We start from the raw sequence: 55,674 nt of genomic DNA, 5'->3' as shown, positions 1-55,674 counted from the left end.
GCGACTTCGAAGAAGGCGACTACGTCGACGACGCCCTGAGCGCCGATGAAGCTGCCGACGGCTACATCCTCGCCTGCCAGACCAAGCCGCTGACCGACATGGTCGTCCACATCGCCTCAACCTCCGAGATGGCCAAGACCGGCACGCAGACCTTCGAAGGCGAGATCGTGGATCTCACCCGCCTGGGCAGCTCCATCTACCGCCTCGGCGTGAAGGTGGACAATAACGAGGCGCTTAACTTCCTGGCCGGCCAGTACGTCAACATCACCGTCCCGGGCAGCGAGGACCACCGCTCCTATTCCTTCTCCTCGGATGTCTCCGACGACGTGGCGACGTTTTTGATCAAGCACACCCCGAGCGGGCTCATGTCCACCTACCTGGATGAACGCGCAAAGGTGGGCGATCGCCTCAAGCTGGAAGGGCCGGTCGGTTCCTTCTTCCTGCGCGAGCCGCTCGACCCGATCCTGCTGCTCGCGGGTGGTACCGGACTTGCCCCCATCATGGCAATCCTGGAGAAGCTCTCCCGCGACGAGAAGCTCGACGTGCCGGTGCGTCTGATCTACGGTGCAACCTTTGCCGACGAGCTGGTGGAGCTGGAGCGCCTCGACGGGTTCAAGGAAACACTCCCGGACTTCGACTACACCACCGTGCTGGCCGACCCGGAGGCGGAGCACGAGCGCAAGGGCTACGTCACTGACCACTTGGATGCTTCCGAGCACCTGCACGATGGCGAGGCCGACGTCTACCTGTGCGGCCCGCCGCCGATGGTGGAAGCCGTGCGCACCTACCTGGAAGCACAAGCCACGCCGCCGCGCAACTTCTACTTCGAGAAGTTCAACCCGACCGTGCCATCCGCGCCCAAAGAGTCGCAGGAGGTGTAAGCACAAGTGGCTGGACACCACGAGACGCAAAGTGAAGTGGGCGCAGTTCCCGCCGCCGATGTGGACGACCAGGCCACCGGCCTGTTCACCCCAAGTCGCTTCCGCCACCAGAGCGTACTGATTACCGGTGCCGCCCAGGGCATCGGCCGCGCGGTGGCAGAGCGAATCGCGCGCGAAAACGGCTCAGTGTTCCTAGTGGACCGCTCCGAGATCGTACATGAGGTCGCCGAGTCGCTCTGCGAGCTCACCTGTGGCGCGGTTGGCTCGGCCACAGCGGATCTGGAGACCTTCGCCGGAGCGCAGGACGCGGTGGCGCAGGCACGGGAGGCCGTCGGCTCTCTCGACGTGTGCATCAACAACGTGGGCGGCACGATCTGGGCCAAGCCCTTCGAGCACTACTCGGAAGAGGAGATCACCAAGGAGATCAACCGCTCGCTGTTTACCACCCTGTGGTCAGTGCGCGCGGAGCTACCGGAGCTGATTGCCAACGGCGGCGGCACGATCGTCAATGTCTCCTCCGTGGCCACGCGCGGGGTCAATCGCGTGCCGTACGCAGCCTCCAAGGGCGGGGTGAACGCGCTGACCTCAGCGCTTGCGCTGGAGGCGGCAGAGAAAAACGTCCGCGTCGTGGCCACCGCCCCGGGCGGCACGCTCGCCCCGGAGCGCCGCGTGCCGCGTGGCCCGGGCCCGGAAGGCGAGCAGGAAAAGCAGTGGTACCAGCAGATCGTGGATCAGACTATCGATTCCACTGTGATGGGCCGCTACGGCACGCTCGACGAGCAGGTCGCGCCGATCGTGTTCCTCGCCTCCAAGGAGGCCAGCTACATCACTGGTTCCGTCCTCCCCGTTGCGGGCGGCGACCAAGGTTAGCGTAAGTTACACAACATGCAGGATGGGATGTTAACTGAGTCATACCTCGAGCGGGAGATCCAGCATGCACTGCTCTCCCTACCTGAGGGCGTCGGCTACGCCGCCCTAGTCTCTGGCCCAGCAGGGGCGGGCAAGTCCGACATGGTGGCACGGCTGACTACCCCGTTGACCGACTGGAAGAGAGTCCAGGTTGGCGCACTCGAGTGGGAGCAGGACAACGAGGGCTACATCCAACGCATCGTGGAAGGCCGACTCGGCCACCCACTTGTCCCCGCCCCGGATGAGGGATACGACCCGGCGCCGCTGATTTGCGTGGATCACGCGCAGTGGGCTGACCGGGCGTCGATACGTGCCCTGCTCAGCGCGGTCCGCTCGGTGTCTGCGGGTAACGCTGCGCTACTGCTTACCGTCGATTCCGACGCGGACCCGCTCGAGCTGCGCAGCGCAGTCGACGCGGTCTTTGAGATCCCGCCAATGGACACCGGCGAGGTGCAGCGCTTCATATCTCAAGCGGTCGGCGCAAGTATCACGGCGCAAACTGCCACGCAGATGCGCGTGATCACCGGCGGCAATCCCGCCTATGTTCGCCAGCTGCTGGGGCAATATCCGGCGGACCACTGGAGCACCGAGGCCCCACTTTTGCGCGTTCCCGACGACTGGCACGCCGCACTTTTGCGCCGCTGCCCAGAGGCGGAGCAGCGGAAAATGCGGGAGCTTCTTCTCGCCACTGCGCTGGTCAGCTACGACGATGGCCCCCAGCCGCTTACCCTTTTAGAGTCCATCCTGCCCGGGATGGAGGAGACGTTTTCCGCCGCACTCAACGCCGGAGTACTGGGTATCCACCTGTTGGGTGGACAGCGCTTCGTCTACTTCCGCCACACCACCGATCGCGCCGCCGTGCGCGCCGGCGCCGACATCCCGTTTATGCGGGCGCTCCACGCAAAAGCCGCCACGTTCTATACCAACCGCGGTAACCTGAACGCGTCTACCTTCCACTGGGCGCAGAGCCAGCCCGCGCGCGATCCGAACGTCACCCGCGCGCTGCTAGAGCGCGCCGCCGCACTCGGCAGGGCCGGGCAGTGGTTAGACGCCGCCCGTTTCCAGCTGCTCGCAGCTACCATTGCCCAGAACGTGAACTTGGAGGAACGCCACACGCTCTCGGCCGTCGAGTCCCTCATTTCTGGCTCCGATATCCGGCAGGCCAAACTGCACGCGTCCACATTGCCGGCCACGGATGTCGACCCGCACGTCGATTCGGTCCGAGGCTTCTTGGCCATCCATGAGGGCCAGCGCAACGCCGCCGACACGCTGCTGGAACGCGCCTGGAACGAGGCAGGCAAGGCAGAGGAGACAGCCCCGCTGCGGGCGTCGATAGCCGCGCGCCGCACGCTGTTCCACCTGCACGAGTGGGAGCCGGAAGAGATCATCCGGTGGGCGAATATCACCCGCCGCGAAGCCGGCGAAGACTTTCTGACCATCGCCGACACCCGCTACCTTTCCACGATGGCCGAAGGCGTGCTGCGCGGCACGATCCCTACTTACGAAGAGGAGCCGCGTGAGACTCCGGTGCTCGCGTTTCGACGCGAGATGACCCTGGGCTGGTTCAACACAGTCCACGACAATCTCGCCGAGGCACGGCAGCGCCTCCAGGTCACCACCCGGCAGGAGGGCGCGCACCGCATCGTGGTGTGGATGGATGCGTGGCTCGCCCGCACCCTTTACTTGCTGGGCGAACCGGGCAACGCGCTGCAGGTCGTCGAGCGGGGACTCTCCCGCGCGGAGCAGCACGGACTTGAGTTCCTCTCCCCGCTGCTGCTGTGGACGGGCACCGCCTGCGCCCAGCTACGCGGTGAGCACTCGCTGGCTGCCTCGTATACCAACCGTCTCACGCTCAACGAGGACGCGTTCGTCATTCAGCGGGTTCCCGCGCTGCTCACCCAGCTGCGCAGCGCGCTTGCGAAGAGCGATTACCGCACGGCGGTACGCTTCGGCCGTGAGCTCGCCGTCATTCAGGAGCGCACGGACATCTCCCAGCCCGGCTTCTGGCCCTGGGAGGACCTCTACGCCCGGGCACTTTTGGCCACCGGGGAGCACGAGAAGGCAGAGGCCGTGCTCGAGGAGGCCGAGGCGCGCGCTGCGACAAGCCACATCGACTCCGTCCACGCGCGCCTGGCCGTGCCGCGCGCCAATCTCTTGATCCAGCGGGGCGACACCGCAGCTGGGCTGCGCACCTTCCAGGACGCGGTCGAGCGCCTGCAGTTCCGGCAGCTGCCCGCGGCCGAGTCGACCTTGTTATTTGCCTATGGGCGCGCTTTACGACGCCTCGGGCGACGCAAGCAGGCCGACGACGCACTCGCCCAGGCCTCTTCTCTCTTTCAAGCGATGGGCGCGCACGAACTCGTCGCCCTGGCGGACCGAGAGCGGCGCGCAGGCGGGCTCGGCGAGCGGGTCAATGGCTTTGCCGGGCTGACCCCGCAGGAGGAAGAGATCGCCCGGGCGGTGGCGACCGGCGCTTCAAATAAGGAGGTGGCAAACGAGTTCTACCTTTCCACCAAGACTGTGGAATACCATTTGACCAGGGTGTACCGGAAGCTTGGGATCCGTTCCCGCAACGAGCTTGCGAGCGCACTCGAACGTAAATAAGACATATCGAAAGGACACACACATGCTGTTTCTCGCACGAATGGACGTCACCTTCCCCGAGTCCCTGACCCCTGAGCAGGTGGCCGACTTCCAGGCACAAGAAAAGGAGTACTCGGGCAACCTCCAGCGCCAGGGCACCATGAAAGGTATCTGGCGGGTAGTTGGCGAGTACTCCAATTATTCGATTTACGACGTTCGTGACAACGATGAGTTGCACGCCGTGCTCTCCGGGTTCCCCATGTACCCCTACATGAAGATTAAGGTCACCCCCTTGGCCGACCACCCGAACGTGACGGACGCCGTGGCGTACTAGCTGGCGCTAGTGGGCGCTACGGCTGGCCGCTGCGATCGCACGGAGAACAGTGTTGGTCTCGTGGGTCAGGAAGATCTTCCAGAACTTCATTGCACTTCTCCTTTCAATTCGCCTGTTGTTAACTTTGTGTTAACCATAGGGAATTAGTTGGTGGATGTCAAGCATTGTGCCACGCCTACTATCGGAGAAAACAATAAAACACCCCGCCGACCACGGAAAACGTGGTTGACGGGGCGTCGATAATTGCGGGCCCTACCTCGCAGCTACACGGCAACCTCGAAAGGAGCCTCGGTTGCCTCGCGGACGGACTCGACGGTCTCGCCCGGCGCGACCTCGAGCAGGGTGAGCCCCTTCATCGGATCCACCTTGAAGACCGCAAGGTTGGTAATGATCAGGTCGACACACTTCGCGCCGGTCAGCGGCAGGCGGCACTCCTCGAGCACCTTGGATGCGCCCTTTTTGGTGGTGTGCTCCATGAGCAGGATGATTTCCTTGGCGCCGTGGACCAGGTCCATCGCACCGCCCATGCCCTTGACCATCTTGCCCGGGATCATCCAGTTGGCCAGGTCGCCATACTGGGAGACCTCCATCGCGCCGAGGACGGCGACGTCGATCGCGCGGGAGCGAATCATGCCGAAAGAATCGGAGGATGAGAAGAAGGAGCCGCCGTTGGCCACCGTGATGGTTTCCTTGCCGGCGTTAATCAGCTCCGGATCCACCTCGTCCTCGTGCGGGTAGGCACCGACGCCGAGGATGCCGTTCTCGGAGTGCAGCACCACCTCGATCCCCTCGGGCAGAAAGCCCGGGATCAGCGTGGGCATACCGATGCCCAGGTTGACGTACTGGCCGTCGCGCAGCTCCTTCGCTGCGCGTGCCGCCATTTCTTCGCGGTTCCAGCTCATTTACTTGCTCACCGTCCTAAACTCGATGCCTGTTTCTTGCGGGCCAACCTCAACAACGCGGTCAACGTAGATACCGGGCAGGTCCACCTCTGCCGGGTCGATGGTGTCCACGACTTCCTCCGCCTGGACGATGGTGGTCTTGCCGCAAGTGGCAACGTCGGGGTTGAAGTTGCGGGCCGTCTTATTAAAGACGAGGTTGCCGTAGCGGTCCGCCTTCTTTGCGTGCACAAACGAGAAGTCCGGGGTCAGCGCCTCTTCCAGCACGTACTGCTCACCGTTGAACTCGCGGATCTCCTTCGGCTTGGAGTACTCGGCGATCGAGCCGTCCGGGTTGTAACGCACCGGGATCTCGCCGCTAGCCAGCGGGGTGCCCACGCCCGCCTTGGTGTAGAAGGCGGGCACGCCGGCGCCGCCTGCACGCATCCGCTCGGCAAGCGTGCCCTGCGGGGTGAACTCCACGGTGAGCTCACCCTCGAGGTACTGGCGCGCGTACTCCTTGTTAGTCCCCAGATAGGAGCCGATGGAGCGGGCGATCTTGCCGTCCTTCAGCAGCAGGCCAAGGCCAAAGCCGTCGGTTCCCAGGTTATTGGAGATGATGGTCAACTCACCGGCGCCCTGCTTACGCAGCGCGTCGATGAGACGGGCAGGGATGCCGACGAGACCGAAGCCGCCGACGGCGATCGAGGCGCCGTCGCCGATATCAGCCACCGCCTCGTCGATTGATGTCACAACTTTGTTCAGCATGACTCCACCCTAGCGCCCGTTCGAAGACTGCACAAGGGTTCTCAACGCGAACATTTTTGGAGTACAGTGGGATGCAGCGCACATTCCAGTGCGCAATGTGCCCCGTGACATGGCGCGCAAAAACGCCCCTGAGCTGCAAAAAGGAGACCCGATGCAAGTACAAACCGTGCAGTCGCTGGTCCGTGGTCTTGCGGTCATCCGCGCTTTCGACGCCGAGCACCCCCGTCGCACCCTCGCACAGGTTGCCGACGCGACCGGGCTCGCCCGCGCGACCACGCGCCGCTTTCTGCACACGCTCATCGCCGAGGGCTACGCCGCCACCGACGGTGCAGAGTTCTGGCTCACCCCGAAAATGCTGGAACTGGGCTACGCCTACCTCTCCAGCCTCGGGCTGCCAACTATCGCGCAGCCGCATCTGGAGGCGCTCTCGCGCACGCTCAACGAGTCCTGCTCGCTGTCCGTGCTCGACGGATCTGACGTGGTTTACGTCGCGCGCTCCGCGGCCAGCCGCATCATGAGCGTGAACATCACCATCGGCACCCGCTTCCCAGCGCACGCGACCTCCATGGGGCGCGTCCTCCTGGCGGGGCTCGACGATGCGCAAATTGACGAGTACCTCGCCGACCCCCTCGAACCGATCACCCCGTCGACCATCACGGACCCGGACACCCTGCGCAGCGCGCTGCGCAACATCCGGGATGCCGGCTGGTGCGTGGTGGATCAGGAGCTCGAGGCGGGACTGCGCTCGATCGCCGCCCCCGTACGCGACTCCACGGGCAGGACGGTCGCCGCGGTCAACGTCTCCACCCACGTGGCGGCGCACCCCTACGAACAGCTTGTGGACAACCTCTTGCCGCAGCTGCTCAACACCGCCGAGGCCATCACCCGTGACCTCATGGCCACGCACAACAACGTCTAATCCCTGAAAGGACTACTCATGAACCAGCCAGAGATCGTCATTTGCAACCCGAAGCGCACCGCAGTCGGCCGCTACGGCGGCGCGTTTGTCGGCGTGCCTGTCCAAGAGCTCGCCGCGACCGTCGTCACCGAGGTCATCAAGGAGGCGGGCATCGAAGGCTCGCTTATCGACGACATCATCCTCGGCCAGGCCTCCCCCAACGGTGCCGCGCCTGCCCTGGGCCGCGTGGTCGCCCTCGACGCAGAACTGGGCGTAGACGTCCCCGGCATGCAGCTGGACCGCCGTTGCGGCTCCGGCCTGCAGGCAGTGGCCACTGCCGCAGCCCACATCGCCTCCGGCGCGGCCGACCTGATCATCGCCGGCGGTGCCGAGTCCATGTCGAACACCGAGTACACGGTGGACGGCAAGATCCGCTGGGGTGCCAAGGGCGGCAACCTCGAGTTCAAGGACCGCCTGCAGGAGGGCCGCGAGCAGGCCGGCGGCAAGCACCACCCGATCCCGGGCGGCATGATCGAGACCGCCGAGAACCTGCGCGATGAATACTCCATTGCCCGCGACCGCCAGGACACACTCGCCGTGAACTCCCACAAGCTCGCCGCCGCAGCCCAGGAGGCGGGCAAGTTCGACGAGGAAATCGTCCCCGTCTCTGTCCCGCAGCGCAAGGGCGACCCGATCGTGGTGGACAAAGACGAGCACATCCGCCCGAACACCTCCACCGAGTCCTTGGCCAAGCTGCGCCCGGTCATGGGTAAGAAGCTGGACGGTGCCACCGTGACCGCCGGCAACGCCTCCGGCCAGAACGACGGTGCCGCCGCCATGATCGTGACCACGCGCGAGAAGGCCGAAGAGCTGGGCCTTAACCCGGCTGCCGTCCTGCGCGGCTGGGCCGTCGCCGGCGTGGCCCCGGAGACCATGGGCATCGGTCCGGTCGCCGCGACCGAGAAGCTCTTTGACCGCCTCGGTATCTCCTTCGACGACATCGATCTCATCGAGCTCAACGAGGCCTTCGCCGCCCAGGCCCTGGCGGTGCTGGACGCCTGGGGCATCTCCGAGGACGACCCGCGCGTCAACCCGGTCGGCTCCGGCATCTCGCTCGGCCACCCCGTGGGTGCCACCGGCGCCCGCATGCTGGTCACCGCCTCCCACGAGATGCAGCGCACCGACGCCAAGCGCGCCCTGGTGACCATGTGCATCGGCGGTGGCCAGGGCTTGGCCGCGGTGATTGAGAAGGCGTAAACCGACGAGCAAGGGACGGTGTAACCCTATGACAGCGCCCCATCTCACAGCGCTCGGAGCCATTGAGCGCCCGACGCGCCAGCGCCCAAGCCTTAGAGACATACGGCGCGACCTCGGCCCGCTTGAAATAGGCAACGGGCTGGTCGCGCTCATCTTCTCCGCCTCGGGTCCGATCGCCGTCATTCTCGCGGCAGCGACGGCTGGCAACCTCTCACCAGACGAGACCTCATCCTGGATTCTCGGAGCCTTCCTGGGCAACGGCCTGCTGACGCTGTTTCTCACCTGGCTCTATCGGACGCCGTACGCGTTCTTCTGGACGATCCCCGGCACAGTACTTGTCGGAGACGCGCTCACGCACCTCGCGTTCGCGGAAGTCATTGGCGCGTACGTCGCCACCGCGGTGCTCGTCTTCCTCCTCGGCTGGACTGGCCTCATCGGAAGATTCATGGCGGTGCTGCCGCCCACCATCGTGCAGGCGATGGTGGCGGGTATCTTCCTCCACTTCGGACTCGGGCTGATCGAAGTGGCTATCGACGACCCACCGATCGTCCTGCCGATGATCCTGGTGTTTGTCCTGCTCTCCATCAATCATCCGGCGGTGCAGGGCATCGCGCGCTTCGCCCCGGCCGTTGCCGTGGCCGCCATCGTCGGCACCGCGCTCGCGTTTATGCTCGGCCGGGTCTCGGAGGGCATCCTCGACAACGGGATCTTCGCCCAGTCGGAGCTGATCATGCCGCAGTTCAGCTGGGCAGCCATGGTCGAGCTGGTGTTGCCGCTGGCCATCACAGTCGTGGTGGTGCAAAACGGCCAGGGTGTCGCCGTGCTCACCGCGGCCGGGCACAGGCCGGGCGTGAACTTGGCCTCGGCAGCCGCCGGACTGGTATCACTCCCGATGGCTTTCATCGGCAACGTAACGACCTGCCTGGCCGGCCCCACTAACGCCTTGATTGTCTCTGGCCCCAATCGCTCGCGGCACTACGCCGCAGCGATGGTCACGGCCATCGGCGCGATCGCCGTCGGGTTGGCGTCGCCAGCGTTCGTCGGCTTCATGCTGGCCATGCCGGCGTCCTTCATCGCAGCACTCGCGGGCATTGCGATGCTGAATTCGCTGAAGAATGCCTTCCTCGCAGGCTTTTCGGGCCAGTACCCCTTCGGCGCGCTGGTGTGCTTTTTGATCACGGTCTCCGAGTTCAAATTCCTCAGCATCACCTCTCCCTTTTGGGGCCTGATCATCGGGTGCGCGATCGCGTTTCTCATGGATGATCGCGCGTCGAAGTAGATTGCGGCTGCCTTGCCGGATGGGCAATCCACCGGGATACTCGGTGCCATGAACAATTCCAAGATGGATCTTCTGCTTGGCATCCTGGCGATTGTCGTCGCCGGGCTTGCCGTCGTGTTCCTCTCCGGCTCGATCGGCGTGTTCACGGCGATCGGTGCCGCGCTCGTCGGGGTGGTGCTGCTGATTCGCGCGGCTCAATCGGAAGGCGACGAAGCGCCTGCCGATCCCCTGCACCTGGAAAACAGCGAAGAGGCGGGCTTCGACTGGGACGCGCACTACCAGCGCGAATTCGGCAACCCCGACGACAACCCGTACAGCCAGCGCTAATAGTCATATCGCTGCCAGTGCGCAGCACGAGGGTCTTCTCAAGCCGCCGCCTGATCTAGAAAACGAGACACGTTGTACGGCTTTCCCTGTGGACGGCCGCTTTCACGACGCTGTACGCGCTGCCCGCGCACAGCGACTCGATGTGTGTTGCCCCCGTTCCAAGCGCGTAGACAGACATTGCCCATGAGGCAAGGCATGCCTTAGAATACTTTCGTTAGGTTAGCTATGCCTAACTCGATATTCTTTAACCATCTACGGAAGGTGCAACCTTGGCACTCTTTACCTCTCGTCCCTTCAAGGCAATCGCAGCCACTGTCACCGCGGCATTCATGCTTGCCAGCTGTTCGAGCGAAGCAAGCGGCCCAACAGCCGCTCCCGAAGCTTCCGATGCCAACGGGTCAGACGAGCGCATCGTGGCACTGGGTCTTGGCGACGTCGATACGCTCCTTGCCCTGGGCGAGCAACCGGTCGGTTACGCCACCTGGGAGCAAGAGGGCTCGGGCGATCCCTCCGGACTTGGACCGTGGGCCAAGGACAAGCTCACGGTCAACCCGAACCCAATCCGTGATACCACCACCGAATTCAGCACCGACACTGCGGAAAAGGTGGCCTCGCTCAACCCGACACAAATCATTGCAGTAAACAGCGGTCTCGAGGACGACAAGAAGGCACTGCTCGAGCAGATCGCGCCAACCACCTTCCACTCGGATGAGTACCAGGATTGGCAGGTCCCTTGGGATGCACAGGTCAAAGAGATCTCCAAGGCCGTAGACAAGGAAGACGAAGGTCAAAAGCTTATCGACGACGCCGAGCAGGCATTCGAAGACTTCCGCGAAGCACACCCAGAGCTGCAGGGGAAAACAGCGGTCATCGGCATGCCTTACGACGGGAAGTTCGGTGTGTACACCGCTGGCGACGGCCGCGGCTCCTTCATCGAAAAACTGGGCTTCAAGATTCCGGAGAAGTTCAACGGTGATGGCTCCAGCTTCTTCCTCGACTGGTCGCCCGAGAACTACGCAGATTTCAACGACGTGGACTACCTCTTCGTGTTGGACTACTACGGCGCGATCGATGCGCTGAAGAATGACGAGAACTTCATGGACCTTGACGTCAACAAGCGTGGCGGGCTCTATTGGCTCGACACCGACACGGCCAACGCAATGAGCATGCCCAACCCCCTCACTATCCCGTACGCAATCGAGCAATTCGAGCAACAGCTCTAGGCATTTCAGGGGAGGGTGCCTACCGAGGGACGACCAGTGGGCCACCGCTCACTGGGTCTGACGCCACAACCGCAGGCAGATCGAAAACGCGGCTCAGCAAAGACTCCGTGACTACCTCGGTAGGCGCACCGACCGCACGAACCTCGCCACGACGCATCACGATGAGCTGATCCGAGTAGCGTGCGGCGAGGTTCAAATCATGCAACACCATGAGCACAGTTCGCCCCTCCTGATCAGCGAGGCGACGTACAAGCGACAAGACCTCGACGGAGTGAGACAAATCGAGGTACGTCGTCGGCTCGTCCAAAAATACAAGCGGAGTGTCCTGCGCTAAGACCATCGCGATCCAGGCGCGCTGGCGCTGTCCGCCAGAAAGCCGCTCGAGCGGACGGTCTGCAAACTCTGCAATATTGGTCAGCTCCATCACTGCATCGACCGCACGCGCATCCTCAGCAGAGGCCTGCCGTAGCCAGGACTGATGCGGGTGGCGTCCACGGCTGACTAAGTCACGGACCGTGAGTCCCTCGGGGGCGACAGGCGTCTGTGGCAGTACTGCAAGCTGGCGCGCAATCTCGCGGCGCTTCAGTTTCGCCGTGTCCACGCCGTTCAGCGTGACCGTGCCACCCTCGCATGCAATAAGCCCTGCTGTAGCTCGCAACAGCGTTGACTTGCCGCAACCATTCGGACCGATGATTGTGGTGACCCCACCTTGAGGCACGTCGAGGTCAATGCCGTCAACAATGACGGAAGCGCCATAACTCACCTTGAGATTTCGAACTTGAAGCATCATACGGACACCTTTCGTGTTGCACGTAGCAGCGTGTAGAGCAGCGCTGTGCCACCAATCGCAGTTGTAGCTATACCTACCGGCAGGTTCCCGGGCACCAGGGTGCGCACCGCTAAGTCAGCGCCGGTCACGATCGCCGCGCCGGCGAGCATCGCTGTTCCTAAAGGCGGCGTCGCTGTTTGCGTGATCTTGCGTCCGATCTGTGGCGCGACAAACGCCACGAAGGCTATCGGCCCGGACGCCGCGACGGCCGTCGATGCCAGCACTACAGCCATGAGCATGAGGATGAGTTGCATATGCCGGGGCTCCACCCCGAGGCCAGCAGCCGTATCCTCGCCTAACGAGAGCGCCTGAAGATTGAAGGCTGCCCACCGCAAGAACGGAACGACGACTGCCAGCGCAATAAGTACGGCGAGTGCATCGCGCCAGTTCGAAGACCCCACCGAACCGGTGATCCACGCCTGCGCTTTGCCGACATCGCGATAGTCGGCGCGAACGAGCAGGAACGAGTTGTAGGCCATCGCTAACGCGTTGATGATGATCCCGGCGAAGACAAGTTGGAAAGACCCGAGACCCGCGCCACGGCTCAGCCACCAGATTGCCGCAGACGCTGCCAATCCACCGAGGAACGCACTGAGCGGGACCCCCAGAAGGTGCAGCAGCATTCCGGAGCTTCCACCAGCAAGTAACGCAGTCAATGCGAAAGCAGAGGCGCCCGAAGTGACGCCCAGAATGTCTGGGCTCGCCAATGGATTCCTCGTGATGGTCTGGAAGATCGCCCCCGCAAACCCCAGCGCAGCTCCTACTCCCAAAGCTGTCACTACCCGCGGCAGACGCCACTCAATAATCACCGTACGAGCCAATTCCGTGGTTTGGCCCATGAGCGCAGAAACAATATCCCGGACCGTAAGCTCGAAGTCTCCGACCATGACACCCCCAAGGGCCGCGGCGAGAGCCAACACCGCAAGGACACCATTCGTCACGAAAACCCGCATCACAGTTTCGCCCCTTTACGCAAAAGGTACAGGGCGAACGGGGCGCCAACAAAGGCGAGCGTGATACCCACCTGCAATTCGCCGGGCCTGGCGATGATGCGTCCGATAACGTCGGCAAGCAACAGCAGCGATGCCCCCGCCAGCGCGGAACACGGCAGCACCCAGCGGTAATCTGGCCCCGTAAAGGCGCGCACTAGGTGCGGAACGACCAGGCCGACGAACCCGATCGGGCCCGCCCCAGCCACCGCGGCACCAGTGAGCAATGCAACGACGATGATGCCCACGGCCCGCGCGATGTTCACTCTCACGCCAAGTGCACTGGCCACGTCGTCTCCCAAGTTCAGGAGGTTCACCTGATGTGCCGTGCCAAAGGCGAGCACAAGCCCTAGGAGCATCACCGGGGCAAGCACCGCGACTACCTGCATGTCGCGCCCAGCGATAGCGCCCGCTGTCCAAAACCGCATCTCATTGAGGCTTTGCGTATTCGTCAGCACGATACCACTGGTAAGCGCACTACAGACCGCGCCCAGCGCAGACCCTCCGAGCACGACCATGATCGGGGACGATCCCAGGCTCCTCATGCTAAGCGCGAACACGAGCGCCACCGCGAGTATTGCGCCGAGGAAGCCCACTCCAACAGTGCCCAACACCGTCATGGAGCCGTGAAAGGAAATAGCTGCCGCCACTGCGAGCGCCGCACCGGGCCCTACGCCCAGCAGGTTTGTGTCTGCGAGCGGGTTTCGGGTGTGGCCCTGCAGCAGCGCCCCCGCTGTACCTAGCGCTGCCCCTACCAACAGGCCGAGCAGGGTGCGCGGAACTCGAAGTTGTGCGATGATCTTCGCCTCGTCGCTGGCCGCCTCGAGTTGTTCGGCGCCTCCCGAGAACGCCAGCGTGATTCCGTCGCGAACCGCGCTCACCGTTGCCCCGAACCCCATTTCGCGCGCCCCGAACAGAAGCGACACTAATGCTGCGCACACGGTGAAAGCCGCAAGGAAAGCGACAAGCCCTACACGTTTATCCACGTTGTAACCCCGTTATCGCCAGTACCCCATAAACGACACGTGGTGGCGAGGCACACCCGCTTCTTTCACCAGGAGCCGCCGCATCGCCGTCACAGCCGTGCTCTTCCCTGCGATCCAGTAGTAGGTATGCCCTGCAGTACCCGAAGCGGGGGCGATAGATTCACCGCCGCTGGAGTACGTGGGTGTCTCCCAGACCATGTCGAGAAGGGCCTCATCAACTGGCTCTAGTCTTCCAGCTCCCGAAGATACTGAGACACAGCGAGATGCGACATCGTCTTGCAGTTGTGCACGAAGTAAATCCCCGTGGTCGACGTCGCGGTGTTCGCGGAAGTGCCAGCGGACGTCGACCTGCGCAGGGGCGTCGATGGGCACATGGTTGCCGGCCGGTACCTCAATGTCAGCAGACCCGGCGAGGCCTCCGGGCCAATCCTCCAAGATGCGGGCTATTGCTGGAAGCGCGGTTTCGTCACCATAGAGGCATGCCATTGCTGCAGACCCCGGATTGAATTCGATGCCAACACCGGAATCATCGTCGCGGGTCGGCCCAATTATCAGGAGCTGCTGGCCAGGTTGCGCGTCCTCCGCCCATGCCGAGGCGGGGCCGGGGTTGTCACTGTGCAGAACAAAATCCACATCCAGCTCATCCGGTTCACCGGCGCATCGCCGGAATTCTCGAATCGAGTAGGTACGGAGGTGCCCGCGCGTGTGCTCCGGCATACCGCGCCACGCGTCCCACCACCCTTCCTCCGGAAGGCTGAGCACTCCACTGGCGGGCGGGATCAGCAGCTTGATGCGCAAATCCCTGATAGGTACGGCAGGCCCCATTGCATCGACCCCGGTGAACGTCACTCGTTGGAAATTCGGCGCGACGCGTTCACTACGGGCGACGGTTGCAAGGAAAGGTCTAAAACTCACCCTGCAGATTATATAGGATTGCCTTACCTAAAGGAAGAAGGGCGGGCGACCGGACCCTTTAATACCCATGCGCCTGGTTCAGTGCCTCGCCGTGCCCGAAGTGCGGGCGCAGGTGGTTATCAAACAGGGACAGGACCGCACCGATGGCCATCTGCATGTTCAAGCGCTGGCGGACGCCCCCGCCTCAGCAGGACCCAACGTTCACACAAATTGCGAACATAGCTGCAACAGTCAAGCACGAAAACCACTGCTGAGCCCAGCGCACAGGAGGCCGTCTCCCCTGCCGCGGATACGCTGGTCGCCAAGCTGATGCGGGAAGACGTCTACGCCCTGTCGCCGAACGACACGATCCGCCATGCGCTGCACATGTTCGTGGACAAGCGGATTTCTGGCGTGCCGTTGCTTAGCGACGACCGCACGCTGGCCGGTTTCGTCTCAGACGGGGACGTACTCGACGTGATCGGCGACTCCGTGCCGGCCTTCACCACGCCGTACGCGCTGCTCGCACACAACGACTCGACAGAGTTCGGTACTGACGTGGCCGCTGTTCTCGGCCGACCGGTCTCGTCGTTAGCAACGATGACTCCGTCGTTCGTCGTTGGCATCATCAATCGCTCCGACATCAACCGCTACCTCGTTTCGACGTTTGTGCCGGTCGCTGGGTAGCGCAACGCAACGGGCCGGAGCCTGAGAGTTGTTGGAGAGTTGTTTGAAACAACTCCAAACAACTCTCAAACAACTTCACCTCAAAACAATCCAGTAAATGCACTGTTTCTGCAGCTCAACATAGTTGTTTTGAGTTGTTCTGGGTTGTTTTGCTGACGGTCTGGCGTCTCTGGTTAAGTAGAAACCCATCGGACGCCTGGCCCCCGCTTAGGGCTATCGTGAGCGATCTTTGCTTTACCCAAATCTCTAAGGTGCCGGAGGAGCCGACTTACCGATTGCCTCTCAACACCTAATTCTTCAGCAACTTCACGAGCATTCAGAGCATTCCCTTCACGGAGCTGAGCGATAATCCAGTCCTCCGTCGTTACCGCACTGACTACAGAGGATGCTTCACCGTCAAAAGCGGCTCTGGCTTGCGCGGACAATATCCATTCAGGAGCATCCCTCAGCTGCTCCAGGAAGCCCTGCCTTGCATACCATCCTAAGGTTTCCTGGGCCTGCGCCTCCGAGACTTGCATAAGCCGAGCTGCAGTAGAAGTCATCAAGATCTGATTATTTGCCAAATGGCGTGTAACCAAGAGTCCATTCACACTATCGAAAATGGCATCCCCAAATGTTGAACGCAGCTGATATAGCGCCTTGATGAAATCTTGATCCACCTCACCAGAAGGCAAAGTAACCTCAACAAACGGCCCATCAGTGTTCAGACTCGGGGTTTGCCTGCCGCTTGAGAGCATAGAGACCCACATGCGGTCGAAACCGCGCGACGATTCCTCAGCGAGACTCAACTGCCTTAAAGCCCCCATGAGCACTGGGTTCCGCGGAATAGATTGGGTGGTCAAAATTCTTTCTTTACGAACACCCACTGGAAGGCTGCCAGGAGACCACACTGTCAAGCTGGTGGGAGACTGGTCTACGACTATTGCTGCGGTAGCTCCCCAATCGCGGTGAGCAAACGCATTGGAAACAACTTCGTCAACCGCCATCGTCGGGAACGCAGGAATCGGGAACTCCTGCCCATTCGGGAGCTGGACTCGAGCGATTTCCTGAGATGTATGGTCCGTGATGAGCGCGCGGAGGCGTTCGGAAGCTGTAATTAACGGTGCCGAGATCTCGGTCACCTTTGGATCACCACTGGGCACCTCCCGAAGAAGGTGACGAACTACCGACCGGTTATTTAACGGCTGCATGAAGAGTATTTCCGCTGCGAAAGTCAGTCCTCCATCAGGCTTTAGCAGGCCTAACTCACTGCATAGTTCGAGCCCCGTCCGCGGAACCGGTGAGCTGTCACCCAAGGCTTTTTTCCGATTGGCTAGGAGAACTCTCGCCCGCTCGACGGCTTGCAGATCCAATTCTTCAGGCCCTCGCCTCGACGCCATAGCACTGAAATCTGGATTGGCGCGTGCCAGATGGATACTCCGACGCTCGTCTTCCCCGAGTGGGACACAGCTTTTCCCTACACGCTTGCTCGCTTGACCTTTGGATCGTTGGTAGAGCGCCATCCCTCGCGGAACACGCAAGATTATCAAACGCGCATCGCACCACTGGATTTCAAAAGCTTCTACTTGGATATGTGGCTGGGTCTTACTGTAGATCTTCTCCACCAACCAGTCGCAAGCACGGTCAGTTCCAGTAAACGCAGATGGCCCCGACTTCTTGTCGTTAACACCAAGGACGATGTATGCGACTCCGCCATCCGCGTTGGAAAAGCAAATAACTTCGTCGACGAGAAATTCTATTAAGCCCGCATCGGGATTCTTGTTCATCGGATGCACAGCGGGGTCTTCCTTGAAGTCCAATATCTGCGATTCCCTACTGCTGGCGTTCTCACCAGCTTCAATCGCAGAAAGCGCTTCCCTTACAACCTCAAACTCCGCATCGACCATGCAATGAGCATAACAGGAGTAATACACGAGTTGTTTGAAACAACTCAAAACAACTCTGAAACAACTTCCGCTCACAACGACCCAGTAAATGCGCTGTTTCTGCAGATCGACATAGTTGTTTGGAGTTGTTCAGAGTTGTGCATTACTCACCGCATTGCCCTGACAACTCACGCCACGCGGGATTCTTTCGCCCCGCGCCACGTAATGATCGCGCCGGCCGCAGCAATCAACGCAATGCCTGCTGCCATGGAGCATGTGATCTGGTCCCCAGAGAAGGCCCAGCCCACAATCGCGCCGATAACCGGGTCCAGCGCGAAAAGCGTGCCAACAACCGCCGCCGAGACAATGCCGGCAGCGATCGTGTCCATAACAAAAGGGACCACCGCGCCGATGAAGCCCGAGAGCACAATGGTGCCCCACATCGAGCCGTGCACATGCGGTGCCGTGGAAACAGCAAAGGGCGCAAGCACGAGCGCCGCGACGACCACCGACAGCGCCAAATCCGGCATCCCGCCGCCCTCGGCATTACCCATACGGGCAGCGAAGAGGGTGTAGATACCGAAGAACGCCGCACCAACTGCGGCAAAAGCAACGCCGACGATGTCAAGGTCGTTGGAGGGTTGGGCGATCAGGGCGACGCCCACGAACGCGGCGATGGCCCACAGGCGGGAGCACCACATCTTCAGGCCAAGAAAAGAAACGACGCAGGGGCCGAGGAAGTCGATGGTCACGGCCACACCCTGCGGAAGACGGGCGATGGCCTGGTACAGCATCACGTTCATCAACCCGATGGCGACGCCGTAAACCACGATATTGATCACCCGGGCGCGCGTCATACCCGATAACCGCGGCCGGAACAGCAGCACCATAATGACGGCGGCAGCGGCCATGCGCAGGCCCGAGACGCCCGGCGCGCCCACCGTCGGCAACATGTCAGTCACGAGCACCGCCGCGGCCTGGGTGCCAATCGATCCGATGAGCACCAGAAAAATGGGGGCTGCGGGAAGCCCGAAGAAGAAGTCTACGCCCCGTCGGGAAGCGGCATGCTGTCTCTGTTTATGGGACACCCACGCAAGATTAGTGCCCGCGCGCCTGGTTCAGCGCCTCGCCGTCTTCGAAGTGTGGGCGCAGGTGGTTATCAAACAAGGAGAGCGCCGCGCCGATGGCCATGTGCATGTCCAGGTACTGGTAGGTGCCCAGGCGACCACCGAAGAGCACCTTGTTCTCGCGGGATTCTTGTGCGGCGAGCTCGCGGTACTTCTTCAGCTTCTCGCGGTCCTCGGGCGTGTTGATCGGGTAGTAGACCTCGTCGCCGTCCTCGGCGAAGCGGGAGAATTCCTTCACAATCACCGTTTTGTCGGCAGGATAGCTATCCTGCCGCTCCGGGTGGAAGTGGCGGAACTCGTGGATGCGGGTGTACGGCACGTCCGCGTCGTTGTAGTTCATCACCGGGGTGCCCTGGAAGTCGCCGGTCTCCAGCACTTCGCGCTCGAAGTCGAGGGTGCGCCAGCCGAGGTGGCCCTCGGCGTAGTTGAAGTACTGGTCGACTGGGCCGGTGTAAACCACGGGCGCGTCGGGGGATTCGGCGCGCAGCTCGTCGCGGACGTCGAAGTAGTCGGTGGACAGGCGGACGTCGATAAGCTCATGCTCCGCCATCTTCTCCAACCAGGCGGCGTAGCCGTCGACCGGCAGGCCCTCGTAGGTGTCGTTGAAGTAGCGGTTGTTGAAGGTGTAGCGCACTGGCAGGCGCGAGATGATTTCCGGCGGGAGCTCGGTGGGGTCGGTCTGCCACTGCTTGGCGGTGTAGTGCTTCACAAAGGCTTCATAGAGCGGCTTGCCGATCAGCGCAATGCCGCGCTCCTCCAAGTTAGTGGCGGCCGCCGGGTCCTTGCCCTCGCGCTGCTCCTCAATGAGCTTGCGGGCCTCGTCCGGCGAGTAGTAGCGGCCGAAGAACTGGTTGATCAGGCCGAGCCCCATGGGGAACTGGTAGGCGGTGCCGTCGTGCATGGCGAAGACGCGGTGCTGGTAGTCGGTGAACTCGGTGAACCGGTTGACGTACTCCCACACCCGCTTGTTGGAGGTGTGGAAGAGGTGCGCGCCGTACTTGTGCACCTCAATGCCGGTGTCCGGGTCCTTTTCCGAGTAGGCGTTGCCGCCGAGGTGGTCGCGCTTCTCGACGATCAGCACGCGTTTGCCCAGCTCACTCGCGGCCTGCTCAGCCACGGTCAACCCAAAGAATCCGGATCCGACAACGATGAGGTCATAAGTCATGGCCCCAATCTTTCCACATATATGCGGCCTGAGCTCGCCCCACGACACGCCGAAAGTCTCAAGACTTACTTTAGACTTGAACTTCCTCTACACTGCACAACAGATAACTTTCTTCACATTTGCCCCAGCAATATCCAGGAGTCTTCCCGTGCACCAACGTAAACGCTTGAACAGGGCGTCCACCCGGACCGCGCCCTGGCGTACCGCAATCCTGGCCGCACTTCTGACCGTGGCGATGGTCGTCACGGCCGCTTTCAGCGGCGACAACATCCTGCGAGTGCAATCCGTCGGCGGCCCGGATAAAGAGGTGTACACGGATACCGCCTCATTCGCGTCCGGTAACGACACCACCGTCGACGACGCCGCCGTCAAGACCCAGGGCGGCGAAAAAGAAGTCCGCCGCGTGGTCAAGGAGTTCTCGCGCGACCGCGAGTTCACCATGTTTGGCCTGACCTGGAAGGGCGACCGCGACGTGGTCGCCTACGTGCGCGCGCAAAAGGCGGACGGCTCCTGGTCCGAGTGGTACGAGATGGACCACGCCGACAACACTGGTAGCGACACCTTCGGCACCGAGCCGATCTTTGTCGAGCCCACCAAGCGCATCCAGGTCTCCACTGGCAACGTCGACCTGCTCGACGGCGGGCGCACCGACTCCAACGCGCCGACCACCGCTAAGGACATCGAAGCCGTCTTCCTCGACGGCGGCACCGGCACCTCTGGCGGTATCGCCCCGGCTGCGGATTCGTACACCCGCGGCATGCCCAAGGTGGTCTCCCGCGCGCAGTGGGGCGCAGGGGCCTCATCCAACCCCACGTACACCGAGCCGGTCACCGCGGCGACGGTCCACCACACCGCGGGTTCCAACAACTACACCGAGGCGCAGGCCCCCGGCATCGTGCGCGGCATCTGGACGTACCACGCACGGAACCTGGGTTGGGGCGACATCGGCTACAACGCGCTGGTGGATAAGTACGGCAACATCTACGAGGGCCGCGCAGGCGGCCTGGATCGCGCCGTACAGGGGGCCCACGTCGGCGGGGTCAACACGAATACCTGGGGTGTGTCCATGCTGGGCAACTATGAAACCGCCACCCCCACCACCGCGAGCGTCAACGCGATGGGCGAGATCATCGGCTGGAAGGCGGCCGTGGCAGGCTTCGACCCGATGGGCTCGAACTACCACTACGCCGACTTCAACTTCCGCGGCTCCCGCTACTCGGCAGGCCAGGGCGCGATGTTCCCCAACATCAACGCGCACCGCGACTTCCACTACAACGCCTGCCCGGGCCAGAACCTCTACAACCGGATGGGCGACATCCGCCGCGTGGCCAACAACAAGTACAAAAGCCTCGGTGGTTCCCGCGGCCCCAGCGGAATCGTCGACTCCCTCCTGGGCGGCGGCAACGCCGGAACTGACCCGAACAACCCAGACGTAGAAGCCACCGACACCACCGTCGGCGACCTCTCCTCCGCGCTCGGCTCCAGCGAGAGCAATACGCAGACCGAGACCGTCGTCAACGAGGACGGCACCACCACGACCGTGGTCCGCCCGGCAGAGGGCACGCAGACCAGCGGGCTTTCCCTGTCCGGGCTCGCGTCCGGCGACGCCGTCGCGATCGCGGCTGCGGCCGGTACCCTACTCGGCCTGGTCATCCTGTACGCCAACTCCCGCGGCATGCTGCCCGGCGGCGCGAAGTCCGTCGCAGGTATGGAGCTCATGCCCGGCCTGACGGTGCAGCAGGTCACCCCGTACATCGGCCCGGCGCTGCAGACGCTTGGCAAGCAGGACCTGGCCAATGTCTGGTACCAGTTCGAGCCGACGCTTGGCGCGCTCGTCGCCGGTGTTGGCGGCCCGCAGGTCGGCGGCCGCACCTACGCCTTCTACAAGGGCGGCGTGGGCATCCAGGACCGCCAAGGCCAGATCTTCACGCTGGCGGGCAAGATCGCCGACGCCTGGCTGCAGCAGGGCATGGATGCCGGCCCGCTCGGTATGCCGACGTCGCGCGAGCGCACGCTTGGCGACGGCACCGTGGTCGTCACCTTCCAGGGCGGTTCCATCACCTACAACCCGGTGCACAACGCGGTCAACATCACGACCAACTAGGCACCAATCAGGCACCAATCAGGCCAGGTCGTAGGAGCGGCGCACCGCGTCCTCCCACCGCGCCACGAGCCGGTCCCTTTCGGGGCCGGCCCACGTGTTTTTCCAGGTGGTGGTCTCGCCGAGGGACAGCGGGGCGTCGATAAGCTTGGCCCCGATGCCCGCTGCTGAGGCAGCCCCCATCACGGTGGTTTCCGTGTTGGCGGGGCGCTCGACGTCGATGCCGAGGATGTCGGCCTGCAACTGCATGAGCAAGTCGTTGGTGGTCATCCCGCCGTCGACGCGCAGCGCGGTCGGCTCGCCGCCCATCGCGCACACGACCTCGCGGGCCTGCAGGCAGGTGGCCTCGAGCGCGGCGCGGGCGATGTGGCGGCGGTCCACGAAGCGGGTCAGGCCGGTGATCACCCCGCGCGCGTCCGGGCGCCACCGCGGGGCGAACAGGCCGGAAAAGGCCGGGACGATCACCACCCCGCCCGAGGTCTCCACCTGTGCCGCGAGCGTCTCGGACTCGGCCGCGGTGCGCAGCAGGCCGAGCTGGTCGCGCAGCCACTGGATCAGCGAGCCGCCCACGGCCACCGAGCCCTCCTGCGCGTACACGGGGGCCTGGCCCTCGATCTGGTAGGCGACGGTGGTGAGCAACCCGCGCTCGCTGATCTGCGGCGTTTCACCCGTGTTGAGCAGCATGAACAGGCCGGTGCCGTAGGTCATTTTCGCCTGGTTCTCCGCCAGGCATCCCTGCCCGAACAGGGCGGCCTGTTGGTCGCCCAGCACGCCGGTAATCGGCACGCCCGCGAGCGGGCCCCGGCGGCGCACGGTGCCAAAGTGGCTGACGGAGGGCCGGATCTCCGGCAGGATTTCCGGCGGTACGCCAATCTCGCGGCACAGCTCCGGGTCCCACTCGAGGGTGCCCAGATCCATGAGCAGGGTGCGCGAGGCGTTCGTGACGTCGGTGACGTGCACCGCGTTCTCTGGCTCGCGGGCACCGCCGGTGAGGTTCCAGATCAGCCAGGTATCAATCGTCCCGGCGAGCAACTCGCCCGCCTCGGCGCGCTCTCGCGCCCCTTCGACGTTGTCCAGGATCCACGCCCACTTCGGCCCCGCCGGGTATGAGTTGTACAAAAGGCCCGTGCGCGCCAAGTACACGTCCTGTGTCGTGCCCGCGTCTGGTTTCGGGTTGGTGCGCGTGTCCTGCCACACGATCGCCCGGTGGATCGGGACGCCTGTGGCCTTGTCCCAAATCACGGCCGTCTCGCGCTGGTTAGTCAGGCCGAGGGCTGCGATGTCTTCTTCCGCGATGTCGGCCTCGGCCATCGCCTCGCTCAGTGCGCGGCGGGTGTTGCGCCAGATCTCCAGCGCATCGTGCTCCACCCACCCCTCGCGCGGCAGGTGCTGGGTGTGCTCGAACTGTGCCTGGGCGACGACGTTGCCGCGCGTATCCGTAAACACCACGCGGGTAGAAGTTGTGCCCTGGTCAATGGCCGCGATGAGAGACATGCCGCCAATTGTATGGGGCCGCTTGCGCTTAGAACCAGTGCTCCAGCACCTGTGCCACCCCGTCCTCCTCGTTGGAGGCGGTGACATAGTCCGCAGCGTCCAACAGTGCGGGCGCGGAATTCGCCATGGCCACGCCCATCCCGGCCCAGGCGAGCATCTCTAGGTCGTTGGGCATATCCCCGAAAGCGATGACTTGGGAGGGCTCGATGCCGTATTCGGCCGCGAGCACCGACGCCCCGCTCGCCTTGTTGATGCCGGGGTGCGACAACTCAATGAGACCCTCGTCCATGGAGTAGGTCAGGTGCGCGTCCTCCGGCTCGATCACCTGGGCGAGCAGGTCGAACATTTCCGCAGACTGCAGCTGCGGTGCGCGGACCAGCAGTTTGGCGGCGGGCTGCGAGGTGATCTCGGCGACAGTGCCGACGCCAAAGGCGGTGTCCCAGGCGTCTCGGTTGTACTCGGGTGTGGTGAGGAAGCACTCCTCCTCCGGGTCGAGCGCGCTCTGCCCCACGCGCTCCACCCCATAGCCGTGTTGGATGTTCAAGGGGCGCAGCGCCTCGTCGATTGCCTCGACGACGCGGCCCATAGTCTCCGGCGCCAGCTCAAAGGAGCGCAGCACCGTGTCCTCTACGGGGTCGTAGACCACCGCGCCGTTCGCGCAGACGCACGTGGGAGCGATGGGCAGCTGGTCAAGCACCGGGAGCAGCCAGCGGTGGGGACGCCCAGTGGCCAGGGCGAACTTTGCTCCCGAGCGCACCGCGCGAACCACCACGTCGCGCAGCCTTGGGGTCACCCGGCCTGCCGGGTTGATGAAGGTGCCGTCGATGTCGCTAATGATGAGCTGGGGAGCATGCATGGTCTCTCACGTGCCTTTCTTGGCCTGCTTCGCGGCCTTCTTTGCTTTGCGCTGCGCGCGTTCGCGCTCGTAGATCTCGGCCGCCTCCTCCAGCGTCGGGGCACCGCCGCCTAAAGAGGCTGGCACCCACTTGTCGCCGGGGGCGAAGGGCCCGAATTCCTGCTCGTATTCGGCGCGGGACTGCTCGAGCATGTGCTGCATCGCCTGCTTCAGGCGGCGGGTGTCCTCCTCAGCGTTACCGCTGAGCGCAACCGGGGCGCCGTAGCGCACGATCACCGGCACGCCGCGCAGCTGCTTGGGCAGGTCCTTGGTCCAGATTCGGTGCGAACCCCAGATCACGCAAGGAATCAGCGGGGCGTCGGCCTGCGCAGCGATGCGCGCCGCGCCCGTCTTGAAATCCGCGAGCTCAAAGGAGCGCGAGATCGTGCCCTCCGGGAAGATGCCCACGAGGTAGCCATCGCGCACGTTGCGCACCGCGGCGTCCACCGCCGAGGCACCGTTTTCCCGGTCCACCGGCACGTGCTTCATCGTGCGCAGGATGCGCCCAAGCACGGGCTTTTCAAACACGCTCTGCTTAGCCATAAAGCGCACGAGGCGCTCGCCGTGGACCAGGGGCCCGGTGCCGGTAAGCATGAAGTCGTAGTAGCCGGTGTGGTTGCCGGCGATGATCGCCCCGCCGCGGGCGGGTATATGCTCCGCCCCCTCGATGCGCACGCTGATGCGCTGCAGCCGCAGCAGCCACTTAAACAGGTGCACTGTAAAGGGGTAGAGCCGCTCCTTTGACTCCTCCGGGTGCGCGGCAGGCTGCGTATAGGCCGCTGGTACCAGCAGGCCGTGCAGCTTCTTCATGGCGCGGGAGGTCATGCTCATCTACGCCCCGAGGACTTCCTTGCCTACCCACGGCTGCAGCGCTGCGGGCACACGGACGGAGCCGTCCGCCTGCTGGTTATTTTCCAGGATGGCCACGAGCCAGCGAGTGGTGGCCAAGGTGCCGTTGAGGGTGGCCGCGGTCTGGGTCTTGCCGTTCTCATCGCGGTAGCGGATGTTCAGGCGGCGCGCCTGGAAGGTCGTGCAGTTCGAGGTAGAAGTCAGCTCACGGTAGGTGTCCTGCGAGGGCACCCAGGCCTCAGTATCGAACTTGCGGGCTGCCGACGAGCCCAGGTCGCCCGCGGCAACGTCGATGATGCGGTAGGGCACCTCCACGGCGGCCAACATCTCGCGCTCCAGACCGAGCAGTTTCTGGTGCATCTCCTCGGCGTCTTCCGGCTTGCAGTAGGCAAACATCTCGAGCTTGTCGAACTGGTGGACGCGCAGAATACCCCTGGTGTCCTTGCCGTAGGAGCCAGCCTCGCGGCGGAAGCAGGAGGACCAACCTGCGTAGAGCAGCGGGCCGTCGGAAAGGTCGATGATCTCGTCCTGGTGCAGGCCCGCGAGCGCGACCTCGGAGGTGCCGACCAGGTACATGTCGTCGCGCTCGAGATAGTAGATCTCCTCGTCGTGCTCGTCGAGGAAGCCGGTGCCCTGCATGATCTCGGGGCGGACCAGCACCGGCGGGATCATGACCTTAAACCCGGCCTCGCGCGCCTTCTGCGCGGCAAGCATCAGCATGCCCAGCTGCATCCAGGCGCCGTCACCAGCGAGGTAGTAGAAACGCGCGCCGCCGATCTTGGTGCCGCGCTTCATGTCAATAATCCCTAAGGCTTCGCCCAGATCCAGGTGGTCTTTGACCTCAAAGTCAAACTCCGGCACCTCGCCGACGTGCTCGAGGACCACGAAGTCCTCCTCGCCACCAGCCGGTGCGCCCTGGATGGGGTTGGGGATCTTGTACTGCAGCTCGTTGACCTTCGCCTCCGCTTCAGCCTGTGCGGCCTCCGCCTCCTTCACACGCGTCTTCAGCTCGTTGGAGCCCTCCAGCAGCGCGGGGCGCTCCTCCGGGGAAGCCTGGCCGATCTTCTTGCCAAAGGCCTTCTGCTCGCCGCGCAGCTCATCGGCAGCCTGGATGGCGCTGCGGCGCTTTTCATCGGCGGCAATGAGCTGGTCTACCAGGGCCGGGTCCTCGCCGCGGGCGGTTTGGGACTGGCGGACAACGTCAGGGTTTTCGCGCAGAAACTTCAGATCAATCACAAATGCATACTCTACCTTGTCCCTCACAGCCACGGCCGCGTCTGCACAAAAGCAGTGGACTGGTCATAACCAGCGGAGTAGGGTGGAAGTATGATTACCGACGGCCCGACCCCAAAGCACGCCCAGTTGCGGGCGCTTTTGGAGCGCCGCTGTGCCGAAGAACTCAGCCCCGGTGATCTACTGCCCGGGGAACGCACCCTGGAAGAGGAATACGGGGTCTCGCGGATTACGGTGCGCCGCGCCATCGGGGATCTGGTCGCCGCGGGCAAGCTGCGCCGCGTGCGCGGCAAGGGCACGTTCGTCGCCCCCGCTCCCCTGGTCAGCCGCCTGCACCTGGCGAGCTTTTCGGAGGAGATGGCCCAGCAGCGGGTGGAGGCGGCGTCGGAAATCTTGCGGGCCACCACCGCCTTAGCCCCCGCGCAGGTCGCGGCCTTCTTCGGCACGAGCCCGGACACCCCGCACATCCAGCTGCGCCGCCTGCGATTGGGCGACGGCGAGCCCTATGCCGTCGATAACGCCTGGTACAACGCGCAGCTGGTACCCGATCTGCTGGCACAGGACGTCAAGCAGTCTGTCTACACGCTGCTCGAGGAGCACTACCGGCTGCCCATCACGGAGGCCGAGCAGACCGTCACCGCCGCCAGCGCCACCGAGGCCACCGCCCCGCTTCTCGACGTCGCGTGTGGCACCGCCCTGCTCCACATCGCCCGCTTCGCCCGCAGCGGGTCGCACGCCGTGGAGTTTTGCGCCTCGCTGTATCGCTCGGACCGCTACTGGCTGACCACGCGCGTTGGACGCGAGTCCGCGTGACGGGAATAGTATAGGGGCATGGCTTCCACTTCTAGCGCCGTGCGCGCGTTCTTCGTCGCCCTGCTTGCCGGGACGGTCGGCATGGGCTCGTACGCCATGACCACGGGCACCGATGCTAGCGGCAACGGCACCGAAGGCAGTCAGCAGGCGCAGCACGGCGATGCAGCTCCCGCCCCATTTACCACTGCCGACCCGGGGTCCTGCCTGACGTGGACCGTGGGCGAAGGCGGCGCGATCAGCGGATTTGAGCAGACCGACTGCGCGGGCGAGCACCGCTTCGAGGTGGCCTCACGCCAGGATCTGGCGGTCTACCCCACCTCCGAGTTCGGCGAGAACGCGCCGATGCCCAACCCGACGCGCCAAGCGCAACTGCGCGAGGAGCTGTGCGGCGCCTCCACCGTCCGCTACTTAGAGGGCCGCTACGACCCGCACGGGCGTTACTCGATTGCCCCGATCCTGCCTCCAGCCAGCGCGTGGGAGGCCGGGGATCGCACAATGCTGTGCGGGCTACAGGAAACCGACCGTGCCGGCGAGCCGATCCTGACCACCGGCCGCGTGGTCGAGCAGGACCAGGCCCGCACCTTCGAGCCGGGCGAGTGCGTGGCTATCGACGGGGCGAACAGCCTGTCCGTCGTGGACTGCGCCGCCGCTCACCAGATGGAGATCACCAGCAAGGTCGATTTGGCCCCAGTCTTCCCGGAAGGCACGCCTTCGGTGGAGGACCAGGACAAACACCTGGGCGATGTGTGCACGAAGGCCGCCCACGACTATTTGGGCAGCGAGGAGAACCTGTACCAGATTTCCCTGCAGCCCTTCTGGACCACCCAGCAGCCTGCCGCGTGGGACGGTGGTTCGCACAGTGTGAACTGCGCGCTGGTCTTCTCCTCGCCGGAGGGAGGGTTCGCCGAGCTGACCGGCACCGCCACGGGCGGCAAGGAGGTCTTGCGTATCGACGGCAACCCGCCACCGGATCGCCCGAAGCGCCGCCCGCTGCGCGAGCACCAGGCTCCGCCGGCACCGGAAGCAGCGCCCCCAGCGCCTGAGGAAGCCCCGCAGTAATGGTGGAGGTGACCAACGAGGAGTTCGAGGCGATGATCAACGACGCGCTCGACACCATCCCGGACTCCTTCGCCCAGCACATGACCAACATGGTCATCTTGGCCCGCGACTACAACGAGGACCAGCCCGGCCTGCTCGGCCTGTTCGAGGGCGTGCCGCTGCCGGAGCAGCACTCCAACCACACCGGCTTCCTCCCTGATGCGGTGTTCATCTACAAGGAACCGCTCGAAGCGATGTGCGCCACGGTGGAGCAGCTACGCCACGAGGTCAAGGTGACGGTGCTGCACGAGGTAGGCCACTACTTCGGCATGGAAGAACACGAGCTGCACGAGCTCGGCTGGGGTTAGCGCGCCCGCCCGCTGCGCACAGCTTCGACCCAATCCGTGGCCGCCGCGATGCGGGCATCGCGCACCGGCGTGGGCTCCCCCACCACGCGCGGCCAGGAGCCGAGGAAGCGGATGCGCGAGGCCCGCAGGTACACCCCGCGCAGCGCCTCGGCCACCGGCGCGTCATCAATGTGGCCGACGATGTCGGCAAAGAAGTTGTACGTGTTCGGCTCCTCGCGTGTTGGGCGCGACTCAATACGCGACAGGTCCACGCCGCGATAGGCGAACTCCTGCAGGATGCCGACCAGGCTGCCGGGCTCGTTGACGGTCTGGAAGACGATGGAGGTGCGGTCGTTGCCCGTGCGCTGCGGCGGGGTGTCCACAGGCCCGGCGAGCACGAAGCGGGTGCGCGCCGCCTCCAAGTCCGCCACATTGCGCGCGTGGATCTCGAGCCCAAAGAGCTCCGCGGCGCGCTCGGGGGCAGCTGCGACATCGGCGCCGCCCTCGGCCACGAGCGCGGCGGCGGCCGCGTTTGACGTCGCCGCCTGGAAGCTCGCCTGCGGGGCGTGCTCGCCCATCCACCGCTTCACCTGCTGGTAGGCGACGGGGTGGGTGGCAAACCGGTGGGCGTCGGCAAGCGAGGCTCCTGGGCGCGTCATGATTGCGAAGGCGATCTCGAGCTCGGTCTCTGCGAAGATCTGGACGCCTGGGGTGGCAAGCAGCGCGTCCGAGGTGGTGGTCACTGCCCCGTCGACGGAGTTCTCAATCGCCATCACGGCGCGCTCGGCGCGGCCTTCCGCGACCGCGGCGAGTGCCTCGGCGGGCGAGTCCACGGGCACGAGCTCCGCTTCGGGCAATTTGAAGGCGTGCACCGCCTGCTCGGTGAAGGTGCCGGCCGGTCCCAGATACGCGATTCGGGTCATGGGCTTAAAGTTATCGCATGCGCCGCCGACTCATCATCGAAATTATTCTCGTGCTCGCCGTCACCTTCGGTTCCAGTGGGCTTCGCTCGTGCCTCAAGCTTATCGACGCCTACCTGACCGCCCCCTTAAACGAGCAGTCCACCACCCTGGTGCAGCCCTCTTCCTCCGTCAGCTGGCTGGACCTGGCGCTGCAGCTGACCTCTGCCGGCACGCTGGTGGCGTGGGGCGCGCTCGCCTGGTTTCTGCTGGGAAGCCGCTGGTGCTGGCCGAAGTGGAGGGATCTCGCGCACGGGGCGGGGCTGGCCGCCGTGATCGGGTTGCCGGGCCTGGCGTTCTACGTGGCCGCGGTGCACCTGGGCTTGTCGAAGGTGGTGGTGCCCGCTACCGACGCGGTGCAGATCCCGACCTCGCTTGTCTGGTCCTTTGCCAACGGGTTTGGCGAAGAGGTCGTGGTGGTGGCCTACCTGGTCACCCGGCTTCTGCAGCTGGGTTGGCTACCCTGGCAGGTGGTGGCTGCCTCTGCTGTGCTGCGCGGCTCTTACCACCTCTACCAGGGGGTTTCCGCGGGCCTGGGCAACATCGTGATGGGTGTGGTCTTCGCCGCCTACTTTCTCTGGCGGAATAAGGGCAAAGAGTCCGCGGCCGCAGACTGGATCGCGCCCGTGTGGGCGCTGGTGCTCGCCCACTTTCTCATCGACGCTGTGGCATTTATCGGCTACCCGCTTGTCGACCTCTCCTGGTTAGGCATTCAGTAGCGCACATTCCCGGCGAACTCCCAGCGCGCGGCGCTACGAACAGGTAGGCCACATGCGCCACAGCCGTTACACTAAGTGCATGTCTTCGACGCCGCGCTCCAACGACCCCCGCGACCGCGCGGGGGAATACGTGCTGGGCAAGGACGGGAAACCACTGGTCGACCGCTACGGCAGGCCGATCCGCCGCCGCCCGGTCCAGCGCCCAAGCCAGCCCCACACCCCGGAGCGCACCCACCAGGTCCCCGAGTTCACGCGCGTGGAACGGCCCCAGCCTGCGCAGCGGCCCCCGCGTCCACGCCAGCAATTCCCCGAGTACCAGCCGCGCCGCGCACCAACGTACTCGCGGCCCGCACCCGAGCCGGTGCCGGCGCAGGTATCAAAGCGGCGTCAGCGGGGGCCGGCGCCGCGGCGTCGTAAAGCAAAAGCCCCTGGCTGCGCCACCATCCTGGCGATCTTGCTGGTGCTGCTCGTCGCGGGCACCCTGCTTACCGACGCCCGCCTCACCCGCACCCAAGCGCTACCCGAACAGCGAATCGCGAACACCGCGGGCACGAACTGGCTGCTCGTCGGCTCCGACTCGCGCACGGGCCTGAGTGAGAAGGACGTCGAAAGGCTCGGCACCGGCGGGGACCTAGGCACGACCCGCACCGACACGATCATGCTGCTGCACATCCCTCTGCGCGGCGAAGCGACACTCATCTCCATCCCACGCGACTCGTACGTGCCGATCCCCGGCTTCGGATACGACAAGATCAACGCCGCCTTCGCCTTCGGCGGGGCGCCACTACTCGCCCAGACGGTGGAGGAAAACACAGGGCTGCGCGTAGACCGCTACGCCGAAATCGGCATGGGCGGGCTGGCGAATGTGGTCGACGCCGTCGGCGGCGTGGAGATCTGCGTGTCAGAAGCCATCGATGATCCGCTGGCCAACCTCAACGTGCAGCCGGGATGCCAGAAGATGGACGGCGCGACCAGCCTGGGCTACGTGCGCACCCGCGCCACCGCCCAGGGCGACCTGGACCGCGTGATGCGGCAGCGCGAGTTCCTCGGCGCACTCCTGGATCGGGTCACCTCGCCGGCTGTGCTGGTCAACCCCTTCCGCCTCGTGCCGCTCATGTGGACCGCGCCGACCATGTTCGTGGTGGGCACAGGCGACCACATCTGGCACCTCGCGCGTATCCCGCTCACCATGAGCGGCGGGCTCAACGCCGTGACGATCCCGCTCGGCGGGTTCCAGGACACCGAGGTGGGCAACGTGGTGCTCTGGGACGACGCCGCAGCTGAGGAGCTCTTCGCCTCGTTGAGGTAGGGACTCAGTCAGACAGGAGGAAAGGAAGAGCGATGGAACCGGAACCACTCACCGGTGCCGATGTGCTTGAACTGATCTCGGAGGACACCCCTGGTTTCTGGGATGTCCTGGAGGAACCCGACGACTCTCCCCCTACAGATAGTCGTAGTTGATCTCCGTGTCCGGGGCGAAGAACACACAGCCGCCCTCCATCGGGCGCAGGTAGATCGTGTCGCCCTGGTCCACGGTGATGCCCCGCGGCACCTTGACCGTGATCCGGTCGCCGCGCACGGCGATCTTCTCGTCGGCCTGCTCCTGGCGGTGCCCGTACACGTAGTGCTCGGAGCCCAGGTGCTCCACGATGTCGACTGCCACCGGCATCCCGTACTCTTCACCCGGCCGGTTTACGCCGATGATCTCCCAGTTCTCCGGGCGCACGCCCACGATGACTCGGTCGGATTGCACCTTCGCCATCTGGTCTGCGGGCATCCGGTAGTCCAGAGCGTGGTCCTTGCCACTGACGACGCGGCCGTCGATCACCGGCACCTGCTCAATCAGCGTCATCGCGGGCGAGCCGATGAAGCTGGCCACGAAGGTATTGCCGGGGTTTTCGTACAGCGTCTTCGGCGCGTCGACCTGCTGGATGATGCCGTTGTTCAGCACGCAGACGCGATCGCCCATGGTCATCGCCTCGGTCTGGTCGTGGGTGACGTAGACGGTGGTAGCGCGCAGTTCGCGCTGCAGCTGCAGGATCTGGGCGCGAGTAGACACGCGCAGCTTCGCGTCAAGGTTGGACAAAGGCTCGTCCATAAGGAAGACCTTCGGCTGACGCACGATTGCGCGACCCATCGCCACGCGCTGACGCTGGCCGCCCGACATGGCGGAGGGCTTGCGGTCGAGCAGGTCCTCGAGCTCGAGCATCTTCGCGGCGAACGCAACGCGCTCGTCGATCGTGGCCTTGTCCGTTTTGGCGTTTTGCAGGGCGAACGCCATGTTCTGGCGCGCCGTCATGTTGGGGTAGAGCGCGTAGGACTGGAACACCATGGCGACGTCGCGGTCGCGTGAGCGGGTTTCGGTCACGTCCGCGCCGTCGATAAGCACCTGCCCCTCGTCCACCGGCTCGAGACCGGCGAGCATGCGCAGGGTAGTGGATTTGCCGCAGCCGGAGGGTCCGACGAGTACCAGGAACTCGCCGTCGGCGATCTCCAAGTTGAGGCGGCTGACCGCCGGGGGCTTTTCCGGATCATAGATCCTGGAGGCCTGGCGGAATTCGACAGTAGCCATGGTGTCCTTTCAGTCCTTACTACAGCTTCGGCGTGATATCGCGGTCGATCACGTCCTGGGTTTCCTTCTGCAGATCCTCGAAGGCCTGCTCCACGTCCTGGCCGCCAACGGTGATGCGGTCGAGCACGCCGCCGATGCGCTGGCCGCCGCCCGGTACAAAGACGCGGGCGTAATCCTGCGGCTTGGTGTTCTCGTTCAGCTGCTTGATCGCGGTCTCGGCGTTCGGGTTCTCCTCCAGGAACTTCTTCTCCTCCGGATCCTCCAGAGCGTCCTTGCGCACCGGCATGTAGCCTGTGGCCTGGGAGAACTTGATGGTGTTTTCGGTGTTGGTGATGAAGTCGATGAACTTCACGGCGTTCGCCTTGCGCTCATCGGAAATACCGGCCGGTACCGCCAGGCCCGCGCCGCCAGTAGCTGCCGACGGGCCGGGGCCCGGCAGGTAGGTGGTGATGAACGGGATGGTCGCGGTCTCGTTCAGCCCGCCCAGGGAGCCGGTGGACTGAAGCAGCCCGGCAGCCTTGCCGGAGCCAAAGGCGACGGTCGGGTCGGTGGCGATCTCGATGTGGCCTTCCTGGACCTGCTCCTGCAGGAACTTGCCGGCCTCGATGGACTCCGGCGAGGTGAAGTTCGGCTCCCACTCATTGGAGTAGGAACCGCCGAAGGCCCAGATCATGCCCTGGAAGTACCAGTCCAGGTAGTTGGAGCCGTCCGGCACGACCACAGCGGGCTTGTCCAGCTTGTCCTTGATGGCGGTGGCCCACTCATCAAACTCCTCCCAGCTTTCCGGGCCGCGGTCGGTAGGTAGGCCGGCTGCCTCCAGGTCATCGGTGTTCCAGTACATGAGGTTGGTGGAACGGGAGTAGGGCACGCCGTAGTGCTTGTCGTTGTAGGTGTAGTCCTCACGCAGGGTGTCGACGTAGCTATCGGCGTCGATGTTGTTCATCTCCCACAGCTCGTCCAGCGGCGCGGTCGCGTCGTTGAGTGCGAAGTTGAACCAGGTCACGTCGGAGGCGATCACCACGTCCGGCAGGTCGCCGCCGGCCAGGGCGGCGTTGAAGCGCTGTGCGACCTCCTCGTAGTTGGAGCCTGCGGTAACCAGCTTCACTTTCAGGTCCGGGTTCTCCTCCTCAAACGCGGCGATGAGCTCTTCCTCCATGTCCTTAGACGAACCGGGGTGGTTGGACCAGAAGGTAATGGTGTTCGCGTCGCCGGACTCAGCGGACTCGGAGCCGCCGTTGGAGTCATTCGACGCGGTGGTGGAGCCGCCCGCACAGGCGGTCAGGGTGATGGTGGTCAGCAGTGCGGCGCCGAGAGCGGCGAAGCGCTTGGTGTTGCGAGACATGGGAATACTCCTTGAAGTGGTGTGTGAAGAGGTCGGTGGTGCGGGGTCAGGGGGTCAGCCCTTGACCGCGCCCGCGGTCAAGCCCTTGATCATCGGCTTCTGCAACAGCAGGAAGACGATGAGCATGGGCAGCGTGGTCAAAACGGTGCCGGCCATGACCGGGGCCCAGTTGGTCACGCCCTCCGCGTCTTGCAGGCGGGTCAGGCCCACCGGCAGCGTGGCCGCCGCGGTCGTGTCCGTGATCAAAAACGGCCAGAGGTACTGGTTCCACTCGTTGACCACGGTGATCAGTACGAACGCGGAGAGCGTGGGCCAGGACATGGGCAGCACCACGCGGAAGAGCGTGGTGAAGAATCCGGCACCGTCCATCCGCGCCGCCTCCAGAATCTCCGGCGGCAGCGACTGGAAGTGGTTGCGCATGAGGAAGGCACCGAAGGCCACGCCGGCCAGCGGGATGATCACGCCCGCGTAGGTATCGCGCCAGCCCAGCGAGGCCACCAGTGAATAGTTCGAGATAATGGTGATCTGGTTGGGCACCATCAGCGCTGCAATAACCAGGAGGAACAGCAGGTTGCGGCCGGGGAAGCGCAGGAACGCGAAGGCGTAGGCCGAGAGCACCCCGAGGACGACCTCGACCACGGTGAGCACCAGGGTGATGATCAGCGAGTTCTTCAGGTAGCTGGCAAAGCCGGAGGTCTGCCACACATACGAGTAGTTCTCCGCCATGAACGGGTCGGGCCAGAAGGTGATCGGGTCCGAGTAGACGTCCTGGAAGGACTTAAAGCTGGTGATGAAAATGAAGTACAGCGGCACCATGATCAAAAGCACGGTGCACACCAGCGCGAAGTAGCCGATTGCTTTGACCACGGGGCTCGTATGGTCCATCGGCTCGCCCTTGCGCTTGCGCTGGGCGTCGGTGATCACCGGCTCGGCGTCCGACTGTGTACCGGGCACCGGCGGCAGGACCTTGGCGACTGCGGGGATGGATTGTTTTGCGGACATCTACTTCTCCATCCTTTCCTGCAGCTTGATCTGCGCCACAGTAACGACCAGCACCACCAGGAACATGATGGTGGCCACCGCGGCACCGTAGCCCGCACGGTTGTTAATGAACGTCTCCTGGTAGACCTGGAACACCATCGTGGAGGTGCCGTAGCCGAAGGGCCCGCCGCCGGTCATGACGTTGATGATGTCGAAGACCTGGAAGGAGTTGAGCAGCACCGTGATCAGTAGGAAGAAGGTGGTACCGCGCAGCTGCGGCAGCACGACGCGGAAGAAGTGACGGACCGGCGGAGTCCCGTCAATCTCCGAGGCCTCATCCAAGTCGCGGCGACGCCCCTGCAGCGCGGCGAGGTAAATAACGAAGACGTAGCCGACGTTCTTCCAGATATACGTCACCGTGATCATAAACAGCGCCCAGTTCTGCTGCTGGTAGAAGTTGGGCACTTCCACCCCGATCAGTCCCAGAAAGTACTGGATAAGCCCGTAGTTAGGGTCGAAGACGAATTGGAAGGCCACGCCGATCGCGGCACCGGCGATGACGTAGGGCGCAAACACCATGGAGCGCACCGCCGAGCGCCCGAACAGCTTCTGGTCCAGCAACAGCGCGAGCGCCAGGCCCAGCACCATGGAGCCCACGACCGCGAAGAACGTAAACACGAAAGTGTTAAACACCACGCGGGAGGTATCGGATGCCTGGAACCAGTCAATGTAGTTGCGCAGGCCCACGAACTGCATCGTGGGCGAGGAGATGTTCCAGTCGTAGAAGGAGATGCGGATGTTATCTACCAGCGGACGGTAGGTAAACAGGATAAGCAGCGCAAGGTTCGGCCCGATGAGCAGGGCCGCGAGCCCAACCTGGCGCCAGTCCACCTTCCGCTTCCGCGGGGTGCGCGCAAAGTCCGCGGAGACCTCCGGGACTTCGGAGACCGCGGGAATGCGCGCGCCTAGCTGCTGTGAAGTTTGCATACGGGAGAGGCTAAGGGGGCTGGGTAAACCCTCGGTATACGGCAGGTAGTTTCTGAGAGAATTGCCGTTGAATTTCCTCTCCCGTTCGTGACTAGATGGTCACCTGGCGGGACTTGATGTTGTCCAGCTGCTTGCGCTCATCGGCGTTGAGCTGCGCATCGTTGGCGTACTCCGCCTCGATCTTCGCGTTCAGCGTCTCCAGCGCCTCCTTGTAGGACTCCGGCGCAACCTCCGGATCGAGGTCCCACACTGGCACGACCACGCCGTGCGTGCGGAAGGCACCGGCGAACTTCGTGCCCTCGCCCAGCACCAGCTCGCCCTTCGCGGCGATGCGAGCAAGCGCCGCGAGCATCTTGGCCTCGTTATCCTCGGTGCGGATCCAGCGTATGTGCGCCTTACCGCCACCCGGGTTGACCCACCACACGGCGCCCGGGACCTCTGCCTCGACCTGCTCGGAGGGCCACACCGCGTCGTTGGCCTGGGTCATCGCCTGGCGCAGCTGCGCGGGCACGTCCTCGCCCTCGGCGAACCACCAGTTGAAGTCGGGGTAGGTAGTCACCTGTGGGGTCCACGCCGCGTCGATAAGCGAGGAAAGCTCCGGCTGGCTCCCATCAGCAGCGGTGGACTGCAGCGACTCGCCCGGCTTGGCATCAACGACCCATTTCAGGGCGTATGCGAGGTCGCGGCCCGGGTTCTGCGAGTGGGACGCGGCTTGCAGCGCCACGAGGCGCTCGCCACCCTGCGCCTCATCGCGCACGAGCGCCGCGCCCGCACCAGGCAGCACCGTCACCAGCGTCACCTCAGCCCCATCGACCTCAAGCTTTGCGCTTGCCGACGGCACGAACTCCTGCATCGCGATCAAGTCCGCCTCAGCAGCCAGCCCGCCAAAGGGACGCGGGTCCTTCTGCAGCGCCTCGCGCTCCTTGGCGCGCGCGGCCAGCTTCGCCTGGCGGCGGGTCATGCCCTCGGGCAGATCTTCTTGCTTCTTACGCTTCTTCTTTGCCATGCGACAAATCTACCGCAAGCTGCGGCAGGTCTGTTGCCATGAGCTCCACTCCGTGTGTAAGGCACCAGTCCATCTCACGCGGTTGGTTCACCGTCCACACGTATGCGGGCTCACGCATCGACTCGCGCTGCGCCTGGGCGATCGAGGGACCCAGGCCAGTTGCGCCGCGAAGGTCGGTGGGCAACTCCTCGGAGGGGTCGCAGAGCAGGAAGGAGGGCACACGGGGCAAAAGCGTGCGGAAGCGCTCGATCGCCTCCGGGTTAAAGGAGATGCAGGCAACCTGCTCGCCGTCATCCATCCCGCGGGCGCGCACGATATCCGCTACGGCCTCCTCCAGCGTCGCCCCGGCCGGCGAGGGGTGCTTGGTCTCAATCAGCACCCGCTTGCCCGGGTGATCGGCGACGAGCTCTAGCAGCTCGTCGAGCAGCATTATCTGCTCCGGGGAATCCTCCGTGCCGAAATTCAGCTCGCGCAGCTGCGCAAGCTCCAGCTCGGCCACTGCCCCGCTGCCGTTCGAGGTGCGGTCTACAGTCAGGTCGTGGATGATCACCACGTGCCCGTCCTTGGTCATGTTCACGTCGCACTCCACACCCGCGATGTCGAGCGCCAGCGACTGTTCAAACGCGCCGCGCGTGTTCTCTGGGGTGTCACCGGTGTTGCCGCGGTGGGCGATAATGCCGGTCATCAGGCCTGCACCGTCGCCGGGGTCTGCGTACGCACAGATTGCGCCCGTGCAAAGGTATCCAGCGCCAGATTCGGCAGGTCGGTGGCCAGCACGTCCACCTTGTTGTCCAGGCACCACATCATCTGCCGCGGCGTATTGACCGTCCAGGTGTACGTCTTCAAACCGCGTAGTCCCAGCAGCTGTTTCTTCGCCTGCAGGTGCTGGATGGCCGGGCCCACCCCGTAGGGGCGCGAGAACATCGCGTTGCCCGGGTTCCACTTCTTCTCCCGCAGGCGGAAGAGGTAATAGGTCTCCAGCTGTGGCGCCATGCGGGTGAAGTAGCGCATGGCTTTGTGGGAAAAGGAGATGATGTGCACGCGCTCGTCGTCAAGCAGCTTGGCGTAGGCCAACGCACGCAGAGTCTGCTCGTCCACCTCGGGACCATAGATGGTGGGGTGCTTCGTCTCGATGTAGAGGTGCTTGTCCGGGTAGTCCTGCATGAGCTCGAGCAGTTCCTCGAGCAGCATGATCTGTTGCGGATCTTCCTCGGTGCCGCAGTTGAGCTCGCGCAGCTGCGCAAAGTCGAGGCAGTCGACGCGCCCACGTCCGTTGGTGGTGCGCGAAACATTTGTGTCGTGGAAGACCACGAGCCTGCCGTCGCGGCTCAGCCGCACATCGCATTCAATGCCATGGATGGGAAGTTTTAGCGCTTCTTCAAACGCTCGCCTGGTCAGCTCAGGGTACATGCCGGAGAATCCGCGGTGCGCAACGATGTGTGTCTGGCTCACAGTCCCCAAACCTACAACGGGTTTACGCCCCGCGCGACTTGTAAAACTTTGCCATAATGCGGTACATGCGCGTTGCCAAGCTTTTCGACGCCCGCCGTGCGATCCAACGCGCCCGGGGCCGCTACAGTTTCGACCACCACGGCCTGCTCGCCGCCCCGCTCGCGGCGGTCGAGGTGCTCGCTGACCTCTCCCCTATCGTGCGCATGCGCGGGCTGCGCCGCCTGCCGAATTCCTTCCACTCCGGTGTCGTTGGCGCCGAAATCGCCACCTGGGGCGCGGTGTCTCCCTCGCTGCTGCCCAGGCGGTGGTGGACGACGGCCGCGAACGTGGCGATCTGCCAGGCGGTGGGCCATATGCTCGGCACAGGTGCGGGCAGCATCGCCCGGGCCGTGGGAGCCAGCGGACCGCGGGGCAAGAACGCGAACCCGGCGCGCATCGCCATGAGCGCGCTTACTGTGGCGGCCTACGCATCCGCTGCCTGCGCGCACGCGAAGCAGAAGACACTGGTGAGCACGCCGCACCCGGTCAAAAGGGGCGAAACGCTCGTTGGTCTTTCGCTCGGCACGCTTGGCTACGGGGCGATGCTGCTTGTGGGCGAGGTCGTGCAAACTTCCGTCGACCGCGTCAATGCGGTCTTCGGTCGCAAGCTTCCACCGGTGACGTCTTGGCCGCTGGCCATTCTCGCGGTGGCGGGCGCTGCTTACGTTTTTGCGGACCGGCTGGTGGTGCGCAACTTTATGTCCACCGTGTACAAGGAGGCCGAGGAGCTCAACCGCGAGTTCTTAAGCGGCGCGCCGCAGCCGCACGAGCCGCAGCGTTCCGGCTCACCTGCCTCTGCGGAGCCGTGGCGCACAATGGGCAGGCAGGGCCGCGCCGTAGTGTCGGGTGGGCCGCGCGCGCACGACATCGCGCGCGTACTCGAGGCACCCTTGGACGAGGTCAAGGAGCCGATCCGCATCTTCATCGGGCTGCGCGACGGCGAGCGCAGCCGCAGCTACGAGGAGATGGCCGAGGCCGCGCTACGCGAGATGGATCGCACGGGTGCCTGGGAGCGCGGGCACATCGCCGTGATGTCATCGGCCGGCACGGGCTGGATCAATGACTTCCACACCTCGGGCTTCGAGTTCGTCGCCCGCGGCGACAGCGCGATCGTGGCGATGCAGTACTCGTATGTGCCCTCGCTGTACTCCTACCTGGCGGATCGTGAGTCGGCGGTGCAGTCTTCGCGCCTGCTTATCGACGCTATCCGGAAACGCATCTCCCGCCTCGACACCTCCACCCCGCCGAAGCTGTACGTCGGTGGCGAGTCCCTTGGTGCCTACGGGGTCGCGGATGCGTTCCAGGATCCGGAGCAGCTCTTGTCGCGTACCTCGGGTGGGGTGTTTACCGGGGCACCGGGTTTTTGCAGCACGCTGACCACGCTGACCCAGCGGCGCGAGCAGGGCAGCCCGCAGCGCTTGCCGGTGGTCGACGGTGGCCGTCACTTCCGCTTCATCGCGCACCCGGACCACCTGGAGCACGATTCCGCCGGCAAGGCCTACGACGCCGAGTGGGAGTTCCCGCGCGCCGTGTTCGCGCAGCACGCCTCCGATCCGGTGGTGTGGTGGGACGCCGCGCTGCTGTGGCGGGCCCCCGACTGGTTGAAAGAGCCCGGCTCTCGCGGCGTACCGGCCCCCGCCGCGCAGCACTTGGATGTGTTGCACACGCTGCGCTGGTGGCCTTTTGTCACCTTCTGGCAGGTGGGCATCGACCAGGTCAGCTCGAACGAGTACGACGCCCCGCACGGGCACAACTACCACGCGGAAACAGTCGCTGCCTGGAACAAGGTGCTCGACGGCGGACTCACCCAAGGCGAGCTCGCACGCGTCAACCGGTGGATCCACGCGGACTCGACCAAGCTACGCGCCTAAATACCGCAAGCCACCCCGGTGGAGTGGTGCGGACAGTAGCCGTTTGGCACCTTGTGTAGGTACTGCTGGTGCTCGTCCTCGGCCAGGTAGTAGTCCACGCCAGCGCGGACCTCGGTGGTCATCTCCCCGTAGCCCGCCTGGCTCAGCTGCGCGCCGTAGGCGTCGCACCACTGTTGGATCTGGGCTGCCTCTTCCTCGGTGTCCGGGTAGAAGGCGGAACGGTACTGTGTGCCCGTGTCGTTGCCCTGGCGGTAGCCCTGCGTCGGGTCGTGCGCTTCGAGTGCGGTGCGCACCAGCTCCTTCAGGCTGATCTTTTCCGGGTCGTAGACCACCTCAACGACTTCCGTGTGGTTGGTTTTGCCGGTGCACACTTCTCCGTAGGTGGGGTTCGGGGTCACGCCGCCGCCGTAGCCCACCGAGGTGGACTCGACGCCGTCAAGCTCCCAGAACATCTTTTCCGCGCCCCAGAAGCAGCCGATGCCCAGGCGCAGGCGGCGCTGCCCCGGTTTCCACGGGCCGGTGATCGGGGTGCCCAGTACGGCGTGCGGCTGCGGCGCAGCAAGGATCGGCTCACTGCGGCCGGGCAGGGTCTGCTCGGCGGGGAGAAGTCGTGGTGTCGGCGCAAAAAGAAAACCCATAGTTCCCACAACGTACACGTCCGGGAAGGATATTCCGCGGATAATTTCATTGCAGGAAATCAAGATTTGGCTACTATGGGCTTCGTCATCACAAGCTGACGAAAGGATTTAGCACAATGGCTGTTTACGAGCTTCCGGATCTCCCGTACGCATACGATGCACTGGAGCCGCACATCTCCGAAGAGATTATGACGCTGCACCACGACAAGCACCACGCAACCTACGTTGCTGGCGCAAACGCTGCGCTCGAGGCACTCGAGGCGGAGCGCAACGGCGAGGCTAACCCGGACAAGCTGCGCGCACTGTCCAAGAACCTGGCGTTCAACCTGGGCGGCCACACCAACCACTCCATCTTCTGGAAGAACATGGCACCGAACGCTGGTGGCAACCCGACCGGAGAGATCGCTGAGGCCATCGACCGCGACTTCGGTTCCTTCGAGGCATTCCAGAAGCACTTCTCCGGTGTCGCCACCGGCCTGCAGGGCTCCGGCTGGGCTGTCCTGGGCTACGACCACATCGCTGGCCGCCTGGTCATCCAGCAGCTGACCGACCAGCAGGGCAACGTCTCCGTTGACTTCACCCCGGTCCTCATGCTGGATATGTGGGAGCACGCTTTCTACCTCCAGTACAAGAACGTCAAGGCTGACTACGTCAAGGCTTGGTGGAACGTTGTGAACTGGGACGACGTCAACGAGCGCTACGCCGCTGCGTCCAAGTAAGCCCTAGTCACACCTGGGTGAAACGCCCGCGCCAGTGGCGCGGGCGTTTTTCTATGCCTCCAAGGCCCGCAGCGCAAACACAACGCCCGCCGCATCAGGAGGTGCATGCGGCGGGCGTTGTAGTTCACTAGATTCACGACGAGTCCTGTAAGGAACCCGCCTATTACTTTAGGTTAGGCTCACCTTATTGCGCAAGAGTTTAGGTAAAAAACTTTTCAAGTCGTTGCGCCGCCGCCCGAAATGGAGAACCATGGGACGGTATGAGAAAAGGGTCAATGGAGTACCGCCGGGCGTCAATAGGCATGCTGCTCGTGGGGCTCGCGATCTTCTCCTCCCTCTACGCCACCCAGGCGCTGCTTCCCACGCTCACCCGAGAGATGGACATCGAACCCTCCACGGCGGCGTTGACGGTGTCCGCGGCCACCGGCGCACTAGCAATCTGCGTCGTCCCGGCCTCCATCCTGTCCGAGAAGTTCGGGCGCGGGCGAGTGCTGATCATCTCCGCGCTCGCCGCCACCGCACTCGGGCTCGCCCTCCCACTGGCGCAAACCATCGGCCAGCTCGTCGTACTCCGCGCGATCCAGGGCGCGCTGCTGGCCGGCACCCCCGCCGTCGCAATGGCGTGGCTTTCTGAAGAACTGGACGAGCGCGACCTCGCCGGCGCGATGGGACTCTACATCGCTGGCACCTCCGTCGGCGGGCTCACCGGCCGCCTCATCCCCGCCTTCATGCTGGAGCTCACCGGCTGGCGCTGGGCACTGGCCACCAGCGCGGCGGTGAGCCTCATCCTCGCGATCGCGACCGCGCTGCTTTTGCCGGAGCAGCGAAACTTCCGCCCGAAAGCCTCGATCCGCCCGGCAGCTGAGTTCCGCGCCGTGGCCCGGCATTTGGGCAACCCCCGCCTCGTGGGGCTGGTGGCTACCGCCTTTATCGCCATGGGTGTGTTCGTCTCCATGTACAACTTCTTCGGCTTCCGCGCCATCAACGACTTCGGGCTGGCCCCCTCGCTCGCCGGCCTGACCTACGTGATGTATCTGTCCGGCACCTGGTCCAGCGCCCGCGCCGGCACCTTCGTGTCCCGCTTCGGGCGCGGCCGCGTCGTGCTCGCCGCCGCAGTACTCATGCTCACCGGCGCGCTCGTCGGTGCCAGTGGCAACCTCTACGTCACGCTTGCCGGCCTGCTCATCTTCACCGCCAGCTTCTTCGCCCTGCACTCCACCGCCTCCGGGTGGGTCGGGCTCATCGCGGATAAGGACCGCGCGGAGGCCTCGAGCCTGTACGTCTTCTGCTACTACATGGGCTCTTCGCTTTTGGGCGCGACCACGGGCTGGGCCTTCGAGGCGCTCTCCTGGGTCGGCTTCGTCGGCGTGCTCGCGGCCATGCTCGCCGTGCTCATCGCCATTGCCGCAGCACTTGCCCTGGCGGAGAAGCGCCTATAGCAGGGGCAGGCCCGGCGCGCCCGTGTCCAAGAACTCGCGCACCGCGCGGGTGGCGCGGCAGTCGTCCTCGTTGTACTGCAAAAGCGTCGCCCGCGCTTCCGCCCCAGCTTCGTCGTCGCGGCGCGCTTGCCTGCGCAAGGCTACCGACGCCTCGCCGTCCACATCATCGTCCTCCCAGGTGAAGCCGACGACGGGGCCGAGCACCTTCAACCCCAGCCCGTCAGTGCCCACCAAATGTTGGCGCACGTGCGCAAACACGTCGACCCACTCGTCAGAGGCGATAAACGCCTGGACCTCAGCCAGCGCCACGGTGTCGAAGCGCTTCGCCGAGGATTTGAGCCAGTGGTTCTCCCCGCCCGCGGCGTAGCAGTAGGCCGCAAAAGTCTTGCCCTCCGCGTGCGCGGCATCGCGGCGCGCCATCAGCCAGCGCCAGAACTCGGTGAAGTTGCGCTCTTCCGCCTCGCCGCCGACCTCCTCCCAGATAACGAAGGGGTGGTAGACCTCGCCGTCGAAGGCACCCCACAGGTACGCGCCTTGGTCCAGGTAGGCCTCCATGTCCACATCAATCTCCACGTCCGCGCGCGGTACATGCACCGGGCCGCGCCGCTTGAGCACCGGGACACCCTCGCGCCAGGCCTGCGCGATGCGTGAGGCGTCGCCCACGTCGGCGTCGATAAGCTGGCCCACGGTGTGGATGCCGCGCTCGCGCCACTGATCGCCGCGGCCGCCGGAGAACACGAGCGAGATGTCGTCCATCTCCTCGAGCTTTTCTCCGCACAGCGGCCAGAAGCGGCAGGTCGCGCACTGCTTCAGCCGACGCGGCGAGCGCGGGATCGAGGCTTCCAGCGCGCGCTTCAGCGGCGGAATGAACCGGGCAAGCTCGCCCACATACGCACGCTCGCGGTCCTGGCCGATTACCCCGCCGCGGCCAGAGGCCTTCTCTCCGAGCAGGAGGTGCGCCATGGCGAGCGTGTAGCCGTCGATAGTGTGGTGGCGCGGCTTCGCCTGCACCTCAAGCGGCGCGCCCAAGCCCAGCCTGCCGGTGGGCACCATCAACGCTAAAGACGCCGGATCCTTGCGCGCTACGCGATGGTTCGACACGATCACCGGCAGGTAGCCAGCATCGGTGCGCACCAGCACGTCGATCTCGCAGACCACGCGGACGCCGTCAATCTCGCCGCATAACACCGCCCGCGTAATCAGGTGTGCGCCGCGGCGCAGCGCCTCCCGCGTCTGCCCGTCGCGAAGCTCAAGCTCTTCCGAAGTATCGGCGGGGGCCAAGTCGACGCGGACGAAGGCCTTGCCCCTCCCGTCGCCCACCGCGCGCTTGACCGGCAGCGCCGCGAACACCAGCGCCCGGGCCGCGGCGAGCTGCGCCTGGCGCGACTGGCCCGCCGGGGTGGGGCCGACCTCCGGGTGGGCCAAACGCTGGCGCAACCGGTACCTGCAGCCCACGAGATCTGCGGGGCGGACCTGAAACGGCTCATTCACAATAGTGACCACAATACCTGCCTGGCGGGTAAGATCGGCGGCAGCGAAAAACAACACCACAAAGGAGTACCTCCCCAATGGGACTTTTTGAAGCCATCCGTAAAGCCCGCGCGCGCACCAAGGCCGAGATTAAGGCCGCCGAGGCCCGCGCCCGCAAGCTGGCCAAGGAGCAGGCGAAGGCGGACCAGAAGACCGCCAAGCTTTTAGACAAGGCAGAGAAGCGCCTCCTGAAGGAGGAGAAGAAGGGGCTCAAGCGCAAGCGCAAGCACGAGGAGAAGCTGGCTAAGGCTCACCTCAAGCGCATCGAGGAGTCCGGCCTGACCCAGAAGAAGGCGAAGCAGTGGGTCAGCGCTTCCCGCGTCCTTGTGCCGGTACTGCTGCCGCTGGCGTACAAGGCCTACACCTCCTACCAGCAGAACCGCATCAACACCCGCGCCGCAGGCATTGGCGTTGACCCGCAGGATCTCGCCCGCCACTCGGGCCGCGGGGCGGAACTCAAGGCGCGTATCGACGCGCTGCGTACCACCCTCGAGCACACCGAGTCCCTGCCGTCCGGCTTCCGCGGCGACGCGAAGGTGCGCCTCAACAGCCTGGCCCGCAACGTGCGCGACGCGGAGCACCTCAACCCGGAGCAGCGCCGCCTGGCTTACGCTTCCGTGGAAAACGAGCTGAACGAGCTCGGTGCCGAGATCACCAAGAAGGCGAACTAACTTAGAGCACGCCCTGCTCGCGCGCCGAAGCCACGGCGGAGGTGCGCGAGCGCACGCCCAGCTTGTCGTAGATGTGCACCAGGTGCGATTTCACGGTCGCCTCGGAGAGCATGAGCTGCTCGCCGATCTCCCGATTCGAGCTGCCCTCGGCCACTAGCTGCAGCACCTGCAGCTCGCGCGGGGTCAGCGAGGAACGCGGGGCCTTTTCGCGCGTAGCCAGCTTCTCGCGCACCACCGGTGAGAGCGTCGCATCGCCCTTCGCGGCGGATCGCACGGCGGCGAGCAGCTCCTCCGGCGGGGCGTCTTTGAGCAGGTAGCCCACCGCGCCCGCCTCGATCGCGCCGAGGATGTCGGCGTCGGTGTCGTAGTTGGTCACTACCAGTACCTGCGGCGGGTTGCCCATAGCGCTACGGATCCGCGCAGTGGCCTGCGCGCCGGTGGTCACTCGCGAGCCCTCGGCACCCGCGCCGAAGCGCAGGTCCATGAGGATGACGTCGATGCCGCCTGCCAGCGCCGTCGCGATCGCCGCCTCCGCCGTCGCTACCTCGCCCACAACACGGATGTCCTCGTCGACTTCCAGCACGGAGCGCAGTCCCAGCCGCACAATCTCGTGGTCATCGGCCAGCAGCACCCGGATCATGGTCCACCTCTCCACTCCCCTCGACACCCGCCGAGGACTTGGCATCATTCTTTCGATTGACATTACCCGGTACCGCCACCGAAAGCGCCGTCGGCCCGCCGGGCGCGGACTCCACCACCAGCTGCCCGGCCAGCTCGGCGGCGCGCGAGCGCATCGCATCCAGGCCCAGGTGCCCCAGCCCCGCCGGCTTTGCCGCTTGCGCCTCCGGGTCGAAACCGCGGCCATTGTCTACCACGTCCAGGCGCACTTCATCCGGCCCGTACGTCAGCGTCACCCGCATCCTCGTCCCGCCCGAGTGCTTCACCGCGTTCGCCATCGCCCCTTGCGCGATGCGCAAAAGCCCGGCCTCGGTGCGCATGGGCAGCTGCACTACCTCGCCGTCGGTCTCCACCTCGATGTCCATGTCGCTCGCGGTTGCTAAGTCTTCGGCGATGCGCCCGAGCGCCTCGCTTAACGATGTCTCCGTCAACGGCGCCGGTGCCAGCGCCGCAATCATCGCCCGCGTCTCCGCCAAGTTATTCGACGCCGCCCGCCGCGCCGTCTCCATCCGCTTCAGCGGTGCCTCCAACTGCTCCTCCGGGATCCCCGCGTTAACCAAGTCGCGCTCGGCGGCGTGCAGCAGCATCTGGATGGACGAAAGGTTTTGCGCCACCGTGTCGTGGATCTCGTGGGCGAGGCGCTCGCGCTCCTGCGCCACGCCGGCGGCGCGCTCGGTGGCGACGAGCTTGTCCTGGGTGGACAACAGCTCGTCAATAAGCTGCTCCCGCTCCTTGCTCACCCGACCGATGGTGGTGAACGCGTAGTTGATCGCCACGACCACCACGGCCGAGAGCACGGGGCCGAGCACGCCGCCAAGGGTGAGCCCAGTGGGGATCTGAATCGCGATCGCGATCGCGAGCCCAACCGCTACGAGTACCAGCCCACGCCAATTGTTGAAGGCGCGCAGGACGACGAAGAACAGGATGAACACCCAGTACACCGCCACCGGCGAGAACGTGATGTCGGCGACCCACAGGGCGATGAGCGCCGCGCACCAGACCGCGCGCACGAGCCGGCCCCACCGGTGCATTTCCACCATCCCGTAGAACAAGACGAAGGAGAAGGTGGCTACGAGCACGATCTGCAGCAGCGCCAGGTTCAGCGGCATCCGAGTCGTCGCGCCCAGGGAGATCATGACGAGGCAGACCGCCAGCACCGTGATGCCGGTATCCAACGCCTTATTGTCCGGCACATCTGCTGACGTGTGGGCCAGGCTCGCTAGTCTTAAGCTCATGCGTCTGAGATTACCCACCGCCCTCGTTGCCGCGGGCCTCGCGCTCGCCGCCTGCAGCACCGAAACGGAGACCCCGGAAGGGCCGAGCGAAACGACAGCCGCCGCGCCTGACCAGGGGCTGCCCGTCGAGACCCTGCCGGAGACGCAGCGCACCGACTGGACCGAGTGCCCCTACCTGGACACCGAGTGGGTCGCGCAGACCAACGGTCAGCGCGTGACCGGGGTGGGCATCGACTCCCGCTTCGACACGCCCGCCTGCCAGTTCTGGTCCTACCCGGAGGAGCCGCAGCTGACGGTGATCGTGCGCCACATGGCATCGCCCCAGGAGTCGATGGCGGTGGTGGACTGGGCCACCCCGGTGGAGTTTACCGCGCCAGCCGACCAGCCTCCGGGGTGGAACGGCGGGCGCCACGGCGGCGGCGAAGTACCAAACCGCATCGGCGCAGCGTACTCGGTCGCGCGCGGCACGCACGCAGTGACGGTGTTTACCAACCAGGACGAGTCGGTCAAGGCACAGCGCGTGGCGGAACAGGTCATCGCTACGCTGGGACTGTGACTGAGCGCAACCCGAAACCCCACACGAACCTGCCCACTGACACAGAGATCGCCGTCGCCGCCATCGTCTTCCGCGATGATGCAGGCCGCGTCCTGTGCGTCCGCAAGCACTCCAGCCCGCGCTTCCAGCTGCCCGGCGGCAAGCTCGAGGCCGGCGAGACTACTGTCGACGCCGCGCTGCGCGAGACCCGCGAAGAGGTCGGGCTTGACGTCGACCGTGGGAACCTAAGCTACCTCGGCACCTTCAGCGCCGAGGCCTCGAACGAGCCCGGGCACACGGTCACTTCCACCGTCTACGTTCATCCAATGCCTTCGAGCTCCCCGCAGGCCGCCGCGGAGATCGCCGAGACCGCCTGGATCGACCCGAATGCGCCCGCAGGACACGCACTCGCACCCCTGCTGGCTACCCGGATCTTCCCGGCGCTTAACGACCGCCGGATCCAGTCCGTCACCGTCTTCGCCGGTGCCAACCCCGGCACGGATCCGGCGCACCTTGAGCTGGCGCGCCGCCTCGGCCAGGCACTTGGGGAGCACCGGATGACGCTGGTGTACGGCGGCAGCAAGCTGGGGCTCATGGGGGAGGTAGCCAAGGGGGCGCACGCGCACAAGGGCACCACCGTCGGCGTGCTCACCACGCACCTGGCCAACTACGAGCTGAAGTACGAGGGCCTCGACCGCCTCGAGCTGGTGGGCTCCATGTCGGAGCGCAAAGCCATGATGAGCCAGCTCGGCGAGGCATTCGTGGCGCTGCCCGGCGGCACGGGCACGCTCGACGAGTTCTTCGAGGAGTGGACAAACCAACAACTCGGCACGCACACCAAACCAATCGGCCTGCTCGGGCGGGAGTTCTGGCAGCCGCTGGTAGACATGGTCGACCACATGGTGGCCCACGGGTTTGTGCGCCAGACCGACCGCGACCACCTCATCGTGGCCGACGAGCCGGAAGAGATGATCCAGAAACTGCAGGCCTGGCTACCGCCGGTGCCGCGCTGGACTGACTAGACCGCTACATCGTTATACGGCATCTGCGCGGAGACCCACGGGAACACGACCTCCATGAGCAGGAAGAACAGTGCCACGGCGATCACGAGGGCAATCAGCGTCTTCACCCAGGTGTTGCCCGGCAGCTTGCGCCAAAGTGCTGCGTACATCTTTACTTCACCTCCTGCATCGCGGTGGGAAGCGTCTGCTGCTCCGGGTTCTTGGGCAGCACTTCGGTGCGCATCGCGTGCACGATCATGCGCTCCGCGTTGGAGAACTGCGGGTGGCAGGTGGTCAGCGTGATGATGCCCTCCATGCCGTCGACCACTTCCATCGAAGGCGTTTCCGGCATCGGATTAATCACGTTGATGTCGCCCGGCAGCGTGATGTGGCGGCCCTGCACCGCGCCGTAGTCGCCGGTGGCCACGCGCTCGTTCATCTCCGCAGGCAGGCAGCCCGCGGTCTCGGCGCGGCGCTCGTCCGGCTGCTGCGACATGGGCAGCACCCGGTAAGTCACCCACTGGGTCTGCGTTTCCACCACGATCGCGTCGCAGGCGTTGAGCCCACCGAGGTCGTTAAACGGCGCGCCCTTGCCCACGCGGTGCCCGGCCACGGCGAAGTTGCCGTCCTCGCCCGGCATCTGCGTATCCGGGTAACGTCCCGGCCCGGTGAGCAGCTCCTTTTCCTGCACACCCTCGATGATGGCGAACTCGTAGTCGGGGCCGAAGGCGGGGATGTACATGCGCGCGAACGCGTCGCCAAGCGCCGGTGCCTTCACCTCGCGGGGGTTGACCCAGCCCTCACCCCACTGCTCGCTCAGCGAGTGCTGCGCCTCGTTTTGCATCTTGCCTGCGGCGATGTTGGTCCAGAAGGATTCATAGAAGGCGAAGAGCAAAAGGAGCGCGCCCGCGGTGAGCAGGAGTTCCCCGATCACTTGCGAGGCGCGTATCCGGTGTGGCGACTGAGGCATGGCCTAACATTAACCCAGTCGTCGCCGTCACCTGTAACGCACAATCCGAGAGGAGATGCCACACGCATGCTGGAAGTCCTGGTCTACCCGGTCGCTGCGGTGATCAAGATGTGGCATTGGCTGCTCGTGCACCTGCTGCACATGGACGCCTCGGCCGCCTGGGTCGCCTCGGTACTCCTACTCGTGGTGACGGTGCGCGCGCTCGTGCTGCCTTTCGCCATGGCGCAGTACCGCGTCGGCCGCACTTCCTTCCTCATGCGGCCGCACCTCGCGCGCATCGAGAAGGAGTACGGCAGCGCCACTACGCCCGAGGCTATCGCCGCGGAAAAACGGGAGCGGAAGCAGGTCCAGGAGGACCACAATTACAGCCTCGCCGCCGGCTGCGTCCCCGCGCTCGTGCAGTTCCCCGTCTTCATTGGCCTGTATCGCCTGCTCCGCTGGATGGCCGTGCCCACGGATGGCGACGGCCACCGCATCGGCATCCTTAGCGACCAGGACCTCGAGACCTTCCGCGCCGCCACGCTTTTCGACGCCCCCTTGCCCGCCTATGTGGCCATGAGCCCCGAACACCTCGCAGCGCTCGGCACGACGGAAGCACAGGTGCGCGCCGTGGCCCTGCCGATGGTGATCGCCGCCGTGATCTTTACGTGCACCAACCTCGCCATCTCCCAGCTGCGCAACCGCTCCACCCTGGACTGGGAGACAGCCATGACGCGCAAGAGCTACCACTTCCTGTGGTGGATGATCCCGCTCGTCGCGCTCGGCCTGGCCACCGCCGGGCTGGCCGGCATCGTCCCGGTAGCGATCCTGCTGTACTGGGTGAGCAACAACCTCTGGACGATGACGCAAACCGCGGCGCTGTGGGCCTGGACGGTCCGCACAATGCCCGCCGAGGAGATGCACCGCGAGTACTGGCGTGAGGCGAAGGAGCGCACCGCCGGTGCAAAACAAGAAAAGGTACAGCGCAAGCGGTCACGCCGCGCGCTGCGTCTACGGGCCGTGCTCCACCCCAGCCAGGCGGGCGACGCCTTAGCACAACTGCGCGCCGAAAAGCAGGAACGGAAAGCGGAAAAGCTGCGTGAGAAGCAGGAGCGCAAGGAGCTGCAAAAGGCTCGCAACGAGGCGAGCAGGCAGCTTGCGCAGCAGCGGAAGGCTGAAAAGGCTGAAAGTCCGAGGATGCAGACTAGATGGAGTAGTCGGCAGGCGGCGCGCCGAGCTCGGATTCAGCGAGGTCACGCGCCTTCTGCAGCGGGGACACGTCGCGCATAAATCGCGCCCCGGTCATGCCGCCGTCGAGGAAGATGAGCAGCTCGTCCGCTTGCTTGGAAGAGTCGTACCCGTTCTTGGCGGTGAGCAGCTCGGTGATGGTGCCGTGCATCCACTTCCGGTGGTTGCGGCAGGTCTCCACGATGCGGTGCTCGGATTCGGTCTCCGGGCGGGGGTACTCGGTCGCGGCGTTGAGGAAAGGCGAGCCGCGGAACTCGCGCTGCGGCTCCGTTTCAATGGCCATGTCGAAGAAAGCGAGCACCTTCTCGTCCGTCGTTGAGGCTTTGACGGCGCGCTCCTCCCAGCGCTGGCGGTACTCCTCATCCATGCGCTCGAGGTAGGCGATAACCAGGTTGTCCTTGGAGCCGAGCAGGCTGTACAGGGAGGCCTTGGCCACGTCCGCCTCGCGCAGGATGCGGTCGATGCCGATGACGCGGATGCCCTCCTCGGTAAACAGCTTGGTGGCTGCGTCGAGGAGGCGCTGCCGCGGGCTCGGCCGATTGCGACGCCGCGCGGTCGTCTTCTTCTTCGCCGTCCCACTGCTCACTAGGTGCTCACTCCTTGGATGCTGCTCGCTTGTCTCGTCTCAATATAGACAAACCGGTACGTACACACCAGCCGTACCGGTGAAATACATTCTCGGACATGTGTTGGCGTGCACAGCGCACGAAAAATGCCCCCGGTGTGTACCAGGGGCATTTGCGTAACGGTGAGGCGTTAGCCGCGTTTGTTCGTGACCAGGTTGACGATCCACAGCAGCACTACCGCGCCAAGCAGGCAGGTAAGGAAGCTGAAGAACAAGCCGCCACCGGCGACGTCAACACCAAACAGGCCGAGAAGCCAGCCGCCAAGGAAGCCGCCGATCACGCCGACGACGATGTTCAGGCCGATGCCCATCTGCGCATCGCGGCCCTGAATCTTGGAGCCAATCCAGCCTGCGAGGCCGCCGATAATAATCCAACCAATGAATCCCAGTGAGGGTGCCATAGTAAGTTCCGTCCCTTCTTAAAAAATATTTCGGTTACGGACCCCATTATGCATACCTTTTATGCCTGCCGCATGGACAGGCAGTCAAAGGGGGCTGAATTACTCCTCCGGACGCACCACCATCATCGGGCACGGAGCGGACTGCAGCAGCGCGCGCGAGGTGGATCCGAGCAGCATGCCCTTGAAGCCGCCGCGGCCATGCGAGCCCGTGACCAGCAGCTGGGCACCCTCGGCAGCCTCCGTCAGCGCGCGGACCGGGCGGTCGCGAGTGATGACGGTACGTACCTGCACGTCCGGGTACTTCTCACGCAGCTCGCCGAGGGTCTCCTCCAGCAGAGCTTCCTTTTCCTTCTGAACCGCGGCCCAGTGGTCGTCGGAAACGGAGAAGCCCGCGCCCGGCGCCTGTACTTGCGTATCAATCCAGGTGTGCACAGCAACCAGCTCAGCGCCGCGCGCGTTGGCCTCCTCGAAGGCGTACTCGGTTGCGCGCTGGGAAACCTCGGAGCCGTCCACACCAACCACGACGGGGCCGTACTTGGTTTCATCCGTGACGTTGCTGTCCTCGCGGATCACCACCACCGGGCAGGATGCGTGGGAGACCACAGCGCCGGATACAGAACCCAGCACCATGCCAGACAGGCCACCCAGACCGCGGGAGCCCATGACCACCATCGTGGAGTTGCGGGACATCTCCAGCAGCATGTCGATCGGGGAGCCCTCAGCCACGGCGTGTCCGATCTTGATGTCCGGGGCGACCTCGAGCGCGATCTCGCGCGCCTCATCGATCTTCTGCAGGGTCTCGCGCTGCAGGTCGTCGAAAAGCTCCTGCGGCGGGACCATGCCCTCGGCGTAGAGGAACTGCGGCATGGTGTAGCTCGAAGCCAGGCGCAGCGGGACGCCGCGCTTCATCGCGGTGTTTGCTGCCCAACGGACAGCGGTTTGCGACGCCGGGCTGCCATCCACCGCGACAACGACGATGTCCTCGCGGTCTTCCAGGTTTTCTCGTTCTTCGCGGCTCATATCTCCAGCCTTTCAGTAGTTCTTACTGGTTATATCCTCTAGTGTACCCGGTAGACGGCCGGTTTTACTTCGGAATCTCCACCGGCGCAGCGGCTTCCGCGTTGGCGGGGAAGAAGAGTTCGTAGAGGAAGGTCATCACATCGGCGATCGACTTCCCGATACCGCCAGAGAAGAACTGCACCAGCGGGTCAAGCATTGCTCCAATATCCATGCGGGATACGCTACTACACACTATGGCCCGCAAGAAGAGTAAAGCTGCCCCTCCACTGCCCCCGCGCGGCGGCCTCGGAGCCTCCCGTGTGCGCGTGCCGGACACGCTTGCCCCGGTCACGGCACTGGAATTCCTCTCCGAGGTGGTAGCCACGCAGCGGCACCGCCACCCGGAAGATACCCCCGAAGCGGTAATGCAGCGCTTCACGGATGGGCAAGTTGTGCTTCGCGACGCCACCCCGCTCACCCCCGACACCATCCTTACACCAGGCACCGATGTCTTTTTCTACCGCCGCCCCGCCCCGGAGCGCGCCGTGCCCTACGAGATCACCACTGTCTTCGAGGACGAAGACATCCTGGTCATCAACAAGCCGCCCTTCCTGGCCACGATGCCGCGGGCTGCCCACATCACCGAGACTGCTACCGTGCGCCTGCGTCGCGCCACCGGCAACGAGGAACTTACACCCGCCCACCGCCTCGACCTTATGACGTCGGGATTGTTGCTCTTCACGAAAAGGCGAGAGCGTCGCGGCCCCTACCAGGAGCTCTTCGCACGCCGGGAGGTGCGCAAGCAGTACACCGCGGTTGCTGAGCTGCGGGACGTCGAGCTTGGAACATGGTCGCACCGGATCAGCAAAGTTCACGGGGAGGTGGCGGCGACAATTGTTCCCGGCGAGCCGAATGCGATTACGCATGTGCGGAGTGTGACGCCGATTGACGAGTCCACGACCGCGAGCCTCGGCACCACCTACGGCGTGGACACACCGCTCGCGACCTATCTGTTGGAGCCGGTCACCGGCAAGACCCATCAGCTGCGTATCCAGATGTCCGCGGCTGGTGCGCCAATTCTCGGCGACCCGATCTACCCCGTGGTCCAGCCCTTCGGCTCCGAGGACTTTGCCCGCCCGATGTTGCTGACATCGGTCTACCTTGGATTCACCGATCCCCTTTCAGGTGCTGAGCGCGCGTTTAGCGCGGACCCGTGGTTACCTGGGGTTGCACAAAAGTAGCCCCGCCGTCGACCAATCGATTGGAAGCCAGCGGGGTCAATCTAGCGGTACAGCTCCGTTGATTACGGAAGCATCGCTGCGATGTTTGCCGGCAACATCGGCTTCAGCGTCGGAAGTGCTGCAGCAATACCGCCAAGGACGACAAGCAGGACGCCTGCGACAACGACGCCGATACCAGCGTCGTTCAGCTTGCCGTCTTCGGTGCTCAGCGCGTTCTTGCCATCGCCTTCATCGGGGTTCGTCCCGTTGTCAGAGGATGAGCCTTCGCCATCGCCGGGGTTAGGCTGAGGGTCTTGCTGTCCCGGCTTCGGCTTGGGATTCGGGTTGGGCTTCGGCTTCGGTTTACCCGGAGACTGAGCATTTTCACATTGAGCCAAACCAGACTTCATAGTTTTCAGAATGCCTTCGGCCTGACGAACCAACTCGTCATAGTCTGCAATAGACCGAGGGTTAGTGGCGCTCGCACGAAGCTTCTTTGCATCTTGAAGACCCTTTTCGGATACAGCAATCGACTCCTTAATCTGCGCGATGGTCGCGGTTGCAGAGGGGCCAAAGTTGTAGGACCGTTGTTCTTGGGCAGAGAAAGTCATGACACAGGCACCGTCAGAGTTAACCTTTACAGTCACGGCGTGTGAGTGCGGAGCTGCAACGCCTGTCAGAATGAGACCGGCAGCAACTGCACTAGCTGCAGAGCGCTTGAAAGACATGATTAAAGTCTCCTGGAATTTAGAGGGGTAGGGACTGGCGACCGACTGGCCGCCTACCAATAAATTAAATGAGACATGTATTGTTCGCAATAGCAAAGTACTGAAAAGATGAATACCTTAAGCGCAGTCCGGTATGGAGCTAGTTCCATTTGGCCGCACCCCGCGTGTAAAACGCCTGCTCGTGTGTGACTGTGTGCTCTCGATGGCGCTAGCCCCGTGGCTGACTGGCGCAAGCTCTGCCCCTACGGCGCATGCACGGGATGCTGGTAAGTGGTGTGGTGGGAATAATGTTGCGTTGGATTTCCAGCAACCAGGCACAACCCGGTTGTGATGCGGGCTCGTGACAAGATCATTCCACTCCCCCGGGGTGTCGGCCCACGCCCACACACCCCGGGCATGACAAAGCACCCCGCCTGGGGACCGTGTGGTCCCCGGGTCGGGGTGCTGTATTAATGAAGTTGTTGGGTCGGCGGTAACCTAC

General features: G+C 64.4%; 56 protein-coding genes (1 of these 56 only partly in view). 24 read left to right on the top strand and 32 right to left on the bottom strand.

Features of this window, described 5'->3' with window-relative positions; genetic code table 11:
- The 4 genes in view from benC to catC are tightly spaced (at most 60 nt apart) and all read left to right on the top strand, a layout consistent with a single transcriptional unit that may run on beyond the window.
- On the top strand, nt 1-881 hold the 3' portion of the coding sequence (gene benC, locus HMPREF2990_RS13205) for a benzoate 1,2-dioxygenase electron transfer component BenC (RefSeq protein WP_070762930.1). It extends 181 nt beyond the left edge of the window; the window shows 881 of its 1,062 coding nt (coding positions 182-1,062); its start codon lies off the left edge, out of view; the stop codon is at nt 879-881.
- A gap of 60 nt (nt 882-941) precedes the next feature.
- Nucleotides 942-1,751 (top strand): 1,6-dihydroxycyclohexa-2,4-diene-1-carboxylate dehydrogenase, encoded by an 810-nt coding sequence (locus tag HMPREF2990_RS13200; RefSeq protein ID WP_070762940.1) that lies wholly within the window; start codon nt 942-944, stop codon nt 1,749-1,751.
- A gap of 27 nt (nt 1,752-1,778) precedes the next feature.
- Nucleotides 1,779-4,394, top strand: a complete 2,616-nt coding sequence (locus tag HMPREF2990_RS04710) for a LuxR family transcriptional regulator (RefSeq protein ID WP_070789559.1) — start codon at nt 1,779-1,781, stop codon at nt 4,392-4,394.
- Nucleotides 4,395-4,416: 22 nt separating this feature from the next.
- Nucleotides 4,417-4,707, top strand: a complete 291-nt coding sequence (gene catC, locus HMPREF2990_RS04705; RefSeq protein WP_038592875.1) for a muconolactone Delta-isomerase — start codon at nt 4,417-4,419, stop codon at nt 4,705-4,707.
- A 263-nt stretch (nt 4,708-4,970) separates the two neighbouring features.
- Here the strand turns inward: catC and HMPREF2990_RS04700 are convergent, their stop codons facing one another.
- A complete protein-coding gene (locus HMPREF2990_RS04700) occupies nt 4,971-5,609 on the bottom strand; it encodes a 3-oxoacid CoA-transferase subunit B (protein ID WP_070762928.1) in 639 nt (212 codons plus the stop codon).
- Nucleotides 5,610-6,353 carry a CoA transferase subunit A gene (locus tag HMPREF2990_RS04695; RefSeq protein ID WP_070762927.1) on the bottom strand — a complete coding sequence of 248 codons (744 nt, stop codon included), beginning with the start codon at nt 6,351-6,353 and terminating at the stop codon, nt 5,610-5,612.
- A 151-nt stretch (nt 6,354-6,504) separates the two neighbouring features.
- On the opposite strand from HMPREF2990_RS04695, the gene HMPREF2990_RS04690 reads away from it, so the two are divergent.
- From HMPREF2990_RS04690 to HMPREF2990_RS04670, 5 genes are all read left to right on the top strand, one after another.
- Nucleotides 6,505-7,272 (top strand): IclR family transcriptional regulator domain-containing protein, encoded by a 768-nt coding sequence (locus HMPREF2990_RS04690; protein ID WP_141757801.1) that lies wholly within the window; start codon nt 6,505-6,507, stop codon nt 7,270-7,272.
- 18 nt (nt 7,273-7,290) lie between these two features.
- A complete protein-coding gene (locus HMPREF2990_RS04685; RefSeq protein WP_070762925.1) occupies nt 7,291-8,508 on the top strand; it encodes an acetyl-CoA C-acetyltransferase in 1,218 nt (405 codons plus the stop codon).
- Between the two features lie 28 nt (nt 8,509-8,536).
- Nucleotides 8,537-9,787, top strand: a complete 1,251-nt coding sequence (locus HMPREF2990_RS04680) for a benzoate/H(+) symporter BenE family transporter (protein ID WP_070762924.1) — start codon at nt 8,537-8,539, stop codon at nt 9,785-9,787.
- 48 nt (nt 9,788-9,835) lie between these two features.
- Nucleotides 9,836-10,114 (top strand): hypothetical protein, encoded by a 279-nt coding sequence (locus tag HMPREF2990_RS04675; protein WP_070762923.1) that lies wholly within the window; start codon nt 9,836-9,838, stop codon nt 10,112-10,114.
- Nucleotides 10,115-10,383: 269 nt separating this feature from the next.
- Nucleotides 10,384-11,337, top strand: a complete 954-nt coding sequence (locus tag HMPREF2990_RS04670) for an ABC transporter substrate-binding protein (RefSeq protein ID WP_246817440.1) — start codon at nt 10,384-10,386, stop codon at nt 11,335-11,337.
- Nucleotides 11,338-11,356: 19 nt separating this feature from the next.
- Here the strand turns inward: HMPREF2990_RS04670 and HMPREF2990_RS04665 are convergent, their stop codons facing one another.
- From HMPREF2990_RS04665 to HMPREF2990_RS04650, 4 genes are read right to left on the bottom strand one after another with little or no spacing between them, the layout of a single operon-like run.
- The gene (locus HMPREF2990_RS04665; RefSeq protein ID WP_070762922.1) at nt 11,357-12,127 is read right to left on the bottom strand and encodes an ABC transporter ATP-binding protein; all 771 of its coding nucleotides are present in this window, start codon (nt 12,125-12,127) and stop codon (nt 11,357-11,359) included.
- Nucleotides 12,124-13,119: a FecCD family ABC transporter permease gene (locus HMPREF2990_RS04660; protein WP_070762921.1), complete on the bottom strand. Its 996-nt coding sequence runs from the start codon at nt 13,117-13,119 to the stop codon at nt 12,124-12,126. The genes HMPREF2990_RS04665 and HMPREF2990_RS04660 overlap by 4 nt, the downstream gene beginning before the upstream one ends.
- Complete coding sequence (locus HMPREF2990_RS04655; protein ID WP_256380966.1) at nt 13,119-14,096, bottom strand: FecCD family ABC transporter permease; 978 nt, start codon at nt 14,094-14,096, stop codon at nt 13,119-13,121. Before HMPREF2990_RS04655 ends, HMPREF2990_RS04660 begins: the two co-directional genes overlap by 1 nt.
- Nucleotides 14,097-14,153: 57 nt before the next feature.
- Nucleotides 14,154-15,056 (bottom strand): siderophore-interacting protein, encoded by a 903-nt coding sequence (locus HMPREF2990_RS04650; protein ID WP_070762919.1) that lies wholly within the window; start codon nt 15,054-15,056, stop codon nt 14,154-14,156.
- Between the two features lie 309 nt (nt 15,057-15,365).
- Here HMPREF2990_RS04650 and HMPREF2990_RS04645 point away from each other — a divergent pair, with 309 nt between their 5' ends.
- Entirely contained in the window at nt 15,366-15,722 is a 357-nt protein-coding gene (locus HMPREF2990_RS04645; protein WP_070762918.1) for a CBS domain-containing protein, read from the top strand.
- A gap of 173 nt (nt 15,723-15,895) precedes the next feature.
- On the opposite strand, the gene HMPREF2990_RS04640 is transcribed toward HMPREF2990_RS04645, so the two are convergent.
- The 3 genes from HMPREF2990_RS04640 to glf form a co-directional block, all read right to left on the bottom strand.
- A complete protein-coding gene (locus HMPREF2990_RS04640) occupies nt 15,896-17,608 on the bottom strand; it encodes an RNA-binding domain-containing protein (protein ID WP_070762917.1) in 1,713 nt (570 codons plus the stop codon).
- A gap of 167 nt (nt 17,609-17,775) precedes the next feature.
- Nucleotides 17,776-18,591, bottom strand: coding sequence for an EamA family transporter (locus tag HMPREF2990_RS04635; protein WP_246817437.1), 816 nt, complete (start codon nt 18,589-18,591; stop codon nt 17,776-17,778).
- Nucleotides 18,592-18,685: 94 nt separating this feature from the next.
- The gene (gene glf / locus HMPREF2990_RS04630) at nt 18,686-19,879 is read right to left on the bottom strand and encodes a UDP-galactopyranose mutase (protein ID WP_070762916.1); all 1,194 of its coding nucleotides are present in this window, start codon (nt 19,877-19,879) and stop codon (nt 18,686-18,688) included.
- 148 nt (nt 19,880-20,027) lie between these two features.
- Between glf and HMPREF2990_RS04625 the strand changes: the two genes are divergently transcribed.
- Complete coding sequence (locus tag HMPREF2990_RS04625) at nt 20,028-21,983, top strand: N-acetylmuramoyl-L-alanine amidase (RefSeq protein ID WP_070762915.1); 1,956 nt, start codon at nt 20,028-20,030, stop codon at nt 21,981-21,983.
- A gap of 18 nt (nt 21,984-22,001) precedes the next feature.
- Here the strand turns inward: HMPREF2990_RS04625 and glpK are convergent, their stop codons facing one another.
- From glpK to serS, 4 genes are read right to left on the bottom strand one after another with little or no spacing between them, the layout of a single operon-like run.
- Nucleotides 22,002-23,474, bottom strand: coding sequence for a glycerol kinase GlpK (glpK, locus tag HMPREF2990_RS04620; RefSeq protein WP_038592925.1), 1,473 nt, complete (start codon nt 23,472-23,474; stop codon nt 22,002-22,004).
- A gap of 28 nt (nt 23,475-23,502) precedes the next feature.
- Complete coding sequence (locus HMPREF2990_RS04615; RefSeq protein ID WP_070762914.1) at nt 23,503-24,330, bottom strand: Cof-type HAD-IIB family hydrolase; 828 nt, start codon at nt 24,328-24,330, stop codon at nt 23,503-23,505.
- Between the two features lie 6 nt (nt 24,331-24,336).
- On the bottom strand, nt 24,337-25,200 hold the full coding sequence (locus HMPREF2990_RS04610; RefSeq protein ID WP_246817435.1) for a lysophospholipid acyltransferase family protein: 864 nt from the start codon (nt 25,198-25,200) through the stop codon (nt 24,337-24,339).
- Nucleotides 25,201-26,454, bottom strand: coding sequence for a serine--tRNA ligase (gene serS / locus HMPREF2990_RS04605; protein ID WP_070762913.1), 1,254 nt, complete (start codon nt 26,452-26,454; stop codon nt 25,201-25,203). It lies immediately after the preceding gene.
- Between the two features lie 90 nt (nt 26,455-26,544).
- Between serS and HMPREF2990_RS04600 the strand changes: the two genes are divergently transcribed.
- The 3 genes from HMPREF2990_RS04600 to HMPREF2990_RS04590 are packed head-to-tail and all read left to right on the top strand — an operon-like array spanning nt 26,545 to nt 28,670.
- A complete protein-coding gene (locus HMPREF2990_RS04600; RefSeq protein ID WP_070762912.1) occupies nt 26,545-27,264 on the top strand; it encodes a GntR family transcriptional regulator in 720 nt (239 codons plus the stop codon).
- An 18-nt stretch (nt 27,265-27,282) separates the two neighbouring features.
- Nucleotides 27,283-28,323, top strand: coding sequence for a septum formation family protein (locus HMPREF2990_RS04595; protein ID WP_070762911.1), 1,041 nt, complete (start codon nt 27,283-27,285; stop codon nt 28,321-28,323).
- Nucleotides 28,323-28,670 (top strand): metallopeptidase family protein, encoded by a 348-nt coding sequence (locus tag HMPREF2990_RS04590; RefSeq protein WP_070762910.1) that lies wholly within the window; start codon nt 28,323-28,325, stop codon nt 28,668-28,670. The genes HMPREF2990_RS04595 and HMPREF2990_RS04590 overlap by 1 nt, the downstream gene beginning before the upstream one ends.
- Here the strand turns inward: HMPREF2990_RS04590 and pheA are convergent.
- Complete coding sequence (gene pheA, locus HMPREF2990_RS04585) at nt 28,667-29,572, bottom strand: prephenate dehydratase (RefSeq protein ID WP_070762909.1); 906 nt, start codon at nt 29,570-29,572, stop codon at nt 28,667-28,669. The genes HMPREF2990_RS04590 and pheA overlap by 4 nt on opposite strands.
- Nucleotides 29,573-29,589: 17 nt before the next feature.
- Between pheA and HMPREF2990_RS04580 the strand changes: the two genes are divergently transcribed.
- Nucleotides 29,590-30,327 (top strand): CPBP family intramembrane glutamic endopeptidase, encoded by a 738-nt coding sequence (locus tag HMPREF2990_RS04580; RefSeq protein ID WP_070762908.1) that lies wholly within the window; start codon nt 29,590-29,592, stop codon nt 30,325-30,327.
- Between the two features lie 79 nt (nt 30,328-30,406).
- Nucleotides 30,407-31,636, top strand: a complete 1,230-nt coding sequence (locus tag HMPREF2990_RS04575) for an LCP family protein (RefSeq protein WP_070762907.1) — start codon at nt 30,407-30,409, stop codon at nt 31,634-31,636.
- 132 nt (nt 31,637-31,768) lie between these two features.
- Here the strand turns inward: HMPREF2990_RS04575 and HMPREF2990_RS04570 are convergent, their stop codons facing one another.
- The 7 genes from HMPREF2990_RS04570 to HMPREF2990_RS04540 form a co-directional block, all read right to left on the bottom strand.
- Nucleotides 31,769-32,899 (bottom strand): ABC transporter ATP-binding protein, encoded by a 1,131-nt coding sequence (locus HMPREF2990_RS04570; RefSeq protein WP_070762906.1) that lies wholly within the window; start codon nt 32,897-32,899, stop codon nt 31,769-31,771.
- A 19-nt stretch (nt 32,900-32,918) separates the two neighbouring features.
- Nucleotides 32,919-34,241, bottom strand: a complete 1,323-nt coding sequence (locus HMPREF2990_RS04565) for an ABC transporter substrate-binding protein (protein ID WP_070762905.1) — start codon at nt 34,239-34,241, stop codon at nt 32,919-32,921.
- A 54-nt stretch (nt 34,242-34,295) separates the two neighbouring features.
- Nucleotides 34,296-35,243: a carbohydrate ABC transporter permease gene (locus HMPREF2990_RS04560; protein ID WP_051904965.1), complete on the bottom strand. Its 948-nt coding sequence runs from the start codon at nt 35,241-35,243 to the stop codon at nt 34,296-34,298.
- Nucleotides 35,244-36,209 (bottom strand): carbohydrate ABC transporter permease, encoded by a 966-nt coding sequence (locus tag HMPREF2990_RS04555; protein ID WP_070762904.1) that lies wholly within the window; start codon nt 36,207-36,209, stop codon nt 35,244-35,246.
- A gap of 91 nt (nt 36,210-36,300) precedes the next feature.
- Nucleotides 36,301-37,215, bottom strand: a complete 915-nt coding sequence (locus tag HMPREF2990_RS04550; RefSeq protein WP_070762903.1) for a DUF5926 family protein — start codon at nt 37,213-37,215, stop codon at nt 36,301-36,303.
- Nucleotides 37,196-37,900 carry a glycerophosphodiester phosphodiesterase gene (locus HMPREF2990_RS04545; protein ID WP_070762902.1) on the bottom strand — a complete coding sequence of 235 codons (705 nt, stop codon included), beginning with the start codon at nt 37,898-37,900 and terminating at the stop codon, nt 37,196-37,198. The genes HMPREF2990_RS04550 and HMPREF2990_RS04545 overlap by 20 nt, the downstream gene beginning before the upstream one ends.
- Nucleotides 37,900-38,667, bottom strand: coding sequence for a glycerophosphodiester phosphodiesterase family protein (locus tag HMPREF2990_RS04540; RefSeq protein WP_246817433.1), 768 nt, complete (start codon nt 38,665-38,667; stop codon nt 37,900-37,902). The genes HMPREF2990_RS04545 and HMPREF2990_RS04540 overlap by 1 nt, the downstream gene beginning before the upstream one ends.
- 65 nt (nt 38,668-38,732) lie before the next feature.
- Here HMPREF2990_RS04540 and HMPREF2990_RS04535 point away from each other — a divergent pair, with 65 nt between their 5' ends.
- The gene (locus HMPREF2990_RS04535) at nt 38,733-40,577 is read left to right on the top strand and encodes an alpha/beta-hydrolase family protein (RefSeq protein ID WP_083317013.1); all 1,845 of its coding nucleotides are present in this window, start codon (nt 38,733-38,735) and stop codon (nt 40,575-40,577) included.
- Here HMPREF2990_RS04535 and msrA read toward each other — a convergent pair.
- Nucleotides 40,574-41,215: a peptide-methionine (S)-S-oxide reductase MsrA gene (msrA, locus tag HMPREF2990_RS04530; RefSeq protein WP_070762901.1), complete on the bottom strand. Its 642-nt coding sequence runs from the start codon at nt 41,213-41,215 to the stop codon at nt 40,574-40,576. The two genes, HMPREF2990_RS04535 and msrA, sit on opposite strands and share 4 nt — an antisense overlap.
- Nucleotides 41,216-41,331: 116 nt before the next feature.
- Here msrA and HMPREF2990_RS04525 point away from each other — a divergent pair, with 116 nt between their 5' ends.
- On the top strand, nt 41,332-41,934 hold the full coding sequence (locus HMPREF2990_RS04525; RefSeq protein WP_038592968.1) for a superoxide dismutase: 603 nt from the start codon (nt 41,332-41,334) through the stop codon (nt 41,932-41,934).
- Between the two features lie 275 nt (nt 41,935-42,209).
- Nucleotides 42,210-43,373, top strand: coding sequence for an MFS transporter (locus tag HMPREF2990_RS04520; protein ID WP_246817432.1), 1,164 nt, complete (start codon nt 42,210-42,212; stop codon nt 43,371-43,373).
- Here the strand turns inward: HMPREF2990_RS04520 and HMPREF2990_RS04515 are convergent.
- Nucleotides 43,368-44,864 (bottom strand): TM0106 family RecB-like putative nuclease, encoded by a 1,497-nt coding sequence (locus tag HMPREF2990_RS04515; protein WP_070762934.1) that lies wholly within the window; start codon nt 44,862-44,864, stop codon nt 43,368-43,370. The genes HMPREF2990_RS04520 and HMPREF2990_RS04515 overlap by 6 nt on opposite strands.
- A gap of 77 nt (nt 44,865-44,941) precedes the next feature.
- Here HMPREF2990_RS04515 and HMPREF2990_RS04510 point away from each other — a divergent pair, with 77 nt between their 5' ends.
- Nucleotides 44,942-45,574 (top strand): DUF6474 family protein, encoded by a 633-nt coding sequence (locus HMPREF2990_RS04510; RefSeq protein ID WP_070762899.1) that lies wholly within the window; start codon nt 44,942-44,944, stop codon nt 45,572-45,574.
- Nucleotide 45,575: 1 nt separating this feature from the next.
- Here the strand turns inward: HMPREF2990_RS04510 and HMPREF2990_RS04505 are convergent, their stop codons facing one another.
- A complete protein-coding gene (locus HMPREF2990_RS04505; RefSeq protein WP_070762898.1) occupies nt 45,576-46,214 on the bottom strand; it encodes a LuxR C-terminal-related transcriptional regulator in 639 nt (212 codons plus the stop codon).
- Nucleotides 46,189-47,487 (bottom strand): sensor histidine kinase, encoded by a 1,299-nt coding sequence (locus tag HMPREF2990_RS04500; protein ID WP_083317008.1) that lies wholly within the window; start codon nt 47,485-47,487, stop codon nt 46,189-46,191. The genes HMPREF2990_RS04505 and HMPREF2990_RS04500 overlap by 26 nt, the downstream gene beginning before the upstream one ends.
- On the opposite strand from HMPREF2990_RS04500, the gene HMPREF2990_RS04495 reads away from it, so the two are divergent.
- Both HMPREF2990_RS04495 and HMPREF2990_RS12405 read left to right on the top strand, forming a co-directional pair.
- Nucleotides 47,486-48,043 (top strand): DUF2020 domain-containing protein, encoded by a 558-nt coding sequence (locus tag HMPREF2990_RS04495; protein WP_070762897.1) that lies wholly within the window; start codon nt 47,486-47,488, stop codon nt 48,041-48,043. The two genes, HMPREF2990_RS04500 and HMPREF2990_RS04495, sit on opposite strands and share 2 nt — an antisense overlap.
- Nucleotides 48,040-49,044 carry a TIGR00730 family Rossman fold protein gene (locus HMPREF2990_RS12405; RefSeq protein WP_246817430.1) on the top strand — a complete coding sequence of 335 codons (1,005 nt, stop codon included), beginning with the start codon at nt 48,040-48,042 and terminating at the stop codon, nt 49,042-49,044. The genes HMPREF2990_RS04495 and HMPREF2990_RS12405 overlap by 4 nt, the downstream gene beginning before the upstream one ends.
- Here the strand turns inward: HMPREF2990_RS12405 and HMPREF2990_RS12925 are convergent.
- Both HMPREF2990_RS12925 and HMPREF2990_RS04485 read right to left on the bottom strand, forming a co-directional pair.
- Nucleotides 49,041-49,193 (bottom strand): hypothetical protein, encoded by a 153-nt coding sequence (locus tag HMPREF2990_RS12925; protein ID WP_168167125.1) that lies wholly within the window; start codon nt 49,191-49,193, stop codon nt 49,041-49,043. The two genes, HMPREF2990_RS12405 and HMPREF2990_RS12925, sit on opposite strands and share 4 nt — an antisense overlap.
- A 2-nt stretch (nt 49,194-49,195) precedes the next feature.
- Complete coding sequence (locus HMPREF2990_RS04485; protein WP_070762896.1) at nt 49,196-49,993, bottom strand: class E sortase; 798 nt, start codon at nt 49,991-49,993, stop codon at nt 49,196-49,198.
- A 66-nt stretch (nt 49,994-50,059) separates the two neighbouring features.
- Here HMPREF2990_RS04485 and yidC point away from each other — a divergent pair, with 66 nt between their 5' ends.
- Entirely contained in the window at nt 50,060-51,262 is a 1,203-nt protein-coding gene (gene yidC / locus HMPREF2990_RS04480; RefSeq protein WP_070762895.1) for a membrane protein insertase YidC, read from the top strand.
- Here the strand turns inward: yidC and HMPREF2990_RS04475 are convergent.
- The 4 genes from HMPREF2990_RS04475 to HMPREF2990_RS12920 form a co-directional block, all read right to left on the bottom strand.
- Entirely contained in the window at nt 51,177-51,806 is a 630-nt protein-coding gene (locus HMPREF2990_RS04475) for a TetR/AcrR family transcriptional regulator (protein ID WP_070762894.1), read from the bottom strand. The two genes, yidC and HMPREF2990_RS04475, sit on opposite strands and share 86 nt — an antisense overlap.
- Nucleotides 51,807-51,976: 170 nt before the next feature.
- On the bottom strand, nt 51,977-52,246 hold the full coding sequence (locus HMPREF2990_RS04470) for a GlsB/YeaQ/YmgE family stress response membrane protein (protein WP_070762893.1): 270 nt from the start codon (nt 52,244-52,246) through the stop codon (nt 51,977-51,979).
- Nucleotides 52,247-52,345: 99 nt separating this feature from the next.
- Nucleotides 52,346-53,266 carry a universal stress protein gene (locus HMPREF2990_RS04465; protein ID WP_070762892.1) on the bottom strand — a complete coding sequence of 307 codons (921 nt, stop codon included), beginning with the start codon at nt 53,264-53,266 and terminating at the stop codon, nt 52,346-52,348.
- A 64-nt stretch (nt 53,267-53,330) separates the two neighbouring features.
- The gene (locus tag HMPREF2990_RS12920) at nt 53,331-53,477 is read right to left on the bottom strand and encodes a hypothetical protein (RefSeq protein WP_168167124.1); all 147 of its coding nucleotides are present in this window, start codon (nt 53,475-53,477) and stop codon (nt 53,331-53,333) included.
- Between HMPREF2990_RS12920 and HMPREF2990_RS04460 the strand changes: the two genes are divergently transcribed.
- Nucleotides 53,413-54,486: a pseudouridine synthase gene (locus HMPREF2990_RS04460; RefSeq protein WP_371575217.1), complete on the top strand. Its 1,074-nt coding sequence runs from the start codon at nt 53,413-53,415 to the stop codon at nt 54,484-54,486. The genes HMPREF2990_RS12920 and HMPREF2990_RS04460 overlap by 65 nt on opposite strands.
- Before the next feature lie 62 nt (nt 54,487-54,548).
- Here the strand turns inward: HMPREF2990_RS04460 and HMPREF2990_RS12675 are convergent, their stop codons facing one another.
- Entirely contained in the window at nt 54,549-55,076 is a 528-nt protein-coding gene (locus tag HMPREF2990_RS12675) for a hypothetical protein (RefSeq protein WP_141757799.1), read from the bottom strand.
- Nucleotides 55,077-55,674 lie beyond the last annotated feature (598 nt).

The organism is Corynebacterium sp. HMSC071B10 (assembly GCF_001814825.1).
Taxonomy (GTDB): domain Bacteria; phylum Actinomycetota; class Actinomycetes; order Mycobacteriales; family Mycobacteriaceae; genus Corynebacterium.
The sequence above is the reverse complement of the archived record's forward strand: the minus strand, read 5'-3'. Positions and strand labels throughout refer to the sequence as shown.

Coding starts and splice junctions, on each gene's coding strand:
- HMPREF2990_RS04610 (WP_246817435.1), bottom strand. CDS start 25,200: ATGAGCATGACCTCCCGCGCCATGAAGAAGCTGCACGGCCTGCTGGTA.
- HMPREF2990_RS04555 (WP_070762904.1), bottom strand. CDS start 36,209: ATGCAAACTTCACAGCAGCTAGGCGCGCGCATTCCCGCGGTCTCCGAA.
- HMPREF2990_RS04520 (WP_246817432.1), top strand. CDS start 42,210: ATGGAGTACCGCCGGGCGTCAATAGGCATGCTGCTCGTGGGGCTCGCG.
- HMPREF2990_RS04500 (WP_083317008.1), bottom strand. CDS start 47,487: ATGAGCTTAAGACTAGCGAGCCTGGCCCACACGTCAGCAGATGTGCCG.
- HMPREF2990_RS04685 (WP_070762925.1), top strand. CDS start 7,291: ATGAACCAGCCAGAGATCGTCATTTGCAACCCGAAGCGCACCGCAGTC.
- HMPREF2990_RS04595 (WP_070762911.1), top strand. CDS start 27,283: ATGGCTTCCACTTCTAGCGCCGTGCGCGCGTTCTTCGTCGCCCTGCTT.
- HMPREF2990_RS04580 (WP_070762908.1), top strand. CDS start 29,590: ATGCGCCGCCGACTCATCATCGAAATTATTCTCGTGCTCGCCGTCACC.
- HMPREF2990_RS04665 (WP_070762922.1), bottom strand. CDS start 12,127: ATGATGCTTCAAGTTCGAAATCTCAAGGTGAGTTATGGCGCTTCCGTC.
- HMPREF2990_RS04615 (WP_070762914.1), bottom strand. CDS start 24,330: ATGCATGCTCCCCAGCTCATCATTAGCGACATCGACGGCACCTTCATC.
- HMPREF2990_RS12925 (WP_168167125.1), bottom strand. CDS start 49,193: ATGTACGCAGCACTTTGGCGCAAGCTGCCGGGCAACACCTGGGTGAAG.
- pheA (WP_070762909.1), bottom strand. CDS start 29,572: ATGACCCGAATCGCGTATCTGGGACCGGCCGGCACCTTCACCGAGCAG.
- HMPREF2990_RS04485 (WP_070762896.1), bottom strand. CDS start 49,993: ATGCCTCAGTCGCCACACCGGATACGCGCCTCGCAAGTGATCGGGGAA.
- HMPREF2990_RS04600 (WP_070762912.1), top strand. CDS start 26,545: ATGATTACCGACGGCCCGACCCCAAAGCACGCCCAGTTGCGGGCGCTT.
- HMPREF2990_RS04695 (WP_070762927.1), bottom strand. CDS start 6,353: ATGCTGAACAAAGTTGTGACATCAATCGACGAGGCGGTGGCTGATATC.
- HMPREF2990_RS04710 (WP_070789559.1), top strand. CDS start 1,779: ATGTTAACTGAGTCATACCTCGAGCGGGAGATCCAGCATGCACTGCTC.
- HMPREF2990_RS04495 (WP_070762897.1), top strand. CDS start 47,486: ATGCGTCTGAGATTACCCACCGCCCTCGTTGCCGCGGGCCTCGCGCTC.
- glf (WP_070762916.1), bottom strand. CDS start 19,879: ATGACTTATGACCTCATCGTTGTCGGATCCGGATTCTTTGGGTTGACC.
- HMPREF2990_RS12920 (WP_168167124.1), bottom strand. CDS start 53,477: ATGGATATTGGAGCAATGCTTGACCCGCTGGTGCAGTTCTTCTCTGGC.
- HMPREF2990_RS04590 (WP_070762910.1), top strand. CDS start 28,323: ATGGTGGAGGTGACCAACGAGGAGTTCGAGGCGATGATCAACGACGCG.
- catC (WP_038592875.1), top strand. CDS start 4,417: ATGCTGTTTCTCGCACGAATGGACGTCACCTTCCCCGAGTCCCTGACC.
- HMPREF2990_RS04700 (WP_070762928.1), bottom strand. CDS start 5,609: ATGAGCTGGAACCGCGAAGAAATGGCGGCACGCGCAGCGAAGGAGCTG.
- HMPREF2990_RS04525 (WP_038592968.1), top strand. CDS start 41,332: ATGGCTGTTTACGAGCTTCCGGATCTCCCGTACGCATACGATGCACTG.
- HMPREF2990_RS04545 (WP_070762902.1), bottom strand. CDS start 37,900: ATGACCGGCATTATCGCCCACCGCGGCAACACCGGTGACACCCCAGAG.
- HMPREF2990_RS04575 (WP_070762907.1), top strand. CDS start 30,407: ATGTCTTCGACGCCGCGCTCCAACGACCCCCGCGACCGCGCGGGGGAA.
- HMPREF2990_RS04645 (WP_070762918.1), top strand. CDS start 15,366: ATGCGGGAAGACGTCTACGCCCTGTCGCCGAACGACACGATCCGCCAT.
- HMPREF2990_RS04690 (WP_141757801.1), top strand. CDS start 6,505: ATGCAAGTACAAACCGTGCAGTCGCTGGTCCGTGGTCTTGCGGTCATC.
- HMPREF2990_RS04470 (WP_070762893.1), bottom strand. CDS start 52,246: ATGGCACCCTCACTGGGATTCATTGGTTGGATTATTATCGGCGGCCTC.
- HMPREF2990_RS04640 (WP_070762917.1), bottom strand. CDS start 17,608: ATGGTCGATGCGGAGTTTGAGGTTGTAAGGGAAGCGCTTTCTGCGATT.
- HMPREF2990_RS04510 (WP_070762899.1), top strand. CDS start 44,942: ATGGGACTTTTTGAAGCCATCCGTAAAGCCCGCGCGCGCACCAAGGCC.
- HMPREF2990_RS04680 (WP_070762924.1), top strand. CDS start 8,537: ATGACAGCGCCCCATCTCACAGCGCTCGGAGCCATTGAGCGCCCGACG.
- HMPREF2990_RS04535 (WP_083317013.1), top strand. CDS start 38,733: ATGCGCGTTGCCAAGCTTTTCGACGCCCGCCGTGCGATCCAACGCGCC.
- HMPREF2990_RS04565 (WP_070762905.1), bottom strand. CDS start 34,241: ATGTCTCGCAACACCAAGCGCTTCGCCGCTCTCGGCGCCGCACTGCTG.
- HMPREF2990_RS04660 (WP_070762921.1), bottom strand. CDS start 13,119: ATGCGGGTTTTCGTGACGAATGGTGTCCTTGCGGTGTTGGCTCTCGCC.
- yidC (WP_070762895.1), top strand. CDS start 50,060: ATGCTGGAAGTCCTGGTCTACCCGGTCGCTGCGGTGATCAAGATGTGG.
- HMPREF2990_RS04465 (WP_070762892.1), bottom strand. CDS start 53,266: ATGAGCCGCGAAGAACGAGAAAACCTGGAAGACCGCGAGGACATCGTC.
- HMPREF2990_RS04570 (WP_070762906.1), bottom strand. CDS start 32,899: ATGGCTACTGTCGAATTCCGCCAGGCCTCCAGGATCTATGATCCGGAA.
- HMPREF2990_RS04560 (WP_051904965.1), bottom strand. CDS start 35,243: ATGTCCGCAAAACAATCCATCCCCGCAGTCGCCAAGGTCCTGCCGCCG.
- glpK (WP_038592925.1), bottom strand. CDS start 23,474: ATGTCTCTCATCGCGGCCATTGACCAGGGCACAACTTCTACCCGCGTG.
- HMPREF2990_RS04550 (WP_070762903.1), bottom strand. CDS start 37,215: ATGGCAAAGAAGAAGCGTAAGAAGCAAGAAGATCTGCCCGAGGGCATG.
- HMPREF2990_RS04505 (WP_070762898.1), bottom strand. CDS start 46,214: ATGATCCGGGTGCTGCTGGCCGATGACCACGAGATTGTGCGGCTGGGA.
- HMPREF2990_RS12675 (WP_141757799.1), bottom strand. CDS start 55,076: ATGACTTTCTCTGCCCAAGAACAACGGTCCTACAACTTTGGCCCCTCT.
- msrA (WP_070762901.1), bottom strand. CDS start 41,215: ATGGGTTTTCTTTTTGCGCCGACACCACGACTTCTCCCCGCCGAGCAG.
- HMPREF2990_RS04675 (WP_070762923.1), top strand. CDS start 9,836: ATGAACAATTCCAAGATGGATCTTCTGCTTGGCATCCTGGCGATTGTC.